Source organism: Neotamlana nanhaiensis, from assembly GCF_000943555.1.
GTDB classification, from domain to species: domain Bacteria; phylum Bacteroidota; class Bacteroidia; order Flavobacteriales; family Flavobacteriaceae; genus Neotamlana; species Neotamlana nanhaiensis.
On sequence record NZ_JTDV01000012.1, the window covers coordinates 1 to 41,942 of the forward strand.

30 protein-coding genes are annotated in these 41,942 nt (G+C 34.9%); 21 read left to right on the forward strand and 9 right to left on the reverse strand.

The window, feature by feature from the left end:
- From PK35_RS12735 to PK35_RS12760, 6 genes are all read left to right on the forward strand, one after another.
- The coding region (locus PK35_RS12735) for a T9SS type A sorting domain-containing protein (RefSeq protein WP_044626949.1) at positions 1 to 309 on the forward strand (309 nt) is incomplete at its 5' end.
- Positions 310 to 813: 504 nt separating this feature from the next.
- Positions 814 to 1,623: a hypothetical protein gene (locus PK35_RS12740; RefSeq protein WP_044626950.1), complete on the forward strand. Its 810-nt coding sequence runs from the start codon at positions 814 to 816 to the stop codon at positions 1,621 to 1,623.
- Between the two features lie 116 nt (positions 1,624 to 1,739).
- On the forward strand, positions 1,740 to 5,144 hold the full coding sequence (gene ileS / locus PK35_RS12745; protein ID WP_044626951.1) for an isoleucine--tRNA ligase: 3,405 nt from the start codon (positions 1,740 to 1,742) through the stop codon (positions 5,142 to 5,144).
- 4 nt (positions 5,145 to 5,148) lie between these two features.
- The gene (locus PK35_RS12750) at positions 5,149 to 5,532 is read left to right on the forward strand and encodes a TraR/DksA family transcriptional regulator (RefSeq protein WP_044626952.1); all 384 of its coding nucleotides are present in this window, start codon (positions 5,149 to 5,151) and stop codon (positions 5,530 to 5,532) included.
- A 96-nt stretch (positions 5,533 to 5,628) separates the two neighbouring features.
- On the forward strand, positions 5,629 to 6,246 hold the full coding sequence (locus tag PK35_RS12755; RefSeq protein ID WP_044626953.1) for a lipoprotein signal peptidase: 618 nt from the start codon (positions 5,629 to 5,631) through the stop codon (positions 6,244 to 6,246).
- A 62-nt stretch (positions 6,247 to 6,308) separates the two neighbouring features.
- Entirely contained in the window at positions 6,309 to 8,195 is a 1,887-nt protein-coding gene (locus PK35_RS12760; RefSeq protein WP_044626954.1) for a hypothetical protein, read from the forward strand.
- Here PK35_RS12760 and PK35_RS12765 read toward each other — a convergent pair.
- Genes PK35_RS12765 through PK35_RS12780 form a run of 4 tightly spaced genes read right to left on the reverse strand, consistent with a single transcriptional unit; the run spans position 8,192 to position 11,025 of the window.
- Positions 8,192 to 8,755: a 5-formyltetrahydrofolate cyclo-ligase gene (locus PK35_RS12765; RefSeq protein ID WP_044626955.1), complete on the reverse strand. Its 564-nt coding sequence runs from the start codon at positions 8,753 to 8,755 to the stop codon at positions 8,192 to 8,194. The two genes, PK35_RS12760 and PK35_RS12765, sit on opposite strands and share 4 nt — an antisense overlap.
- Before the next feature lies 1 nt (position 8,756).
- Positions 8,757 to 9,728 carry a succinylglutamate desuccinylase/aspartoacylase family protein gene (locus PK35_RS12770; protein WP_044626956.1) on the reverse strand — a complete coding sequence of 324 codons (972 nt, stop codon included), beginning with the start codon at positions 9,726 to 9,728 and terminating at the stop codon, positions 8,757 to 8,759.
- On the reverse strand, positions 9,729 to 10,604 hold the full coding sequence (gene rimK, locus PK35_RS12775; RefSeq protein ID WP_044626957.1) for a 30S ribosomal protein S6--L-glutamate ligase: 876 nt from the start codon (positions 10,602 to 10,604) through the stop codon (positions 9,729 to 9,731).
- A complete protein-coding gene (locus PK35_RS12780; protein WP_044626958.1) occupies positions 10,582 to 11,025 on the reverse strand; it encodes an ATP-dependent zinc protease family protein in 444 nt (147 codons plus the stop codon). The genes rimK and PK35_RS12780 overlap by 23 nt, the downstream gene beginning before the upstream one ends.
- Positions 11,026 to 11,145: 120 nt before the next feature.
- Here PK35_RS12780 and uvrC point away from each other — a divergent pair, with 120 nt between their 5' ends.
- From uvrC to hppD, 4 genes are all read left to right on the forward strand, one after another.
- Positions 11,146 to 12,939 carry an excinuclease ABC subunit UvrC gene (gene uvrC, locus PK35_RS12785; RefSeq protein ID WP_044626959.1) on the forward strand — a complete coding sequence of 598 codons (1,794 nt, stop codon included), beginning with the start codon at positions 11,146 to 11,148 and terminating at the stop codon, positions 12,937 to 12,939.
- Between the two features lie 84 nt (positions 12,940 to 13,023).
- Positions 13,024 to 15,261, forward strand: a complete 2,238-nt coding sequence (locus PK35_RS12790) for a patatin-like phospholipase family protein (protein ID WP_238320915.1) — start codon at positions 13,024 to 13,026, stop codon at positions 15,259 to 15,261.
- Between the two features lie 219 nt (positions 15,262 to 15,480).
- Entirely contained in the window at positions 15,481 to 16,635 is a 1,155-nt protein-coding gene (locus PK35_RS12795) for a homogentisate 1,2-dioxygenase (RefSeq protein ID WP_044626960.1), read from the forward strand.
- A 284-nt stretch (positions 16,636 to 16,919) separates the two neighbouring features.
- The gene (hppD, locus tag PK35_RS12800; protein ID WP_044626961.1) at positions 16,920 to 18,080 is read left to right on the forward strand and encodes a 4-hydroxyphenylpyruvate dioxygenase; all 1,161 of its coding nucleotides are present in this window, start codon (positions 16,920 to 16,922) and stop codon (positions 18,078 to 18,080) included.
- A 95-nt stretch (positions 18,081 to 18,175) separates the two neighbouring features.
- On the opposite strand, the gene PK35_RS12805 is transcribed toward hppD, so the two are convergent.
- Positions 18,176 to 18,697 carry an outer membrane beta-barrel protein gene (locus PK35_RS12805; protein WP_117624676.1) on the reverse strand — a complete coding sequence of 174 codons (522 nt, stop codon included), beginning with the start codon at positions 18,695 to 18,697 and terminating at the stop codon, positions 18,176 to 18,178.
- A gap of 212 nt (positions 18,698 to 18,909) precedes the next feature.
- On the opposite strand from PK35_RS12805, the gene PK35_RS12810 reads away from it, so the two are divergent.
- The 7 genes from PK35_RS12810 (at position 18,910) to PK35_RS12840 (ending at position 28,780) form a co-directional block, all read left to right on the forward strand.
- Positions 18,910 to 19,686: a DUF3108 domain-containing protein gene (locus PK35_RS12810; protein ID WP_044626963.1), complete on the forward strand. Its 777-nt coding sequence runs from the start codon at positions 18,910 to 18,912 to the stop codon at positions 19,684 to 19,686.
- Positions 19,687 to 19,695: 9 nt separating this feature from the next.
- The gene (locus PK35_RS12815; protein WP_044626964.1) at positions 19,696 to 20,613 is read left to right on the forward strand and encodes a tryptophan 2,3-dioxygenase family protein; all 918 of its coding nucleotides are present in this window, start codon (positions 19,696 to 19,698) and stop codon (positions 20,611 to 20,613) included.
- Entirely contained in the window at positions 20,571 to 21,887 is a 1,317-nt protein-coding gene (locus PK35_RS12820) for a M23 family metallopeptidase (RefSeq protein WP_044626965.1), read from the forward strand. The genes PK35_RS12815 and PK35_RS12820 overlap by 43 nt, the downstream gene beginning before the upstream one ends.
- A 6-nt stretch (positions 21,888 to 21,893) precedes the next feature.
- Positions 21,894 to 23,513, forward strand: coding sequence for a glucose-6-phosphate isomerase (gene pgi / locus PK35_RS12825; protein WP_044626966.1), 1,620 nt, complete (start codon positions 21,894 to 21,896; stop codon positions 23,511 to 23,513).
- Between the two features lie 179 nt (positions 23,514 to 23,692).
- Positions 23,693 to 26,224, forward strand: coding sequence for a TonB-dependent receptor (locus PK35_RS12830; RefSeq protein WP_044626967.1), 2,532 nt, complete (start codon positions 23,693 to 23,695; stop codon positions 26,222 to 26,224).
- Between the two features lie 12 nt (positions 26,225 to 26,236).
- On the forward strand, positions 26,237 to 27,352 hold the full coding sequence (locus tag PK35_RS12835) for a hypothetical protein (RefSeq protein ID WP_044626968.1): 1,116 nt from the start codon (positions 26,237 to 26,239) through the stop codon (positions 27,350 to 27,352).
- A 72-nt stretch (positions 27,353 to 27,424) separates the two neighbouring features.
- A complete protein-coding gene (locus PK35_RS12840; protein WP_044626969.1) occupies positions 27,425 to 28,780 on the forward strand; it encodes an endonuclease in 1,356 nt (451 codons plus the stop codon).
- Between the two features lie 61 nt (positions 28,781 to 28,841).
- On the opposite strand, the gene gldD is transcribed toward PK35_RS12840, so the two are convergent.
- The 4 genes from gldD to mutY form a co-directional block, all read right to left on the reverse strand.
- Entirely contained in the window at positions 28,842 to 29,420 is a 579-nt protein-coding gene (gene gldD / locus PK35_RS12845; protein WP_044626970.1) for a gliding motility lipoprotein GldD, read from the reverse strand.
- Positions 29,420 to 30,724: a gliding motility-associated protein GldE gene (locus PK35_RS12850; protein WP_044626971.1), complete on the reverse strand. Its 1,305-nt coding sequence runs from the start codon at positions 30,722 to 30,724 to the stop codon at positions 29,420 to 29,422. The genes gldD and PK35_RS12850 overlap by 1 nt, the downstream gene beginning before the upstream one ends.
- Positions 30,725 to 30,745: 21 nt before the next feature.
- Positions 30,746 to 31,186 (reverse strand): single-stranded DNA-binding protein, encoded by a 441-nt coding sequence (locus tag PK35_RS12855; protein ID WP_044626972.1) that lies wholly within the window; start codon positions 31,184 to 31,186, stop codon positions 30,746 to 30,748.
- 79 nt (positions 31,187 to 31,265) lie between these two features.
- Positions 31,266 to 32,315, reverse strand: a complete 1,050-nt coding sequence (gene mutY / locus PK35_RS12860) for an A/G-specific adenine glycosylase (protein ID WP_044626973.1) — start codon at positions 32,313 to 32,315, stop codon at positions 31,266 to 31,268.
- A gap of 141 nt (positions 32,316 to 32,456) precedes the next feature.
- Here mutY and PK35_RS12865 point away from each other — a divergent pair, with 141 nt between their 5' ends.
- The 4 genes from PK35_RS12865 to PK35_RS12880 form a co-directional block, all read left to right on the forward strand.
- Positions 32,457 to 32,747 (forward strand): HU family DNA-binding protein, encoded by a 291-nt coding sequence (locus tag PK35_RS12865; protein ID WP_044626974.1) that lies wholly within the window; start codon positions 32,457 to 32,459, stop codon positions 32,745 to 32,747.
- A 377-nt stretch (positions 32,748 to 33,124) separates the two neighbouring features.
- Positions 33,125 to 34,669, forward strand: a complete 1,545-nt coding sequence (locus PK35_RS12870) for an Rne/Rng family ribonuclease (RefSeq protein WP_044626975.1) — start codon at positions 33,125 to 33,127, stop codon at positions 34,667 to 34,669.
- Between the two features lie 114 nt (positions 34,670 to 34,783).
- Positions 34,784 to 34,987 carry a hypothetical protein gene (locus tag PK35_RS12875; protein ID WP_044626976.1) on the forward strand — a complete coding sequence of 68 codons (204 nt, stop codon included), beginning with the start codon at positions 34,784 to 34,786 and terminating at the stop codon, positions 34,985 to 34,987.
- A gap of 390 nt (positions 34,988 to 35,377) precedes the next feature.
- The coding region (locus PK35_RS12880; RefSeq protein WP_044626977.1) for a BspA family leucine-rich repeat surface protein at positions 35,378 to 41,942 on the forward strand (6,565 nt) is incomplete at its 3' end.

Here is a 41,942-nt window from a genome sequence, read left to right on the forward strand (position 1 = left end):
AACAAACGATTTGCTATTGTTTTTCAGAGTAAAGCGGAGACATTATCTACCGAGCATGCACAAACAAATGAGGCATTAATGTATTATCAGCAAACAACAAATACATTCTATGTGAAAAAATTGTATTCCGAAGTTAAAAATTTCGCGATATTAAACATGCGTGGTCAACGCGTTATGGAGCTTCAAAACGTATCGAATTCTAGTTTAGAAAGTGGATTAGCACTTAATAATATGGCTACTGGAGCTTATGTGGTTTGTTTACGTACAGCATCAAACAAAGTACTTACAAAGAAGATAATAGTTAAATAGAAAAATAGTTCGAGATATTTAAAAGCCAATACAGTTAATTCTGGATTTGCTTTTTTACTTAAAAGATAACACTACGGGTACATACTTTAACTTAAAAAGTATGGAAACCTATTCTTTTTCAACCGCAGCATCTAATACTGCATTAAAAAATAAGATTATTACAGACTAAACAAATTAGCACGTTAAATAAAAGAGGCTGAATTATTGGGATGTAAACCAAGAATTCAGCCTCTTTTTTTGTGCTTATTGAGGTATCTTGCTATGACTTAGAGTGTTGAAAACATCCATGAAATGCATAAAACAACGATTAAATGTAAAATTTGTTCAAAAATTGAAATTAGCACCTCATGTTTTATAGTTGCTATTTAAATATATACTAGCTTTATATCAAAGTTAAAAATCTCAAAAAAATCTAACTAACCAAAAAAATTAGAGATGAGAAAATATTACAAATCCTTAAGCTGTTTCATTTTATTTTGTGCTTGTTTATGCTTTTCAATTAGTATGGCTCAAACAAACAACAGTTTAGGTTTGGTAAAAACGTATCAAATTAACAACGCTAGTTACAATAAAAAAAGTAGTATAAAAGTAGTTGATCCTATTACTAGAAAAACAACCAATTCTGGTTTTAAAAAAATTAGAATGGAATTTAATGGTATAGAAGGTTCTTATGCTAGTCGCGAGTTACTTTTGGGTTTTAGCGATAATACTAGCGACGGGTTCGATTATGGTTATGATGCAGAAGTAACTTTACACGATAATGATTTAAGTTTAGATTTAAATGGGGTAGATTATGGAATTCAAGCCTATGCCGAATTAACTCCTGATAAAGTAATTAAATTAAATCACAATTCATCTGGAGCGAATCGATTTGTAATAAATATAACAGAATTAGAAAATATTGAGGTCGATCAAGCCATTTATTTAATCGATAATACCACTGGCGATTATATCGATTTATCTTCTGGTTCGGGTTACGAGTTTGAATCATCTCAAGGGAATTTTACCGATCGTTTTCAAATTGCTTTTCAAAATCCTTCGGTGGTGTTAAGTGCTAATAAATTAGCTTATAACACAAAAAACATGTATTTCCATACTCATACAAATACCTTTTATGCAAAGGCTTTAAATACTACGGTTAAAAAATTAATTCTGGTAAACCTTAATGGGCAAAAAGTACTCGAATTAAACAACGTGTCACACGATACTTTAGAGGCGGGTATCAACTTAAACCATATGGCTGCAAATGCTTATGCAGTTATGCTTCAAACCGATAATAAAGAGATTTTAACCAAGAAATTTGTAATAAATTAATACAAAATCATCCTTTAAAATATTTTAAAAGCCATTACTTAAGTTTTGGCTTTTTTTAATGCTAATAATTTCAGTTTAAATGCTTAAATTCGCGCATCGAAACGAAAAATGAATCAATGAGCATGAAATTTGCTGAATATAAAGGACTTGACTTACCAAAAGTAACCGAAGAAATTCTTAACTATTGGCAAGAAAATAACATATTTGAAAAAAGTGTAACCACAAGAGAAGGTAACGAAACCTTTGTGTTTTTCGAAGGGCCACCATCGGCAAACGGTTTACCTGGTGTACACCATGTTTTGGCGCGCGCCATTAAAGATATTTTTCCACGATATAAAACCATGAAAGGCTACCAAGTTAAGCGTAAAGCAGGTTGGGATACTCATGGTTTACCTATTGAGCTTGGTGTAGAAAAAGAATTAGGTATTACCAAAGAAGATATTGGTAAAACCATTTCGGTTGAAGATTACAACGCTGCATGTCGTAAAGCCGTTATGCGTTACACCGATGTTTGGAATGACCTTACCCAAAAAATGGGCTATTGGGTAGATATGGACGATCCATACATTACCTACGAACCAAAATACATGGAAAGTGTTTGGTGGTTATTAAAGCAGATTTACAACAAAAACTTACTGTATAAAGGTTATACCATTCAGCCATACTCACCAAAAGCGGGTACCGGTTTAAGTTCGCACGAGTTAAACCAACCAGGAACGTATCAAGATGTAACCGATACAACTATTGTTGCGCAGTTTAAGGCTGTGGCCGAAACGCTACCAGACTTTTTACAAAATGAAGGCGATATTCATTTCCTAGCTTGGACAACCACACCTTGGACTTTGCCAAGTAACACCGCATTAACCGTTGGACCGAAAATAGAGTATGTTTTAGTTGAAACTTACAATCAATATACCTTCGAACCCATTAATGTTGTTCTGGCTAAAAAATTGGTTAACTATCAGTTTTCAGGAAAGTTTAATCGTGTTGAAGATAAATCAGAATTACTAGCCTATAAATCTGGCGATAAAAAAATTCCGTATTACGTAGTAAAGGAATTTGTTGGAAAAGATTTAGTAGGAATTAAATACGAACAACTTTTAAAATACACCTTACCAAACGATAATCCAGAGGATGCATTTAGAGTTATTGCAGGAGATTTCGTAACGACCGAAGATGGTACAGGTATCGTACACACCGCGCCAACGTTTGGTGCCGATGATGCCTTGGTTGCAAAACAAGCAACACCCGAAATTCCGCCAATGTTGGTTAAAGATGAAAACGGAAATTTAGTGCCGCTTGTAGATTTACAAGGTAAATTTCGTCCAGAGTTAGGCGAACTGGCAGGTAAATACGTAAAGAACGAATATTACAACGATGGCGAAGCTCCAGAACGTTCTGTAGATGTTGAGATTGCTATAAAGTTAAAAGAAGAAAACAAAGCCTTTAAGGTTGAAAAATACAAACACAGCTACCCGAACTGTTGGCGTACCGATAAACCAATTTTATACTACCCGTTAGATTCTTGGTTTATAAAAGTTACCGATGTTAAGGATAGAATGTACCAGCTTAACGAAACCATAAACTGGAAACCTAAAGCAACAGGAACAGGACGTTTTGGTAACTGGCTAGCAAATGCCAACGACTGGAACTTGTCGCGTTCGCGCTATTGGGGAATTCCGTTACCAATTTGGAGAACCGAAGATGGTAAAGAAGAAGTCTGTATCGGTTCGGTTGAAGAGCTTAAAGCAGAAATGCAAAAAGCGGTTTCAGCAGGTGTTCTTGAAAAAGATATTTTTGAAGATTTTGAAGTAGGAAACAACTCCGAAGATAACTACGCTAAATTAGATTTACATAAAAACATTGTTGATGCTATTGTGTTAGTATCTCCAACAGGACAAAAAATGTTCCGCGAAAGCGATTTAATTGATGTTTGGTTCGATTCAGGTTCTATGCCTTATGCACAGTGGCATTATCCTTTTGAAAACAAGGAATTAATTGATGGCGGTGTTTCGTATCCTGCCGATTTTATCGCAGAAGGTGTCGATCAAACTCGCGGATGGTTCTATACGCTTCATGCCATAGGAACTATGGTTTTCGATTCTGTAGCTTACAAAAACGTGGTGTCTAACGGATTGGTGTTAGATAAAAACGGACAAAAAATGTCGAAACGTTTAGGAAACGCTGTCGATCCGTTTGAAACATTAAGTAATTACGGTGCCGATGCCACACGTTGGTACATGATTAGTAACGCCAATCCTTGGGATAATTTAAAGTTCGATATTGATGGTGTAGAGGAAGTAAAACGTAAATTCTTCGGTACACTTTATAATACCTATTCGTTCTTCTCGTTATATACAAACCTTGATGGTTTTAGTTACGCTGAAGCAGATATTGCTTTAGAAGAACGCCCAGAATTAGACCGTTGGATACTTTCAGAATTGCATACATTAATCAAGAAAGTAGACGAATATTACGCCGATTACGAGCCAACAAAGGCGGCTAGAGCTATTTCAGACTTTACACAAGACAACCTTAGTAACTGGTTTGTACGTTTAAGTAGAAGACGTTTCTGGAAAGGCGATTACCAACAAGATAAAATTTCGGCTTACCAAACACTGTATATGTGTATGGAAACTATTGCCAAATTAGGAGCGCCAATTGCACCATTCTTTATGGATAAGTTGTATTTAGATTTAAATGCAGTAACTAAAAAAGAAGCTTTCGAGAGTGTGCATTTAGCTAATTTCCCAGTTTACAACGAAGCTTATATCGATAAAAGCTTGGAGCGTAAAATGGAAAATGCGCAAGTTATTTCGTCTTTAGTATTGTCGTTACGTGCTAAAGAAAAAATTAAAGTACGCCAGCCACTACAAAAAATTATGATTCCTGTGGTGAGCGAACAACAAAAAGAAGAAATTTTAGCCGTATCGAGTTTAATAAAGCACGAGGTTAATGTTAAGGAGATTGAACTGTTAGATGACGCTTCAGATATCCTCGTAAAACAAATAAAACCAAACTTTAAGGTGCTTGGTCCGCGTTTTGGAAAGGATATGAAAGCCATTGCAGGTAAAGTAATTAACTTTTCACCCGAAGATATTAACAAAATAGAGCAAAACGGTAGTATTGAGGTTGATATTAATGGAAAAAATATTACTTTGGAACGCGGAGATGTAGAAATTACATCTCAAGATATTGAAGGTTGGCTTGTTGCTAACGAAGGGGCTTTAACAGTAGCTCTAGATGTTACAATAACCGACGAATTGCGTAAAGAAGGTATTGCACGAGAGTTAATTAACCGCATACAAAATTTACGAAAAGATTCTGGTTTTGAAGTAACCGATAGAATTGATGTGGTACTTCAAAAAGATGATAACATTGTAAATGCAGTTGAGACCAATATCGATTATATAAAAACAGAAACATTAACCGAACAATTAGAAATTAAAGACGACATTAAGAATGGTATAGAAATTGCTTTTGATGATGTAAATACCAAATTGTTTATTCAAAAACATTAACATTATGAGCACAGATGCTAACGTTAGATATTCCGATAAAGATTTAGCTGAATTTAAAGTTTTAATTCAGGAAAAAATAGATAAAGCACAACACGATTTAGAGCTTATTAAAAGCGCGTATATGAACGACCATAACAATGGTACAGACGATACGTCGCCAACCTTTAAGGCCTTTGATGAAGGAAGTGAAGTTATGAGTAAAGAATCGAACTCGCAATTAGCTATTCGCCAAGAAAAGTTTATTCGCGATTTAAAAAATGCTTTAATCCGTATTGAAAATAAAACCTATGGTGTTTGCCGTGTTACAGGTAAATTAATAAACAAAAAGCGTTTAGAGTTGGTGCCACACGCAACTTTAAGTATTGAAGCTAAAAATATGCAGAAATAAGTTTGCATGACATTATAAAAAACAAAACGTCTCGAACCTTAATTTCAGGGTAGAGGCGTTTTTTGTTTCCTTTTTCTCAGGATTTAAACCCAAAACATGTCTTTAAAAAAATCTATTTTATACATAATAATTATTTTGCTTATCGATCAAGTAAGTAAAATTTATATAAAAACACATTTTACATTACACGAAAGTGTTGATGTGTTTAACTGGTTTAAAATTTATTTTATTGAAAACGATGGGATGGCTTGGGGAACAAAAATTAGCGATTTTACTACTTTAATTACCGACAGAACTGCCAAAGTAATTTTAACTGTATTTCGTATAGTGGCCATTTTTGGTATTGGGTATTGGCTTATTTCGGCTATAAAAAAACAAAGTTCTAACATTCTTGTTTTAGCCATTGTTTTAATTTTCGCTGGCGCTTTAGGGAATATTATCGATTCGGTGTTTTATGGTGTTTTGTTTGATGATAGTTTAAACCAAGTCGCGACTTTTTTACCAGATGCAGGTGGGTACGATACCGTATTGCACGGTAAAGTAGTCGATATGCTGTATTTTCCTTTAATTTCGGTCGATTTACCGCAGTGGTTGCCTATTTATGGTGGAAAGCGGTTTAATTTTTTCGAACCCGTTTTTAATATCGCCGATGTTGCTATAAGCACGGGTTTTATAATGCTTATTGTATTTAATAAAAAAGCGTTTGCTAAATAAATTTACGTGTGTATTTTCTTCTAATAATTTAATTGCTATATTTAGTTTTTAAAACAAACTAAATGAAAATTAAATTACGCTTCTCCCTTGTAATAATTACACTTTTTTCAACTTTTACATTTTCGCAAAATACTTTCGATATTGTTTTTCCTCAGCAAGATCGCGATCAAAAATGTCAGCAATGTTTTCAAATATTTAGGCAAAAACCTAAAGAAGTTCAGTTTTCAATAAAGCGAGAAAATAGTAACTTATATTTTCATGTTAACGATAAAAACTGGTTTAATTTATTGTTTAAAAATGCTGGCGATGGTATAGCCATTGATGTGGTTTCGAAAGATCGTTATAAATGTAATAATACAGAAATTGAGAATTCTCAAATTAAAGGTGTTTTACAGCGACCAAAATATGCTAAAAAGCTTCGAGCAGAATTAAAGCCTCACGGTGATAACGATTATCGTGTGCATGTTGGTAGAGTCCCAGAAGGTTTAATTAACGACGATTTAGAATACAATATTCTGTTTTTAAGCAACAAAAATTTATGCAATTACTATGTAATTTATAACCTAGAAACATATCCTTGGGATTTGCTCGATATGGGTATGTATTTAGATTCTTTAACTTACGATACCAAAAAAATTAAGCCAACTAGTGAATCGGGATTTGTATTAAAAAATAAAACATTAAAATTTAAAATTCCGTTTGAAAAGAATAAATCGGAATACTCGCAAGAAGATATAAAACCTATTTACGATTCGTTACGTTTAACCGATTTTAATATTAAAAGTATCAATATAAAGGCATACGCATCGGTTGAAGGTAGTTTAGAGCGAAATATCGAATTACAACAACAACGCGCCAATAGTATTGTAATGGCACTACAAACCTTTCAAAAGCCAACCATAAAAACATCGGTATCATCATCAGAAAATTGGGTGGAATTTTTAAATGATATTAAAGGTACACCGCATGAAGGATTAGCGCAATTGAGCAAAAATCAAGTAAAAGCAAAACTTGTTGGAAGTTTATCTAACACCTTAGAACCTATTTTGCAAAACCACCGAAAAGCAGTTTTAGAACTCGAATTAGAGAAGAAAGATAAATATAAAAACATGTCGGCAAACGAGTTGCTTACCAAGTTTAATTCTGCAGTTACATCGCAGGAAGTTGAAAAGGCTTTAGAAATTCAAAATTCACTTTTTAAGAAATTAAATAACAAAGAAATTTCGCCCGATTTTCTTCGTAAAATGGAAATTCCGAAACAAGCCAAATTTGCTAAAATTTTTAATAAAAATTCCGCCATTCGATTTTTAGATGATGTAAGGCAAGGTTTAATAGTTTACAACGAATTACAGGAATTAGAAAAGTTGGTGCCTAAAAACGGTGAAGTAAAATATAATATAGCGGCGCTTACTATAAAATTATGGCGATATAGGGCTATAAAAATTGAGGAAAGTGCATTGAAAACTCAAATTAGTAATCTTAAAAATTACGGTATAGATGCGAGTTTAATTTCCAGAATGCTGGTGAATTATAACATTATTTTGGCCGAAAACTACATGAGGCAGCGCGAGTATACCAAAAAAGATAAATCGGTTGAGTTTATAAACGCAAACTATAAATATTTCCCATTATCAGATTACGATTATTTAAGTTTAGCTCAGTTTTTTAGTTACTATGCCAATACAGATTTGGCGGTTACGTTGCTTGAAGATAAGGCTAAAAGCATTGAAATAGACGAAGATTTACTGTTTTACTATTTAAATCTTACATTAATAAATAAGGAGTTAACCAAAACGCCAGAGTACAGAACTATTATGCTTAATGCGATTAATATGAATAAAACGCGTTATTGTAAACTGTTTAATGCTGTTGAGAAAGGTGGTGTAACATTCCAGATGTTGGAAGATGAATATTTACGAACAACTTATTGCGAGAATTGCGAAAACTAAAACTCATAAACCCGCTCTGGCGTAACGCAAAAATCGAGTTTAATATCGCCATCAAAAGTATCGGATATTTCAGTTTCGGCTTCAAAAAAGGATAGGCCAATTTTAATGGTTTCTGGGTTGCATTGGCTTAAAAATCTGTCGTAAAAACCTTTGCCATAACCAACACGATTGCCTTGTTTGTCGAATGCTAAAAGCGGAATAAAAACCACTTCAATTTTATTGTTACTTATTTCAATACCATCAATGGGTTCGGGAATATTGTAGGTGTTCTTTTTAATTCTGGTGCTATCGGTTAGCAAAAAATGTGTCATTTCATAAGTTTTAAAATCACTCTTAGAAATCACAATATTTTTGTCTTTTCCAGAAAGAATATTCAAAATATAATCGGTATTAACTTCTTTTTGTTCTTCAATAGCTAAAAAAATATGATAGAAAGAAGCATCCCAAATGTTAAGATTTAAAAGCTGATTCGCTATAGCTATACTGAAGCTGTCTACATCGGTTTCAGACAATTGTTGTCTTTTAACTTTGTATATGTTTCGTAGTTCGGCTTTCTTCATATTACTTAAGCATGGTAGAAATATGAAACAAAGCATCACCTTGATAAACAATAGGCGATTCGTTTACATTAATAATATATCCGGTATTTGATGCTCTTACAAAGTAATTGAGTTTACCATAAGGATCGGTAATATTACCAATAATAGCATCTTTTTCAACAAACGATCCTACAGCAATAGAGGCTTTAAACATACCAGAAAATTTAGCGCGTTGCCATTTGCTGTCGGTAATAAAAATACAAGCGTTTTTGGGTTTGGTCGATTTAAAAATAGTACGTAGCATTCCTAAATGTTTTAAAATACGCTTCGAGCCATTTACACCAGAATTAGTAACAACCTCGTCTATATGAAACGATTTTCCACCTTCAAAAAGCAATAAAGGTTTGCCTAATTTATTACAAGTACTTCTAAAGGATTTTGATAAGTTGCTAGAGTATAAAACAAAAGGCGCACCAAACACTCTTGCTAATTCATCGAAATTTGTTTTGTGTTTAGAGTAGCGTAATTGTGGCGCGTTAAATCTTCCTGAACCTCCTGTATGAAAATCGATGATTAAATCGGCATGCGGAATGATGTCTTTTACTAATTTATACGCCACTCTGCTGGCCAAGGACCCCGATTTACTTCCGGGAAACACACGGTTTAAATCGCGCCCATCTGGAAATTCGCGTTTTAGGTTAATAAAGCCAAAAATATTGATAACGGGCATACAAATTATGGTGCCAATTTTAGGTTTGTTAATGCCTTTGGCAATAAGCTGGCGTACAATTTCGGTACCGTTAACCTCGTCGCCGTGTATGCCAGCAGTAAACAAAACGGTTGGCCCAGGTTTTTTAGCACGCTCAATAATAACTGGTACGTTTACAGCACCAGAAGTGTGTAAATTGGCCACATCAAAATTTACTTCTTTGCTTTCGCCTGGGTAAATGTTTTCACCTAAAATTGATAAAACTCCGTTTTTTCCTAACTGCATTTATTTTCTGTTTCGTTCTATAAAAGTAATAATGGCTTTGGCAATATTTTTTCCAGTTGCCCCTTCAATACCTTCTAAACCTGGGGTAGAATTTACTTCAAGCAATAGCGGGCCACGTTCCGATTGTAGCATATCTACTCCACAAATAGGAAGTTTTAAAGCACGAGCAGCATTCATGGCAACTTTTAACTCGTCATGGCTAAGTTTTACTATTTCGGCCGAACCACCACGGTGTAAATTAGAACGGAATTCACCTTCTTTACCTTGGCGTTTCATGGCGCCAACTACTTGTCCGTCGACAACTAGTGCGCGTAAATCGGCACCTTTAGCTTCGGCAATATATTCTTGAACCAAAGCGCGAGCTTGTAAGCCATTAAAAGCTTCAAGCACCGATTCGGCTGCATTTTTAGTTTCAGCTAAAACCACACCTAAACCTTGTGTGCCTTCTAAAAGTTTTATAATTACTGGAGCGCCGCCAACATGCGATAATACTTTTTCTACATCGCGAGAGTAGTTTGTAAATACGGTTTTTGGCATACCAATCCCAGCTTTCGATAAACGCTGAAAACTACGTAGTTTATCACGAGAACGAATAATAGCATCGCTAGTTACCGAGGTAAAAACACCCATCATTTCAAATTGCCTAACAACGGCGCAACCAAAAAAAGTTACCGAAGTGCCAATACGGGGAATAATAGCATCAACATAATCTAAATATCTATCCTTGTAAAAAATGGTAGGTTTTTCCTTTTCAATAATAATGTCGCATTTTAAGGGATCGATGACTTCTATAAGATGACCGCGTTTTTCGCCTTCTTCAACCAAGCGGTTTGTAGAATATAAATTTGTGTTTCTAGATAGTATTACTATGTTCATTCTGTGAGGTTTTAAACGAAATGTTTTCTAAATCAACATCCACTAAAAATTTATGCTTTAAAAATTCTCTGCCTATTAAAACAGGAAAGCGCATATCGTCGCGCGTGCTTAAAGTTAAGTTAATCTTATACGTTTTACCAAAAAATATAACTTCAGATTTCACTTTATAGCGATTTTCCTTATAACCATTGCTGCTTTTTACGTTGGTGTTTGTAAACGTATCGAACACAATTTCGCTTTTACCAAAGTTTTGGTGTACATCGCTTTTAAAAATGCAGCGTAAGCTATTGTTTTCTTCAATAATTTTCGAACAATGTATGGCCGAGGTGTATGCGCCAGTATCAATTTTTACGTTAATACCATAAAGTTCTAATTTTGGGAAGTCAATTTTATCGACTCTTCCTATAATTTTTTTACTCATTTTTAGTTTTTAAAAAAGTGGCGCAATGTAGCAAATTTCAACTTTCAAAAATTATATTTTTTAAAAGATTATTAAAGAAGAAATTTAGCAATAATATTTTAAATATTTACCTTTACATTAATGGATGTCCCAGCTTTAGAAATACAATTAAAAACTCTACCCAATGCGCCTGGAGTGTACCAATATTTTGATAAAGAAGGTACGATTATTTACGTAGGAAAGGCTAAAAATTTAAAAAAACGTGTAAGCTCGTATTTTACTAAAACACACGATAGTGGTAAAACCCGTGTTTTGGTAAAAAAAATTGTAAATATAAAGCACATTGTTGTTGAGACCGAAACGGATGCGTTGTTGCTAGAAAATAACCTTATAAAAAAGCATAAGCCACGTTACAACGTGTTGTTGAAAGACGATAAATCATACCCGTGGATTTGTGTAAAAAACGAACGATTTCCTAGGGTGTTTTCTACACGCCGCGTGTTTAAAAATGGTGGCGATTATTTTGGGCCATACACCAGTGGTAAAACGGTGCATACCTTACTCGATTTAATTCGGGGGTTGTTTGCCCTACGAACTTGTAATTATGATTTGCATGAAGATAAAATACAAGCAGGAAAATATAAAGTGTGTTTAGAGTATCATTTAGGAAACTGTAAAGGGGCTTGCGAAGGTTTAGAAAGTGAAAAGCAATACAACGAAAATATTAAAGCAATTAAACAGATTTTAAAAGGAAATTTTAAAGATTCGTTGTCGAAATTTAAAGAACAAATGATGACGCTTGCCGAAAACATGCAGTTTGAGGAAGCTCAAAAAATAAAAGAAAAGGTTGAGGTTTTAGAGAATTACCAAGCAAAATCTACCATTGTAAACCCTAAAATTAGCAATGTAGACGTGTTTAGCGTAATTAGCGACGAGAGTTACGGTTATATTAATTTTTTGCAACTTTCTTATGGCTCTATAATTCGTTCGCACACGCTCGAAATTAAGAAAAAGCTCGATGAAACCGATAAAGAATTATTGGAGTTAGCCATTACCGAAATTAGGCAACGTTTCCACTCGAAATCTAAAGAAATTTACGTGCCTTTTGCGGTTGATATTGGAGAAAATATTAAAGTTACCGTGCCGCAATTGGGTGATAAAAAGCATATTTTAGATTTATCGGTTCGAAATGCAAAGTATTTTAGAATGGAGCGTTTTAAACAAATTAAAATTGTAGATCCAGATAGGCATGCCAACCGTATAATGGCTCAAATGAAAGCCGATTTGCGATTGCATGAAGAACCACGCCATATTGAGTGTTTCGATAATTCGAACATTCAAGGAACTAACCCGGTAGCGGCCTGTGTGGTGTTTAAAAACGGGAAACCAAGTAAAAAAGATTATCGCCATTTTAATATAAAAACGGTTGAAGGTCCAGACGATTTTGCCTCGATGGAAGAAGTGGTTTATCGCCGTTATAAACGCTTGTTAGACGAAGAACAGCCGTTGCCGCATTTAATCATTATTGATGGTGGTAAAGGGCAACTTTCGTCGGCATTGAAAAGTTTAGATGCTTTAAATTTAAGAGGAAAAATTGCCATTATCGGAATTGCTAAACGTTTAGAAGAATTATTTTACCCAAACGACCCAATTCCTTTATATTTAGATAAAAAAAGCGAAACCCTAAAAGTTATTCAGCATTTGCGTAACGAAGCGCATCGTTTTGGTATCGAGCATCACCGCAACCGTAGAAGTAAAAATGCATTAAATACCGAGTTAGAAACTATAAATGGCGTAGGTGAAAAAACGGTGGTAGAATTGTTAAAGCATTTTAAATCGGCTAAACGTGTAGCCAATGCAAAGCTTGATGAGTTAGAAGATGTTGTTGGTGCATCGCGTGCCGAAAAAGTGTATAATTATTATCATAGTAAATAACTGTTTTTTGTAAACTTAGTTGTTTTAATGGCAACAAAAAATATTCAGAAGCAACTCAAAATAAAAAAATATAAAACTTAACCATTGAACATAAAACCAATAATACTAACATTAATTTTGCTCGCAAGCATTTCCGCGAAAGCGCAACAAGAAAACACCCCAAAAACAGCGCCAAAAGTAGGATTGGTATTAAGTGGCGGTGGTGCAAAAGGATTGGCACATATTGGGGTTTTAAAAGTTATTGATAGTTTAGGCGTAAAGGTTGATTATGTAGCCGGAACCAGTATGGGCGCTATAATTGGTTCGTTGTATGCGGCTGGTTATACAGGTAAACAGCTCGATTCGGTGTTCCATGAAGTCGATTTCGACAATATTTTAAACGATAATTTACCTAGAAATGTAAAATCGTTTCACGAACGCGAAAATGCCGAACGTTATGCTGTAAAATTGCCGTTTAACAAGTTTAAAATTAAATTACCATCGGCGTTGTCGCGAGGTCATAACACCTACAATTTACTGTCTAAACTTATGTTGCCTTTGTGCGAAACCGAAGATTTTAGTAAACTCCCAATTCCGTTTTTTTGTGTGGCTACCAATGTAGAAACAGGAGCTCCCGTTTTTTTAGAAAAGGGAAATTTACCATTAGCCGTATTGGCAAGTGCGGCTTTACCATCGGTATTTAAACCTGTTTTTATAAACGATGAAATGCTTATTGATGGTGGCGTGGTTAACAATTATCCTATAGATGAGCTTAGAGCAAAAGGGATGGATGTTATAATTGGTGTAGATGTACAAGATGGATTAATGGATAGAAAGGAGCTAACCTCAGGACTCGATGTGTTGCTTCAAATTAACAATTTTAGAACCATAAACGATATGAAATCTAAAGTTGGAAAAACCGATGTGTATATAAAACCAAATATTAAAAATTATACCGTGGTGTCGTTTAGCGAAGGTAATAGCATTATTAATGCTGGTAACGAAGCTGCATTACAACAACTTGAGGCTTTAAAAGACTTGCCTAAAAAACCTCAAGCAATTACGCCTAAACCATTAAAATGTATTGATAGTTTAGTAATAAATAATATTAAAATTGAAGGTTTAACAAATTATACACGCTCTTATGTTACTGGAAAGCTGAAGCTAAAAAGTAAAGAGAAAATTAGCTACAATCAGTTTGAAAATGGATTGAATAACCTTGAAGCCACCAATAATTTTGATGGATTTGAGTATCATTTAAAAAAATCGGAGGATCAAAAAGGTTATAATTTTACCACTAAGTTAAAAGAATCGCAGGTAAATACTTTTTTAAAACTTGGTGTGCATTTCGACGATTTATATAAAAGTGCCGCCTTAATAAATTTAACAAAAAAACGAGTGCTTTTTAATAACGATGTCGTGTCGTTCGATTTTATAGTTGGCGATAATGTTCGGTACAATTTCGATTATTTAATTGATAAAGGTTTTTATTGGAGTATCGGTTTAAAATCGCGTTACAACCAGTTTAACAAAGGTGTAAGTGCAAAGCTTTTGCTTGATGATGGCGAAATATCGAGTACGGGATTAAATAAAATTAATGTAAAATTAAAAGATTTTACCAATCAATTTTACGTGCAAACGTTATTGTATCGCGATTTTGCATTTGGTATGGGTGCCGAACATAAACGTTTAGAAATTAGTTCTGAAACTATTGCCGATGAAACATCTGAAGACGATTTTTATTTAGAAAACTCTAACTACTTTAGTGTTTTTGGAAATTTAAAATTCGATTCGTACGACAATAAATACTTCCCAAAACGAGGTGCATATTTTAATGGCGATTTACATGTATATTTATTTGGGTCTAGTTTTATTCAGGAATTCGAAAACTTTTCAATAGCCAAAGCCGATATGGGTTACGCCTTTAGCGCATCAAAACATGTAGCGTTTAATATACAAGCTCAAGGCGGATTTAAAATAGGAGATAACGGTATTAAAACACTCGATTTTGCATTGGGAGGCTACGGTAATAATTTAATAAACAATTTTACACCATTTTTAGGTTACGATTTTATTTCACTTACCGGAAATAGCTTTGTGAAATCTACGTTTACAGCCGATTTTGAGGTGTTTAAAAAGCATCATTTAACGCTCGAAGGCAATTGGGCAAACATAGAAGATAATATTTTTGAAACAGGCGAGTGGTTTACAGCGCCAGATTATAGTGGCTATGCTATTGGGTACGCCATCGATAGTTTTTTAGGGCCGTTACAAGTTAAATACAGTTACACGCCAGAGCTAGGTGAAGGTATTTGGAATTTTAGTATTGGGTTTTGGTTTTAGTTGAAGTATGATTTATTTGTCAAATAAAATCACGATATTTGTTACAGTATGATACTGCAATTCAAAAATTTACTCGCGTTTCTTCATTTTCTTATCAAGAGAAACCCTGAGTGATTTGTACACTTTTCCGTATCTTTATAACACCAACTATTAAATAAGTATTCCATTACCATTTTCAGGATTACTTTCAATACCTAATTATTAAATTTATTAGAAGCTATGCCTTTTTACCACCAATTAGGAAGCATTCCACGTAAACGCCACACACAATTCCGAAAAAAAGACGGAAGTCTGTATTACGAGCAGTTGTTTGGTACGATTGGTTTCGACGGAATGTCCACCAATTCCTATCACGAGCATAGACCCACGATGGTCAAAGAAATAGTAAAACAATATAGTGTTGCGCCCAAAATTGCTAAAGAAAATAACATACAATCCTATCGATTTAGAGGATTTCAAGTAGCACCCGAAAACGATTATTTAGATAGTCGAAAAGTAGTGCTTACCAATACTGATTGTAATATTATTTTAGCAGCACCAAAAGAATCAACCAAAGACTATTTCTATAAAAACACCGACGCAGACGAAGTAATTTTTATTCACAAAGGAACAGGAAAATTACGCACTATGTACGGTAACCTAGATTTTTCGTACGGAGATTATTTAGTTATTCCACGCGGAATGATTTACAAACTCGATTTCGACGACCAAAACAACCGTTTATTTATTGTCGAATCCTATCGACCAGTCTATACACCAAAACGCTACCGAAACTGGTTCGGACAATTATTAGAACATTCACCATTTTGTGAGCGAGATATCCGCAGACCCGAAGAATTAGAAACCCACAACGAGTTGGGTGATTTTATCATAAAAGTAAAAAAGCAAGACGAAATTATAGAAATGGTGTACGCATCACATCCTTTTGATGTGGTCGGTTACGACGGATACAATTATCCGTATGCTTTTTCCATTCACGATTTTGAACCGATAACAGGACGTGTTCATCAACCGCCGCCAGTGCATCAAACCTTTGAAACCGATGCCTTTGTAATTTGCAGTTTTGTACCGCGTTTGTACGATTACCATCCGCAAGCCATTCCTGCGCCTTACAACCACAGCAATATCGATTCGGACGAGGTTTTGTACTATGTTGATGGCGATTTTATGAGCCGAAACGACATCGAAGCGGGGCATATTTCCTTGCATCCCGCGGGTATTCCTCACGGACCGCATCCGGGAGCTACCGAGCGCAGTATTGGGCAAACCGTAACCGAAGAATTGGCGGTGATGGTAGATACTTTTAAACCGCTAAAAGTAACTGAGGAAGCCATTAAAATTGCCGATAACGATTACTTTAAATCGTGGCTATAAGCCTCCCCTAACCCCTCCCAAGGAGGGGAACGAATAACAAAGCGCAAAAACGTTCATTAAAATAATTTTTAGAAGCTATTTCCTGCTTTCCGCTATATCTTTTTTCTTGTCATTCCTGCATAGGCAGGAATCCCTTCAAAAAAAGGATGCCGCTACAATCAGGGCTAAACTTATTTGCCAAGGACATAGCTTCATTCAAAATAAAAGATAATTAATAAAGTATAAAACTCTCCGCCCAGTTATGAGTTCCTTTCCTTTGGGAAGGTTAGGATGGGCTTTTAATTATGAGTAGAGAAATAAAATCAGTAAACTACGGTTTAGAAAAAATATTTGAAGGAGCGCAAGACTTCTTACCATTATTAGGAACAGATTATGTAGAATTTTATGTGGGTAATGCCAAACAAGCTGCCCATTTCTACAAAACCGCATTCGGATTTCAATCCTATGCCTACCGCGGATTAGAAACTGGCGCAACCGATTCGGTAAGTTATGTGTTAAAGCAAGATAAAATCCGATTGGTATTAACCACACCATTAAATAGCAAATCGCCCATAAACGACCATATTGTAAAACACGGAGACGGCGTAAAAGTAGTTGCGCTTTGGGTAGAAGATGCTAGAAAAGCCTATGAAGAAACTACCTCTCGTGGCGCAAAAAGTTATATGGAACCCAATGTTGAAAAAGACGAACACGGAGAAATAGTACGTTCTGGAATTTATACCTATGGAGAAACGGTACATATTTTTGTTGAGCGTAAAAACTATAACGGAGTATTTATGCCTGGTTTCGAAGCGTGGAATTCCGATTACAATCCACCTGTAGCAGGATTAAAATATATAGACCACATGGTAGGAAATGTAGGTTGGGGGCAAATGAATGTTTGGGTAAAATGGTACGAAGATGTAATGGGGTTTGAAAACTTTTTATCTTTTGACGATTCGCAAATTCACACCGAATATTCAGCCTTAATGAGTAAGGTAATGTCCAACGGAAATGGACGAATTAAATTCCCAATTAACGAACCTGCCGAAGGTAAAAAACGTTCTCAAATAGAAGAATATTTAGATTTTTACGAAGGTGCAGGTGTGCAACACATTGCCGTTGCGACAGATGATATTATTAAAACCGTAACCCAATTACGAAATAACGGCGTAGAATTTTTATCAACTCCACCCGAAGAATATTACAAAGCAGTTCCAGGGAGATTAGAAGAATTCAGTCACGAATTAAGGGAAGACATCGAAAAGCTAAAAGGTTTAGGTATAATGATTGATGCCGACGAAGAAGGCTATTTATTACAAATCTTTACCAAACCAGTAGAAGACAGACCTACCTTGTTTTTTGAAATCATTCAACGAATGGGTGCACGCGGATTTGGCGCAGGAAACTTTAAAGCCTTGTTTGAATCTATTGAAAGAGAACAAGCGAAAAGAGGAACACTATAAAAGGTTTATTTGAGTAAATCTGCAAGGTGATATAAACCTTGCAGATTTAGGTTAACTATTTCAAAAAAATAAATAAAACAATCAAAAGAAATATCTTAAAGAAATTTATAGGCGGCACCAACCAGCAGATAATTTACTTTCGAGCTAATATCGGCGCTTCCAGTATAAAAATTGTTTAGCTGTATGCCGTATTTAGCCTGCGCACTAATGTTTTCTGTAATATTATATTTCGCTCCAAAAACGCCAAAAACGCCAAGTTTGGAGTAGTTGGTAGCGACCTCTTCCAGTAAATAATTTATTGCTGGCCCCGCTAAAAGGCTAAAATTTTCAGCAACTTCAAAAGCGCCTAAAGTTCCAAAATAAAGCGTTTTATAATCGCCGCTAATAGCTATTAAAAGTTCGGGTTGTATGGCAATAGTTTCGGTTAAATCTATTTCAGATTGGGCACCTACAAAAAAACCACTGTTTTTAAAATCGAGATCGTAGTCTTCACCATCAACTTTAAAAATTGAATTTAAATGTACATAACCTGCCGTTGCAGAAATACTAAAATCTTGTGCAAATGCTTGTAAAGAAAGCATTAAAAAAAGCATAAGGGAACATGTTTTTGTTGTCATAATGTTTGGATTTTTAATTAATTACAACAACACATCGAATAATTAATTAAATGTGAGCATATTTTGTTAAATCATATAAATTAAACGTTAAGACTTTAGTTAATAAAAAAGTAGTCTGAATAAATTTTATATTTTTGGAATGGTAATTGTAATTTCAACTTACACAATAAATTATTTTAAAAGAAGTTACAAAGAAAACAGCCCGCTAAATCATGAAAAAATTACTGCTATTAATACTTACAATTGTTTTGCTACCCAAAGTAAATGCTCAAGAACCTGCTTTCGATACTGGCGAATGGTTTAAATTTAGAATGAGTTATAGCGGTTGGGCTAAGGCAGGAAATGCTACCTTAAAAGTAAACGAATCGAGTGTTAATAATAAAGAGGTGTATCATGTAGTAGGTAAAGGCTGGACAACAGGTTTAATAAAATGGTTTTTTAAGGTTGAAGATAGGTATGAAAGCTATTTCGATAAAAATAGCTTAGTGCCCTATAAGTTTGTTAGAAAAATTGATGAAGGCGGTCACACCAAAGATATTGTGATAAACTTCGACCAAGAAAAAAACAAAGCGCACGTTAACAACATAAAACATAAAACGAAAAAGGTTTTTAATACCGAACCTAACATTCAAGATATGGTATCCACTTTTTATTATCTAAGAAATAAACTAGATACCGATGGGATGAAACCTGGGGATGAGGTGCGTATTGATATGTTTTTTGACGAAGAAAATTATGGTTTTAAACTAAAGTATTTAGGTGAAGAAACCATCGATACAGAGTTTGGTGATGTTGAGTCTTTAAAGTTTCGTCCTTATGTAATGGCGGGGCGCGTTTTTAAAGAAGAAGAAAGTTTAACACTGTGGGTGTCTAAAGATAAAAATAAGTTACCTTTGCGTATCAAAGCCGATTTAGCCGTAGGTTCTTTGCGAGCCGATTTAGAAGCTTTTAAAGGTTTAAAACATCCGTTTAAAATAGTTGTTAATTAATTACAGGTCTTGAGCTCTAAAATAAACGATCAACTTAAAGAAAAATACGATAGCATAAACCAAGATGTAGAGGCGCATCTAGAAGGGTTATTGCACAGTAAACCCATAAATTATTGGGATTATATTCAAACCGATGCCTTGCTAAGTCTTCAGGTGCAACGTACTGTTTTTCCAGACGAGAACGTTTTTATAATGTATCATCAAATTTCCGAACTACTGTTCAAAATGATACTAAGTGAAATAGAACAAGTTGCGAAAACCGAAGACATTTCAGTCGATATTTTTACCGATAAAATCATGCGTGTAAGTCGTTATTTCGATGTGCTTACATCATCTTTTAGTATTATGAAAGACGGCATGGATATCGAGCAGTACAACAAATTTAGAACCACTTTAACACCAGCAAGTGGTTTTCAGAGTGCACAATATCGTAAAATTGAATTTGCTTCAACCGAGTTAATTAATTTAATAGATAACCGTTTTAGAAAAACCATTAACCGAAACTCGTCTTACGAACATGCTTTTGAACATTTGTATTGGCAAGCGGCTGGCAAAGATTTTAAAACGGGTAAAAAAACATACACTTTAACAGCTTTTGAAGCGCGTTATAAAGAGGAATTTATTAGATTTACTAAGTTTTACCAGTTTAATAATTTGTGGACAAAATTTAAGGGGCTTCCTGAAGGCGCGCAGTCTAACGAAGCTCTTGTAAAAGCCATGAGACATTACGATTATACTGTAAATATAAAGTGGGTAATGGCGCATTATACAACAGCAAATCATTATTTAAACATTGGTGGAAAAACTGCCGAAGCTACTGGTGGTAGCGAGTGGGTAAAATATATGCATCCTAAATATCAAAAACGAATATTTTTTCCAGATTTATGGACAGAAAACGAAATAGCAACGTGGGGAACAGATTTGTAATAGCATTAATTGCAGCAGTCTGTTTTGTAGGTTGTAAAAATGAAGTTGAAAAACCTGAAACCGAAAATACCGAATTGGCCGTTGTTGAAAAGCCAGTAGAACCAGAAGAATTTGGTTTTAAACTAAACGATTACATAGTAAAACGCGATACCGTTCGAAAAGGAGATACTTTTGGGATAATATTGGATAGAAACCATGTAGAATACCCAAAAATATTTCAAATCGCCGAAAAAGCTAAAGATACTTTCGATATTAGAAAGCTTCAACTAGGTAAACCTTACACTTTACTTTGTGCTAAAGATTCTTTAGAAACACCACAGGTATTCATTTATCAGCCTAATAAAGAAGATTACGTGGTTATAAATTTTAAAGATTCTATTCATGCTTTTAAAAGCAGTAAACCAATAACTTATGTTGAAAAAATTATAACAGGAGTTATTAATAGCAGTATTTCTGAAACATTAGATGAACAAGGCGTAAGTGCGGTTTTAACCAATATGTTAGCCGATAATATTTATGCTTGGACCATCGATTTTCGCAGGTTACAAAAAGGCGATCGTTTTAAAGTTATTTATACCGATAAGTACATTGATGATAGTATTTACACTGGTGTTCACGATGTAAAAGCAGCCTATTTCGAGCATAACCATGAACCTTTTTATGCGTTTCAATTCGAAACGGATTCAGTTAAAGGCATCATCGATTATTTTAATGAAGAAGCTAAAAACTTGCGTCGTGCTTTTTTAAAGTCGCCAATCGAATTCGGAAGAATTTCTTCAAGATATAATTTAAATCGTCGCATTGCTTACTACGGTTATAAAGTACGCCCGCACAAGGGTACCGATTTTGCTGCTGCCGTTGGTACTCCAATTCGTGCCACAGCAAATGGTACTGTAACCGAATCTACACGTCGTGGTGGTAATGGTAAATTTGTTAAAATTCGACATAATGCTACTTTCGAGACCCAATATTTACACATGAGTAAGCGCCTAGTAAAAGTAGGGCAATTTGTAAAACAAGGCGATGTTATTGGTTTAGTTGGTATGACGGGTAATACAGGCGGACCACATGTTTGTTACCGTTTTTGGGTAAACGGAAGGCAGGTCGATCCGTTTAAACAAAAATTACCAGAAGCGAAACCTATATCCGATTCTTTAAAAACAAAATATTTAGATTTTATCAAGCCTATAAAATATAAACTTGATAATACATTTTTTGAGCCCGAAATTGATGAACAGCCCGAACAAACTGTAATAACGCAAGCAAACTCATAACAAACAATGGCATTACCAACAGTAAATCCAACCACAACAAACGCTTGGAAAAAACTTCAAGCGCATTTCGAAGATGTAAAAAACACGCACATGAAAGAATTATTTGCTCAAGATGTAGATCGAGCAAATAAAAATTCGATTAAATGGGATGATTTTTACGTAGATTTTTCAAAAAACAGAATTACAGACCAAACCCTAAAGCTTTTACTAGAATTAGCCGAAGATGTTAAGTTGAAGGATGCTATTGCTAGTCAGTTTTCTGGCGAAAAAATAAATCAAACCGAAGGAAGAGCCGTTTTACATACGGCATTGCGTGCACCAAAAGACGCTCAGTTTTTTGTTGATGGGGAAAATGTAATGCCAGAAGTTTATGAAGTTCAAGATAAAATTGAAAGCTTTACAAATAAAGTTGTAAACGGAGAACTAAAAGGTTTTACAGGAAAAGCATTTACACATGTTGTAAATATAGGTATTGGCGGATCCGATTTAGGACCAGCTATGGTAGTTGATGCGCTTCAGTATTACAAAAATCAATTAACAACTTATTTTGTTAGTAATGTAGATGGCGATCATGTAAACGAGGTTATTAAAAAGTTAGATCCAGAAACAACGTTGTTTGTTGTGGTGTCTAAAACCTTTACTACGCAAGAAACCCTATCAAACGCAAATACATTAAAATCGTGGTTTTTGCAATCGGGAACAGAGGCAGATATTGCGAAACACTTCGTAGCTGTATCAACAAATCTTGAGAAGGTAAAAGAATTTGGTATCGATGCCAATAATATTTTCCCAATGTGGGATTGGGTTGGTGGTCGTTTCTCATTATGGAGTGCTGTAGGTTTATCAATAAGTTTAGCTGTTGGATATAAAAATTATAGCAGTTTATTGGTAGGCGCTCATAAAATGGACGAACATTTCAAAACAGCAAGTTTCGATAGTAATATTCCAGTTGTATTAGCTTTAATTAGTGTTTGGTACAATAACTTTTTTGGAGCAGAAACTGAGGCAATCATACCATATTCGCAATACCTAAATCAGTTTGCAACGTATTTGCAGCAGGGTATTATGGAAAGTAATGGTAAAAGCGTCGATAGAAATGGAAACCCAATAGATTACCAAACAGGAACTATAATTTGGGGCGAACCAGGAACAAATTCGCAGCACGCATTCTTCCAATTAATACATCAAGGCACAAAATTAATTCCAGCCGATTTTATTGGTTTTGCTGAATCGCTACATGGTAATACAGATCATCACGATAAATTAACATCGAACTTTTTAGCGCAAACCGAAGCGTTGTTAAATGGTAAAACTGAAGCTGAAGTTGTAGGTGAAGGAACAGAAGAATCTATAATTCCATTTAAAATATTTCAAGGAAATAAACCAACAAACACCATTTTTGTAAAAAAGCTTACGCCAGAAAGTTTAGGAAAGCTTATTGCGATGTACGAACATAAAATATTTGTACAAGGCATCATATGGAATATATTTAGTTATGACCAATTTGGTGTAGAACTCGGAAAGCAACTAGCAAATAAAATTTTACAGGAATTTAACACATCCGAAGTGAAGCCACACGATTCTTCAACTCAAAATTTGTTAAAGTATTATAAGAGTTTTAAGTAAAACTTTGAATTTTTTACACTAAAAAATTGACAGAGCTCATTATTTTTCATTGAAATAATGAGTTTTTTTTTGGTTTAAAAGTCATTTTCTTAACGGTTTGTTAATATTGGATGGTATATTATGCGTATTTTTGCACCGACTAATTTCAAAAAATAAATAATTAATTCTTTTTTAAAATTATGAGAAAAATTACTCAAAATTTAATAATGGCCGTAGCTTTATTGTTTTCTGCGGTTGTTATGGCACAAAGTACTGTAACAGGTACGGTATTGGAAGCAGGAACAAATATTCCTTTACCAGGTGCAAACGTTATTGAAAAAGGTACAACAAATGGTGTGGTAACAGACTTTGATGGTAACTTTACAATAACTACAAAAGGGTCTTCTGGAGAGCTAGTTATCTCTTATGTTGGCTATACTACAAAAACCGTTGCTTATTCTGGCGCTGGTTTAGGGAAAATTTACTTAGAATCTAGTCAGGTAGGTCTAGAAGAAGTGCAAATTATTGCTTCAGTTGCAGTAGATAGAAAAACGCCTGTAGCGGTTTCTACAATTAAAGCTGAAGACATTTCATTAAAGTTAAGTACACAGGAATTTCCTGAAATTTTAAAGTCTACTCCAGGTGTTTATGCTACTAGACAAGGTGGTGGTTACGGTGATGGTAGAATAAACTTAAGAGGTTTTAGTTCTGCTAACGTCGCGGTAATGATTAACGGTGTGCCAGTTAACGATATGGAAAACGGTGCAGTTTACTGGTCTAACTGGGCTGGTTTAGGAGATGTGACTTCATCTATGCAAGTACAAAGAGGTTTAGGAGCTTCAAAAGTGGCTGTGCCTTCAGTTGGTGGTACAATCAACATCATAACTAAAAGTACTGATGCCGAACAAGGAGGAAGTGTTTACTCTTCAATAGCTAACAATGGCTACTTAAAATATGGTATGACTTATTCTACTGGACTGTCAGAAAAAGGTTTTGCAGCAACAGTTAGTGCTTCAAAAATATCTGGTGATGGTTATGTAGATGGAACTGAATTTTCTGGATATAACTATTTTTTAAGCTTATCTCAACAGTTAAGCGAAACTAACCGTTTAACATTTACGGCTTTTGGTGCGCAACAAACTCATGGACAACGTTACAACCGTTCTACAATTGCAGAATTACAAGCAACTGATGCTGGACCTAGAAGAGCTAACAAAGACTGGGGTATAAAAAATGGTGAAGTATATCATCAGTCATATAACTTCTACCACAAGCCACAAATGTCTTTAAACCATTTATGGGATATTAATGACAACTCGGTGTTATCTACAGCAGTATATGCGTCTTTTGGATCTGGTGGAGGTCGTAGAGATGAAGGATCTAAAATTGGATCATCAGAATATAGAATTGGATCAGCAGGATTACAACCAATTGATTTTGATCGAATCATAGAAGAAAATAAGGCAAACGGTGTTGCTGGATCATCAGACATCATTTCTTCTTCAAGAAACTCTCATGAGTGGTATGGTGTTTTATCAACATATAAAAATACAATTAATGATCAATTAGTATTATCTGGTGGTTTAGATGCGCGTTATTATATTGGTTCTCACTGGTATCAAGTAGATGACTTGTTAGGTGGTGACTTCTATTTAGACAACGAAGAAAGAACATTTGCTTTTGGACAGCCTCTTCAAGTTGGTGATAAGTATAATAAAGATTATGATGGCGTAGTAAAAAGAGCGGGAGTTTTTGTTCAAGCAGAATACCAAGTTAATGAGAAGTTCAACTTATTTATGGCTGCCGATGTTTCGAATACAGGTTACCAACAAAAGGAATATATGAATAGAACAATCACTGGTTCAAGAGAGTCAGATGTTGTAAACTTTCTTGCAGGAGGTATTAAAGGTGGTGGTAACTATAACATCGATGGTACAAACAATGTGTTTATTAATGTTGGATATTTCTCTAAAGCGCCTTTCTTAGATGCAGTTTTCTTGAGTGAGGATGATATTTATGCAAACGAAGAAGCTGTAAACGAAAAAGTGTTTAGTGCTGAGTTAGGTTACGGATACAGAAGTGATAAATTAAGTGCTAATGTTAATTTATACTACACAAATTGGTTAGATAAAGCAGAAGCAGGTTCAGTTGGAACAGGTGATGAGCTGTTTTTCTATAACTTGCTAGGAATTGATGCTACACACATGGGTATTGAGTTCGATTTCAAATATAGAGCTACAAGTCAGTTAACAGTAACAGGAATGGCTTCTATTGGAGATTGGAAATGGGCTAGTAACACAACAAGTCCTATAAGAAACCAGGCAGGAGAGCAAATTGATGTGGTTGAGGTTTATGCAGATGGTATTAAGGTAGGTGATGCTGCTCAAACTACCTTTGCTTTAGGTTTAGACTATAAATTAGCACCAAAATCTAACATTTATGCAGATTATAACTTTGCAGGTGATAACTACGCTTCTTATGATGTTACAAACAGAGCTAGTCAAGATTTACCAGATGTATGGAAAATACCGGATTTTGGTTTATTCGACTTGGGTTTACGTCATTCTTTCCAGTTGGGATCTTTTGATGCAACTTTAAACGGTAAAATAAACAATGTATTCAATACAGAGTATATTTCTGATGCTAACGACATTGATGGAACAGCTGCAACTGCATTAGTATATTACGGTGCAGGAAGAACTTACAGTGTAGGTTTAAAAGTTAAATTTTAAAAAAAAACGATTATGAAAAAAGTAATTTATTCTTGTGCTCTTTTTTTAAGTGCAATACTAGTAGGATGTAATCCTATGGAAGACATACATGATGAAGTTAATGCAGGTAGCGAGGTAGTTGTATCTGGAGATGTAGTGTTAACTTTGTCTGATGATGATTATGATGATTTAGATTTAGGCTACGGTAATTTTAGTTCAGAAGATGATGCTAAAGCACTTTTACCAGATTTTTTAAGTAATAAATACCCACAGTTGGGTCAAGGTTCATCAGCTTTAGTAACCTATAAATTGTATAACAGAGTTGATACTTATGAAGCTGATGTTTACGAATTAGGACAAGATGAATACGAACCAATTACAGGAGATAGTTATGGTAATTTCTCTTCATCTTCTCATGTTTACGCTTATTTAGATGCGAAGTATCCTGATGCTGAAGATGGTGATTTTGTGTCATTACGTTATGATTATTACTCTGGATCTGTAAGTACTTTAACAGATGGTTTTGCTTACGAAGATGGTTCTTGGATTAAGTTCACTGGATTTACAGAAGAGCAGTATGCAGACATGGGCGAAGGTTATCCTAATTTTACTAGCGAAGATGAAGCTAATACTAAAATACCTGTGGCTTTGTTAGATGTTTACAAATACGAGCCTAAAAGTGCTGGTGATATTGTACTTTCTATGTACGAACTATACGTAGGTGGTGGTGTGACAAGAAGTTATACAGCTGCTTATGTTTTTAATGGTACCGAATTTTTACCATACGAAAACGAATTAGAAGTAACCTTACAATTTGGTCATGATGGTACTACTTGGGTTCCAGATAATACAATTAAGTATATTTTAGAAGCTGGCGATTATCCTTTAATTGTCGCAGCCTTAAGCGATAAATACCCAGCTGCAACTGGAAGTATGGATAACTACGGTAACTTTGAGAGAAGACCAGGTAATGCCGCTGAATGGACTCCAGAAATGATTGCAGAAGCAGTAGGTGTAATTCTAGATAGAATTGACCCAAATGCAGAGGAAGGTCAAAAGTACGTTGTAACTTATGATATTTATAACGGTTCTGCAGGTACAGAAGATGTTGCTGTTATTAAAACAGGCGGTGTTTGGGTTTTACAATAAGAACTTAAATATTAAAAATAAAAACCACCTAATTTTAGGTGGTTTTTTTGCCTTTATAAAAACCCTAAAACAATGAAAAAAATACTTTATATCCTTTGTCTAGCATTTCTAATTGTAAATTGTAGTTCGGGAAGCGACGATGTAATTTCTGAACCAGATGATACCGATCCAAATCAAGTTCCTGTGGCGGTAAACGATGTGGCAACAACAATTGAAGATAAAACTGTTGATATAGCTATATTATTAGATAATGATACTGTTGTAGATAATGCAAGAATTTCTTCGTTTGATACAACATCTACACAAGGCGGTACCATTGAAGATAATAGAGACGGATCGTATGGTTACACGCCACCTCTGGGATTTGTAGGAGAAGATACGTTTACATATACGCTTTGTGATAGAGATGACACCCCAGATTGTTCTACTGCAACCGTAACAATTACCGTAACAGATGAGGGTAATCCTGAAGCGACAAACGATGCTGTGTTTGCTTTATACAACAGTACTAAGAATATTAGTATTCTATTAGATAACGATAATGCTATTGACGATGCTACAATTACAGCTGTTAGTGATGCATCATCTGCAGGAACAGTAGTTTTAAATACCGACGGAACGGTAACCTACACCGCTCAAAACGGATTTTTAGGAGAAGATACGTTCACCTATACAATTTGTGATGATGATACTCCTGAAGCTTCATGTGCTACCGCAACAGTTACGGTAACAGTAATTGAAGCCATTAATTTTAATATTCCTGAAGCCATACAAGATTATTATGAAGGTGTTATTTTTTCTGAAGATTCCAATTTAACATTCGATGAGGTTGTTAGTTTAACCATAAACAAACACACTACGTTGTTATCGTATGGACAACGTCATAACTTTTTATATGATGCGGATGAAGATATGAGTAATACAGATAATGTTATTTTAATGTATAGTGGAGAAAGTCGCTATTGGGAAGAATACGATTCGCCAAATAATTCGTATCGACCAACTTCATTTAATACCGAACATATTTATCCACAGTCATTGTTAACTGAAGATGAAGCTCCTAATGATATGCATCACATGAGAGTTTGCGATCAAAGCGTAAATAGCCAACGAAGTAACTATCCTTATCGAGATGGAAGCGGTGGTTATTTGTTAACTAACCAAGAATGGTTTCCAGGAGATGAGTGGAAAGGTGATGTTGCAAGAATGGTAATGTATGTAAATGTGCGTTATGGTGAGCTGTTTTCAAAAGTTGGAAGTTTAGAGTTATTTTTAAAATGGAATATTGAAGATCCTGTTTCAGATTTTGAAAGACAACGTAATAATGTTATTTACGGTGCTCAAGGCAATCGTAATCCATTTATTGATAACCCATATTTAGCAACCTTAATTTGGGGTGGCGACGATGCTGAAAATACATGGGAGTAAACTTTTAAAAATATAATTAAGTCAACATAAAATCCGGAGTTTTAAAACGCTCCGGATTTTTTTATTTCCATTGTAATGTTTCCATAATGCGCCTTATGTCGTTTTGTAAATATTGAGCGGCAGGGTAAATTGAATCGTAATTTGGTTTAGCATGAAAATAAATAGAACCAGTAAGAAAATGGTTAACGCTATCGGTTACATAAAACTGCGCAGGAGAGGCTACATTGCCTTTAACTTCCGATAACATTCCATAAACCTTTCTGTTGTCGTTTTCGTAAGGATAAGCTGGAATTTCGTCGGCTTTTTGGGTGTGTTCTAAAGTAAATTTTTGTGCATCCTTTAAAAAGTCGTTTAAATTTTTTGGGTTGTTTTCGATGGCCTTGTAGGTTAGAAAAATAGTGCCTTTTAATGTTTGGTATTCTAAATTAACGCCGTAACTTTTAGTGGTCGATGGTATTGATTTTAGCGTTGTTTTATTAGCTAAAAGGTTTTTATCGAAGGTAAAAGGTAGTTTTAAATTGTCAGGAGCATATTTAGGCTCTGGATATTCTAAACGCAATTCTGCCTTTGGTTTTGGTTTGTAGTCTTCGTTGCAAGAAAAACAAATTATGAAAATAAAAAGGGCGGCAAATCGATTCATTACAATATGGTGAACTTTACTAGTTTTATACGTTTTTTGTCCATGGCTTCAATAGTAAAAACGTAATTTTCAAAATTTATTTTACTGTTTAGTTTTGGGAAGCTTCCCGATATTTCCAATACAAAACCAGCAATAGTTTCAGCTTCACCTTTATTTTCTTCAAAAAGTGAGTCGTCTTCAAGTTTTATTATTTTATAAAAATCTTTTAAAGCCGTTTTACCTTCAAAAACATAATTGTTTTCATCGAGTTTAGAGTAGGTTAAATCTTCATCGTCAAACTCATCACTTATATCACCTACAATTTCTTCAATAATATCTTCTAACGAAATAAGGCCCGATGTACCACCATATTCATCAACTACAACCGCTAAATGCACTTTTTTCTCTTGAAATTCGGACATTAAATCGTCTAACTTTTTGTTTTCTGGCACAAAAAAGGGATCGCGTAAAAGTGTGGTCCAATCAAATTGCTTTCTATCAATATAAGGTAGTAAATCTTTAACGTAAAGGATGCCTTCAATAGTATCAATATTATCTTTGTAAACAGGAATTCTGGAGTAACCGTTTTCTATAATTTCAGGCATAATATCGGCATACTTTTGCTCGATGTTCAAGGCGAAAATATCAATACGAGGTCGCATTACTTGCTTGGTGTCTGTATTACCAAACGATACAATGCCTTGTAAAATTTTTTGTTCTTCTTTAGTGGTGTCTTCTTCGCTTGTAAGTTCTAAGGCTTGCGAGAGTTGGTCTACACTTAAGTTAGATTTTTGTTTACCCAATTTGTTGTGAATAGCCAATGTAACACTGCGCATAGGTAAACTTATTGGCGATAAAAGCACATCTAAAACCCGAAGCGGATATGCCATAAATGTGGCAAATTTTAAGTTGTTACGACTGGCGTAAATTTTAGGTAAAATTTCTCCAAACAGTAAAATTAAAAAGGTGACTACAACCACTTCTAAAACAAATTTTAATTGCGGATTAGTTACACTGCCAAACATGAAATCGCCTAAAAAAGCAAAAAGAATTACTACGGCAATATTTATAAAGTTGTTAGCTACTAAAATGGTAGCTAGTAGTTTTTTGGGACGGTCTAGAAGTTTTAAAATAATTTCTATTGGTTTGGAGGCGTTGTTAGTTTGTTCTTCCAAATCGGTTTTACTTAAAGAAAACAAGGCTACTTCGGCACCAGAAATTAATGCAGAACAAAGTAAAAGCAAAAATAATAATGCAAAACCAAGTGCAATTGAAACATCAATTGTTAAAAACGTGAGTTGTAAACTGGCAGGGTCGGGATCCAATTAGGGTTAATTTAGTTAAACTTAAAAAGGAAGGTCGTCATCATCAGCTTCAACCTGTTCAGTAGGTTTTGTTTGCGCTGGTTTGGCTTGTTGTTGCGCCATATTTGATGCGTTTTCACTTTCATTTTTTGCTGTAAGGAAGGTAAAGTCGGTGCATTGTATTTCGGTAGAGTACCTGTCGTTACCATTTTCGTCTTGCCATTTTCTGGTTTTTAAACGTCCTTCAATATATACTTTATCGCCTTTGTTTAAGTATTTTTCACAAATTTCGGCGCCTTTATTTCTAACTACAATATTATGCCATTCGGTATTTGTAACACGCTCATTAGTTTGCTTATTGGTGTAGGTTTCGTTGGTTGCTAACGGAAATCTTCCAACGCAACCGCCGCCTTCAAAATAGTGCATTTTTACTTCATCTCCTAAATGCCCAATTAGCATAACTTTATTTAAGGTTCCAGACATAATATTTTTAGTTAAAGACAACAAATGTAGTTATTTGCGCGTCATTTTTAAAATTAATAAAAAAATATGATTGTTGGTGTTAAACAAAATCAAAATTAAACGATTCAATAAAATTGCCAATTAAAATGGGAACTGGGTAAGTGTGAATGTTACTTATATTTATGGTATTGGTATTTAGGGTTTTTACAGTAATAATCCAGAAATTGGTATATAAATGTTGGTGCGAAAGTTTATGTATAATGGGTTTACTATTGTATAAAGTAAGGCTAAATTTTTGGTTAGATAATAAGGAGTTGTTTTTAAGTGTGTTTCTTAACGATTTTTCGCTAATGCTTTTTTCGGTTTCAATTAATGGAAACTGATACAAATTTTGCCAAATACCTTTGCCTTCTCTTTTTTCTAAAATTGTTTTTCCATCATCACTTATAAAAACTAAAAAGTTAAAATGTTTTTTTTGGGCTTTCGCCGCTTTAATTTTAACTGGTAATTGGTCAATGTTTTGTTTACTTAAAGCAAGACAGTTTTCGTTTAAGGGGCAATTTGTACAGTCGGGGTTTTTGGGTGTACATTGTTTAGCACCAAACTCCATTATGGCTTGGTTAAATGTAGCTGGTTGCTTTTTATCGATTAATTCTTGCGCTAATGCTTTAAATTCTTTTGCACCTTGGCTAGAATTTATGGGTGTGTCTATATTAAAATATCGCGATAGCACACGATAAACATTGCCATCTACAACAGCCGTAACTTCGTTAAAACAAATTGATGCAATGGCGCTAGCAGTATAATCGCCAACACCTTTTAGTTTTATAATTTGGTTATATGTATTTGGGAATTCGCCTTGTAATTCGTTTACAATATGTTTTGCGGTGGCGTGTAAATTTCGTGCTCGGGAGTAATAACCTAACCCTTGCCAAAGTTTTAAAACGTCGCTTTCGGGAGCCTTTGCCAAGTTATAAATAGTTGGGTATTTGCTTACAAAAGCTTCATAATATGGTAACCCTTGTTTTACTTGTGTTTGCTGTAAAATAATTTCGGAAAGCCATATTTTATAGGGATTTTGAGTTTCGCGCCAAGGTAAACTTCGCTTATTTATTGAGTACCAATGTATTATTGTTTTTGTAAAATTCATGTGCTATTTTATAATCAGCAAACAAAAATAAACGTTTATGATATTAAATTTTAGTGAATTAGGTTTGAAATATTGAATATTTAATTCCTATATTTGCATCCCTTTAAAAATTAATAGTAACCCAAATAAAAAATTTTAAGTATGACTAAGGCTGATTTAGTAGCAAAAATTTCTGAAAAATTAGGAATTGAAAAAGGAGATGTACAAGCAACTGTTGAAACTTTTATGGATGAAGTAAAAACATCTTTAGAAAGTGGAGATAATGTGTATCTAAGAGGTTTTGGAAGTTTTATTATTAAAACTAGAGCTGAGAAAACAGGTAGAAACATTTCTAAAAATACTACTATTAAAATACCTGCTCACAACATTCCTGCATTTAAACCTGCAAAAGTTTTTGTTGAAGGTGTAAAAACAAATGTAGACGTAAAGTAAAACAACATGCTGTGTCCTGTAATTTGTGGGATACAGTTTTAAAATAATTATTAATTTATAAAAGACACTATTTATGCCAAGTGGTAAAAAACGTAAAAGACATAAGGTAGCGACGCACAAACGTAAAAAACGCAGACGCGCTAACCGTCATAAAAAGAAAAAATAAATCGAAAAAGTAGTTAGTGATTGACTACTTTTTTGGTTTTTAAAAGAAACTAAGTTCTTTGAAATGAGTTCAAGAGTTTTTAGCGCTTTTTAATTAAAGTGTGTTATTGAACTCCACGGATAATTCCCAATATTAATCGATGTTGGGACCTGTGAAAAATATTGTATAATCCATCTGTTACACTAAAGTGTAATGGATTAAAATTAACAACATGGATAAAGAATTGATTATTCGATCTAGTTCCGACGATGTTGATTTTGCCTTATTAAAAGATGGAAAACTTATTGAATTACAAAAGGACGAAGGCGAGAACAAGTTTTCGGTTGGTGATGTGTTTATAGCCAAAATAAGAAAAACTGTTCCGGGTTTAAATGCCGCATTTGTTAATGTTGGCTACGAGAAAGATGCATTTTTGCATTATCACGATTTAGGCCCCAAATTACCTTCCCTTTTAAAATTCATAAAACGTGTAAGCACAGGTAAACTAAAAGATTTCTCTTTAAAAAATTTCCCATTTGAAAAAGATATTGATAAAGGCGGCAAAATTGTAGACGTCCTAAAATCAAATCAATCGCTATTGGTACAAATTGTAAAAGAACCTATATCTACAAAAGGCCCTCGAATAAGCTCCGAGCTTTCTATTGCTGGTAGATATATTGTTTTAGTGCCTTTTTCTAATCGTATTTCTATTTCTCAAAAAATTGAAGATAAAGAAGAAAAAGACCGCTTAAAACGCTTGGTTAAAAGTATAACACCACAAGGTTTTGGGGTTATTGTACGTACCGTAGCACAAGGCAAAAAAGTAGCCGAACTAGATAAAGATTTACAAAACTTGCTTAGTCGCTGGACGGCAATGAGTAAAAAGCTACATAAAGCCCATCATCCAACAAAAGTATTAGGCGAAATGAACAAAGCCTCGTCTATTTTACGAGACATTTTTAACGACACCTTTACTGGAATAACAGTTGATGATGAAGAGCTTTATTATCAAATTAAAGACTATTTGCAAGAAATTGCACCTAAGAAAGAATCAATAGTTAAATTATATCAATCAAACATTCCTATTTTCGAGAAATTTGGTATTGAACGCCAAATTAAAACCTCGTTTGGTAAAACCGTTTCTATGGCAAAAGGCGCCTATTTGGTAATTGAACATACCGAAGCCTTACATGTTGTAGATGTAAACAGCGGAAACCGATCAAACAAAGCCAATAACCAAGAGGAAACAGCACTAGAAGTGAATTTAATAGCTGCTACCGAAATTGCCCGCCAACTACGTTTGCGTGATATGGGCGGTATTATTGTAGTAGATTTTATTGATATGACAAATGCTGAAAACAGGCAGAAATTGTTTAGTCATCTTCGTGATGAAATGAAAGATGATAGAGCTAAACATAAAATATTGCCACCAAGCAAATTTGGATTGATACAAATTACAAGGCAGCGTGTACGCCCAGAATTAGACATTAAAACCCGTGAGGAGAATCCTAACGGTGTTAATGGTGCCGAAATTGAAGCACCTATTGGCGTTGTACAAAAAATAACGCACGACCTTGAGAAACTATTTAAAAAAGACTATAAAAAGGTGACCTTAAACACACATCCTTTTATAGCAGCCTTTTTAACCAAAGGCTTTCCATCTGTACGTTCAAAATGGTTTTTTGAACACAAAAAATGGGTAAAAGTTTTACCAAGAGATGCTTACACATACCTAGAATATCATTTTTTCGATAAAAATGGTAAACAAATTAAATAACCTAAAACCCGCAACTTGTAAAAGTTAGCGGGTTTTTTTATACGAAATAAATAAATCTTTTTACATATAATATCAATACCTTTAGTAAACTTAATTTGCTAATCATTAAGGAGAATGATAACTTCAAACTTTAATAAAAATTTAAATATTCTTGAAACTAAGTTTAAAGATTATGTTACCGCAGAGGGTATAATAAGATATATAGAAGAATTTGAAACAAACACTGCCTACCCTCGAAAACTAAAAACTTTAATCATAGCAGAACACGCCGTTTTAAGATTTTCTACTAAAGCAAAAAACCAATCGTTAAAGCAATAGGAGATGGTAATTCTGCTATAGTAATTAATAACTCTGTAAATGCTGTTATGGCCACTATGTATAGCTTAATTGCCAACAATAAAAAGTATAAAAACAAGGTGTTCTCTATAGGACAAGCTGCCTTATTATGGCTAGAAAGATTCAGTTTTTGACTTTACAACTTGAACTTTCTAATTTTAAGCAAAGATTAATTTTAACATTTCAGCGGTATTTTTTGCTTTTAATCGACGCTAATATCAATTATTTATTTACATTTGTTTATATAAACCTGCTATATATGAACGATATAACCCGTACCTACGTTACAAAGTGTTTCTCAATAATTCCACGAAAAACACTTAAACATTAACATATAGCTCACTAAAATTCTCTTCAACTAACTATTTTATCATGCTAAAAAAGTTTATTTTTTGTGCAGTTCTATGCTTTAGTACACACTTATTTTCGCAAAATTTCAGATCGATTTGGAATACCAATAATATTGAAAGCGGATCGTCTACAAACAACCAAATAACCATACCAACTAACCCTAGTTATACCTATAATTATACCGTTGATTGGGGTGATGGTAATACCGATACAGGGATAACTGCCAATATTACCCACGACTACGCTGCACCAGGAATTTACACTGTAGAAATAAGTGGAAATTTTCCTGCAATCTATTTTAATGATGAGAATAGTAGCGATAAGCTTAAGATTATTGAAATTTTAGAGTGGGGATCTTCCATACAATGGCAAACCATGGAAAGCGCCTTTTTTGGCTGTGAAAACTTGAATTTCGATTTAATTGATGCTCCAAATCTTTCACAGGTAACAACACTTGAAGACATGTTTAGAGATTGTTTAAGCTTTAACGGTATTGTAAACAATTGGGATGTTAGCACGATTACTAATCTATCCGGGTTATTCGATAATTGCCGAATTTTTAACAGACCTCTAGACAATTGGGACACTAGCAGTGTAACCAATATGAGTAGAACTTTTAGAAGCAACTATCAGTTTAACGAACCCTTAGACAACTGGAATACAGCTGCCGTTACTACTATGGAAAACATGTTTGCTGGGGCTAGTCGTTTTAATCAAAATATTAATAATTGGGTGGTTAATAATGTAACTAACATGTTTGGTACATTTAGTAGCACTGGCAGTTACAACCAACCTTTAAATAATTGGAATGTGAGCAAGGTCACCACTACGGCGAGCATGTTCTATTCTTCCGATTTTAATCAAAATATCAATAATTGGGATGTGAGCCATGTAACTGACATGTCTAGAATGTTTGCGTCTTCAGAATTTAATCAATCATTAGATAATTGGGTGGTCTCTGAAGTTGAAAACATGAGTGCCATGTTTCAGCGTAACCGCACGTTTAACCAACCACTTAACTCTTGGGATGTAAGTAAAGTAACGAACATGTCGAGTATGTTTGATGGTTATTACTGGGATCAAGTTTACAACTACCCACTTGATGCTTGGGATGTAAGCAATGTGACCGATATGAGTTATATGTTTAGAGATAATTCGGCTTTCAATCAAGACCTCAGCAATTGGGACGTGAGTAGTGTTACCAACATGCGCGGTATGTTTCAAGAGTCTGCAGTTTTTAATCAAGATATTAATATTTGGAATGTTAGTAATGTAACTAACATGTCTAGTATGTTTCAGCAAGCACAAGTATTTAATTCGCCATTAAACAATTGGAATATTAGTAATGTTACCAATACGTCGAGTATGTTTTATAATGCGCCGGTTTTTAATCAGCCTTTAAATAACTGGAATACGTCTAGCATTACGAATTTTCAAAATATGTTCGCATTAGCGGTTGCGTTCAATCAAGACATTAGCGGTTGGAACACATCCGCCGTAACCAACATGTCAGGCACATTTAATTCGGCAACAGCCTTTAATCAAAATATTGGCACTTGGGATATGTCTGCGGTAAACAACCTCAACAATATGCTGTCTAACAGTGGAATTTCCCAAGAAAATTACGACAACATACTAATTGCTTGGTCTGCACAAACGGTAAATTCAGGATTGGGCTTAGGAGCTACTGGCTTACAATATTGCGATGCTCTAAGTCAGCGTCAAAGTTTAATAGATGATGATGGCTGGACTATTTCAGGCGATAATGTAAACTGTTCGTATGTGTTGTGTACCGATATTACCATGCCTCAAGCGGGTGACACGGCAACACCTGCAAATAGTGATATACGATGGAATCCAGCACCTAACGCTACGGGATATTACGTTTCTGTGAGACGAGAAAATGGAGCAACAACACAAGTTATTTACAATAATGAAGATGTTGGTAACGTAGTTGGCATAGATTTTACCAACGAATTTACCGCTGGCGATACCGTTTACGTTACGGTAACGCCGTACAACGATGAAGGACCTGCAACAGGCTGTCCAGAAATTAGTTTTATGGTAGTAGATAGTTGGGTAAATAGCCCTGATGCATTTAAACTGACTTACGATACCACACTGGTAAACGGAACTTGGACTTCACCTGCAGATCAGTTGAGACTATTAACGCAATCTGGCTTAACATATAATTATAATATTGATTGGGGCGATGGCCAATACGATAACAATGTTACTACTGATATCACACACACCTATTTAACACCTGGAATATATACCATAAGTATTATTGGTGATTTTCCTGCTCCAAGACATCGAGAGTTTCACGATAGTTTCAAACTACTGTCTATAGATCAATGGGGAACTCAAGTATGGCAAAGTATGCAAAGTGGTTTTGCCGGTTGTGAAAATATGATTTACAACGCCACAGATATTCCTAACCTTACCAATGTCGAGAATATGGCTAGTATGTTTATTGCTTGCGATTTATTTAATGGCAACATAAACAATTGGGATGTAAGCAACGTAACCAACATGTATGGTATGTTTGGTGCGGCAACAGCATATAATCAACCACTTGATAACTGGGATGTAAGCAACGTAACCAACATGAATTTTATGTTTGCTAGCACACAAGACTTTAATCAAAATCTAAACAGTTGGAATACAAGTAGCGTAACCGACATGGCAAGAATGTTTAGTAGCGCTCGTGCATTTAACCAACCACTTAATAACTGGAATACAAGTAATGTTGATGATATGTCTCAAATGTTTTCCAGAGCTTCAGTGTTTAATCAACCGCTAGGTAATTGGGATACGAGTAATGTTCTCGATATGGAAGACATGTTTTATTACGCTGAAGCTTTCAACCAAAATATTGATGCTTGGAATGTCGCTTCGGTAACGACAATGGAAAGCATGTTTCAAAATGCAATAGCTTTTAATCAACCTTTAAATTCATGGAATGTGGCTTCGGTTACAAACATGAGTTCTATGTTTTCGAATGCCAATGCATTTAATCAACCCTTAGGAAACTGGAACGTATTTTCGGTAGCAAATATGTATGCTATGTTTAGTGGTGCGCAAAGCTTTAATCAGAATATCGATACTTGGAATGTTACCAACGTTACCAACATGAGTTATATGTTTAACTATGCAAGCAATTTTAATGAAGCGCTCAACTCATGGGATGTAAATTCGGTTGTAAACATGTCGGCGATGTTTCGTGGTGCGCAAAGTTTTAATCAACCTCTTAACAATTGGGATGTGAGTGCAGTGGCAAATATGAGTAATATGTTTCAAGATGCCGTTGTTTTTAATCAACCCTTATCAAATTGGAATGTAAGCTCAGTAACATTAATGCCTTCTATGTTCGAAAGTGCTTCAGCTTTTAATCAAGATATTAATACCTGGGATGTTTCTGTAGTTACCAATTTCCAATCGATGTTTGAAAGTGCAAGTGTATTTAATTCACCATTAAATAATTGGGATACTGGTGAAGCTTTAACCATGGAAACTATGTTTTATGGTGCATCAGCTTATAACCAAAATATTGATAGTTGGAATACTGCGTATGTAATCATCATGAAAGAAATGTTTAGAAACGCTACTTCTTTTAACTACGATTTAAATTCATGGAATGTCGCTTCGGTAACAACTATGCAGGGTATGTTTCAAAATGCAACAGCCTTTAATGGTGTTATTGATAGCTGGAACGTTAGAAATGTGTTGTTAATGATGGATATGTTTAATGGTGCAAGCAGTTTTAATCAATCGGTAAATAGTTGGAGAACAAACAACGTTACCAACATGGATAGAATGTTTCAAAACGCCTCATCATTAAATCAACCTTTTAATAATTGGTTGATTGGAAACGTTTCTATGCGCGCTATGTTTCATGATGCTGTGGCGTTTAATCAATATTTAGGAGATTGGGATATTAGCGGTGTTAGTAACATGCAAAACATGCTTGATGACACGGCTATAAGTCGAGAAAATTACGATAACACCTTAATTGCATGGTCAGAGCAAACATTAACACCTGGCATCAATTTAGGCGCAAATAGTTTATTGTATTGTGATGCTTTGGAAGAACGCCAATCAATGATTGATAATTTTGGATGGACTATTTCTGGTGATGTCTTAGATTGTCCAATTCCAGACTGTACGCAACTTGTGGCGCCACTTAACGGAGCAACCAATGTGCCTGTAAACACGAACATAACTTGGGAACATGCCCTATATGCGCGCGAGTACGATTTAACCATTACCATTCAACCGTCAGGCACCGTAATTACAGAAACTGTTGTAGATGCAACCACATACGAATTTGCTATCGATTTTACAGGCGGCGAAACCGTTTACGTAACTATTGTGCCTAAAAACGATTCTGGATCTGCTGTTGGTCCATGTACACAAGAGAGTTTTGTAATTTCCACCAATGCAGCTGCTGCTCCAGATTGTACTACCATTACACTGCCTAATAACGGAGATACTGATGTTCCTGTAACTACCGATTTAAGTTGGGATATTATAAGTAACGCCGATGGTTATCGTTTAACGGTAGGAACAACCTCTGGAGGCAACGACATTTTAAATAATGTTGATGTTGGTAATAACACCTCCTACGATTTTGCTTCAGATTTACCAGAAGACACACTTATTTATGTAAATATTACACCTTATAATGCCGATGGCGATTCGTCTGGTTGTACAGAGGCTTCTTTTAGAACCGAATTTGTACCTATTCCGCCAACATGCACCACTTTAACCAATCCGTTAAATGGTGCTACAAACGTAGCCGTAGATACTAATTTATCATGGAATGCTGTTGCAGACGCTACAGGTTATTTAGTAAGTGTGGGTATCACTTCTGGTGGTGTAGAAGTTGTAAATAGTATAGATGTTGGTAACGTTACGATATTTAGTTTTTCTGAAGATTTACAAGAAAATAGAATATACTACGTAAACATTACGCCTTACAATGCTGTGGGCGATGCTTCTGGTTGTACAGAGGAATCTTTCACTACTTCTGCGGCACCAACAGGTCCTAGTTGTACTTCTTTAACCCAACCATTAAACGGAGCAACCAACGTTTCGGTTTCTATAGATATTAATTGGAGTGCTGTTGCAGACGCTACAGGATATCGTTTAACTATTGGTACAACGTCGGGTGGCAATAATATTGTCAATAATATTGATGTTGGTAACAACCTAACTTATAACTATTCGGCAGATTTTCCAGAGAATACTCAAATCTATGTAACGATTACACCGTATAATGCTATTGGTGACGCGACGGGTTGTTCCGAAGAAAGTTTTACTACAGAAACACTTCCAACACCACCAGGCTGTACGAGTTTAACAAATCCCGTTAACGGCGCTACTGATGTTTTAATTACTACAGATTTATCTTGGAATAATGTTACCGATGCTTCAGGCTATCGTTTAACCGTAGGAACGACTTCTGGAGGCAATGATATTTTAGACAATGTTGATATGGGCAATGTTTTAACTTACGATTTTGCTTCAGATTTACCTGAAAACACCGAGATTTTTGTGACCATCACACCGTACAATACAGATGGCGATGCTACGGATTGTTCCGAAGAAAGTTTCACAACAGAAACACTTCCAACACCACCAGGCTGTACGAGTTTAACAAATCCGCTTAACGGAGCTACTGATGTTGCAATTTCTACAGATTTATCTTGGAATACCGTTACCACCTCCACAGGCTATCGTTTAACCGTTGGAACGACTTCAGGAGGCAATGATATTTTAGACAATGTTGATGTGGGCAATGTTTTAACTTATGATTTCGCTTCAGATTTACCTGAAAACACGGAGATTTTTGTAACCATCACACCTTACAATACAGATGGCGATGCTACGGGATGTTCTGAAGAAAGTTTCACCACGGAAACACTTCCAACACCACCAGGCTGTGCGAGTTTAACAAATCCAGTTAATGGAGCTTCAGATGTTGCAATTACTACAGATTTATCTTGGAATACCGTCACCGATGCTTCAGGATATCGTTTAACCGTTGGAACAACTTCTGGAGGCAATGATATTTTAGACAATGTTGATGTTGGTGATGTTTCAACTTATGATTTCGCTTCAGATTTACCTGAAAACACCGAGATTTTTGTAACCATTACACCATATAATGCAGATGGTGACGCGACGGGTTGCTCGGAAGAAAGTTTCACCACAGAAACACTTCCAACACCACCAAACTGTACGAGTTTAATAAATCCAGTTAACGGAGCTACTGATGTTGCAATTACTACAGATTTATCTTGGAATACCGTTACCACCTCCACAGGATATCGTTTAACCGTTGGAACGACTTCTGGCGGAAATGATATTTTAGACAATGTTGATGTAGGTGATGTTTTAACTTATAATTTTCCTTCAGATTTACCTGAAAACACCGAAGTTTTTGTAACTATTACACCTTATAATGCAGATGGCGATGCTACGGGTTGTTCGGAAGAAAGTTTTACCACAGAAACTCTTCCAACACCACCAAACTGTACGAGTTTAATAAATCCGCTTAACGGCGCTACTGATGTTTTAA

Excerpts from the sequence above, each read along its gene's own strand:
- PK35_RS12740 (WP_044626950.1), top strand. The coding sequence starts at position 814 with ATGGCTCAAACAAACAACAGTTTAGGTTTGGTAAAAACGTATCAAATT.
- ileS (WP_044626951.1), top strand. The coding sequence starts at position 1,740 with ATGAGCATGAAATTTGCTGAATATAAAGGACTTGACTTACCAAAAGTA.
- PK35_RS12750 (WP_044626952.1), top strand. The coding sequence starts at position 5,149 with ATGAGCACAGATGCTAACGTTAGATATTCCGATAAAGATTTAGCTGAA.
- PK35_RS12755 (WP_044626953.1), top strand. The coding sequence starts at position 5,629 with ATGTCTTTAAAAAAATCTATTTTATACATAATAATTATTTTGCTTATC.
- PK35_RS12760 (WP_044626954.1), top strand. The coding sequence starts at position 6,309 with ATGAAAATTAAATTACGCTTCTCCCTTGTAATAATTACACTTTTTTCA.
- PK35_RS12765 (WP_044626955.1), bottom strand. The coding sequence starts at position 8,755 with ATGAAGAAAGCCGAACTACGAAACATATACAAAGTTAAAAGACAACAA.
- PK35_RS12770 (WP_044626956.1), bottom strand. The coding sequence starts at position 9,728 with ATGCAGTTAGGAAAAAACGGAGTTTTATCAATTTTAGGTGAAAACATT.
- rimK (WP_044626957.1), bottom strand. The coding sequence starts at position 10,604 with ATGAACATAGTAATACTATCTAGAAACACAAATTTATATTCTACAAAC.
- PK35_RS12780 (WP_044626958.1), bottom strand. The coding sequence starts at position 11,025 with ATGAGTAAAAAAATTATAGGAAGAGTCGATAAAATTGACTTCCCAAAA.
- uvrC (WP_044626959.1), top strand. The coding sequence starts at position 11,146 with ATGGATGTCCCAGCTTTAGAAATACAATTAAAAACTCTACCCAATGCG.
- PK35_RS12795 (WP_044626960.1), top strand. The coding sequence starts at position 15,481 with ATGCCTTTTTACCACCAATTAGGAAGCATTCCACGTAAACGCCACACA.
- hppD (WP_044626961.1), top strand. The coding sequence starts at position 16,920 with ATGAGTAGAGAAATAAAATCAGTAAACTACGGTTTAGAAAAAATATTT.
- PK35_RS12805 (WP_117624676.1), bottom strand. The coding sequence starts at position 18,697 with ATGACAACAAAAACATGTTCCCTTATGCTTTTTTTAATGCTTTCTTTA.
- PK35_RS12810 (WP_044626963.1), top strand. The coding sequence starts at position 18,910 with ATGAAAAAATTACTGCTATTAATACTTACAATTGTTTTGCTACCCAAA.
- PK35_RS12820 (WP_044626965.1), top strand. The coding sequence starts at position 20,571 with ATGGACAGAAAACGAAATAGCAACGTGGGGAACAGATTTGTAATAGCA.
- pgi (WP_044626966.1), top strand. The coding sequence starts at position 21,894 with ATGGCATTACCAACAGTAAATCCAACCACAACAAACGCTTGGAAAAAA.
- PK35_RS12830 (WP_044626967.1), top strand. The coding sequence starts at position 23,693 with ATGAGAAAAATTACTCAAAATTTAATAATGGCCGTAGCTTTATTGTTT.
- PK35_RS12835 (WP_044626968.1), top strand. The coding sequence starts at position 26,237 with ATGAAAAAAGTAATTTATTCTTGTGCTCTTTTTTTAAGTGCAATACTA.
- PK35_RS12840 (WP_044626969.1), top strand. The coding sequence starts at position 27,425 with ATGAAAAAAATACTTTATATCCTTTGTCTAGCATTTCTAATTGTAAAT.
- gldD (WP_044626970.1), bottom strand. The coding sequence starts at position 29,420 with ATGAATCGATTTGCCGCCCTTTTTATTTTCATAATTTGTTTTTCTTGC.
- PK35_RS12855 (WP_044626972.1), bottom strand. The coding sequence starts at position 31,186 with ATGTCTGGAACCTTAAATAAAGTTATGCTAATTGGGCATTTAGGAGAT.
- mutY (WP_044626973.1), bottom strand. The coding sequence starts at position 32,315 with ATGAATTTTACAAAAACAATAATACATTGGTACTCAATAAATAAGCGA.
- PK35_RS12865 (WP_044626974.1), top strand. The coding sequence starts at position 32,457 with ATGACTAAGGCTGATTTAGTAGCAAAAATTTCTGAAAAATTAGGAATT.
- PK35_RS12870 (WP_044626975.1), top strand. The coding sequence starts at position 33,125 with ATGGATAAAGAATTGATTATTCGATCTAGTTCCGACGATGTTGATTTT.
- PK35_RS12875 (WP_044626976.1), top strand. The coding sequence starts at position 34,784 with ATGATAACTTCAAACTTTAATAAAAATTTAAATATTCTTGAAACTAAG.